This window comes from Psychromonas marina (assembly GCF_030161115.1).
Lineage (GTDB): Bacteria > Pseudomonadota > Gammaproteobacteria > Enterobacterales > Psychromonadaceae > Psychromonas > Psychromonas marina.
In genome coordinates this window covers 154,715-212,385 of the sequence record NZ_BSPQ01000016.1, presented here as the reverse complement: position 1 = coordinate 212,385, position 57,671 = coordinate 154,715, and the positions used below count along the sequence as shown (strand labels likewise).

Here is a 57,671-nt window from a genome sequence, read left to right as displayed (position 1 = left end):
TCAATCGCCGCATTCAGGGCCAGTAAATTGGTTTGTTCAGAAATAGAACTGATGGTGGTGATAACATCATTAATTTTTATGGTGTTATCTTTCAGCGTGATCACTGAATCTGATGTTTGCTCGATATAAGAAGATAACTGTTGAATCTCAGTAATTGCATGCTGCACTCTGCTGTCACTTTGCTTAATATATTCAGAGTTATTTTCGATTTGTTGTGATGCTTGTTTTGAAATATCAGTCACTTCCATCGACGATGCGGTCATCTCTTCCATGGCAGTGGCAACTGAATCCAGCGAGGTATGCTGATGATTAATATGCCCCTCACTCTGACGAGCCTCATCAGCGAATGAAGAGGAAGTGTTTTGCAGTGTTTGCGCATTATCTTTTACGGTAACCACTAACTCCGTTAAGGTATCCATTGCATTGTCGAGCGCACAACCAATTGTCCCAAACTCATCACGCCCAGCATGAAAGCCTAAACGCGAAGTGAGATCCCCTTTGGATATGTTTGTCGTCGTTGTCCAAAGCACCCATAATGCGCCTCCGATAAACGTTGCCGTCCAATACAAGACCAGTGAAAAGGGTAATAACCAAAGAAAAGAGAGCATCAAGGTGTTCAACGCCTGTTGTTTTTGTTCTTTTTCTTGCCCTGAAACAGATTGAGACAATGAAGCATATTGCTGTGAATTTGTTTGTATAACAGCGGTTAGCATATCATTGCGACGAGAAGAGGTGTCAACTGATGTGGATACTTTCACCCCAAGCGAAGCAAGTTTTTCTATTTGCTGCGTAGACTCCATAGCCAAAACCATCCCAGATAATTGGCTTTCAAGCGCAACCATCGACTTTTTTTCTATCTCTTGTAAAGAGTGTTGATATCGACCGATCGAGATGGTTGCTAACACAATTAAAAATAAACCAAGAATAACCCAGAACTTGTCATTAATAGACATCTTAATAAATAATTTATCTATGCTACGAAATTGAACTTCTTTCATAATTTTTCCATGAAGTAATTAATTAACTTGGAAAACACAGGTACCTCACAACCGACAGTTGGCGAGCAGCGCGATATTTATATTTTCCACAATAGTTACACAATGCAGTGGGATATTATCCGCGATGCCAATAATTGTATTTTTAAAATGTTAACATTTAATAAACGGATTGACATTTAATAAACCATTTAACATTCAATAACCTATTAGAATTACTACCGTAATCACGCTAAAAATTATAATTATGCCACATGACGCTTTTTATCCGATCTTCCCGACACCATTTATATTTACGCGAACAAAAAGTTAACTTAACCTTCTTTTATGCACGTTAGCGTTAATTAAGCAAAAATACAGTTATTATCGACCAAGTGATTAATAAACCGAGCAATCACTTAAACATTTAATACCTGGAAAACGAGAAATGGTTAATCCTCATATTCAACATCAGGCACAAGTAACATTAACAAGATGGCACAAAAAATAGACATCAAGATATCTACCGGCCAATGCATGCCTAACCAATATCGACTAAAGGCAACGCCTGTAGCCCAAGTAAGAACGACCGCGCTCAGTAGGTAGCGCTTCTCTCGTAAAAACAAGCCTCCCCAAAAGACCACACAGGTTGCCACAAAAATAGTGTGCCCCGATGGAAATGAATAATTTTTCTCTCCATCCCAATTAGCAATTCGGTAGCGCGGCACCTGTTCACTTGCAGTATTAATCAGCTCATTTTTTTGTTGTTCACTTAGTTGGTAAAACTGTGCAGGTGTATCAATAAGCTGTTGTTCAACAAGCTGATGGGTAAAAGGACGTGGCACTTCAGTAATATATTTAACAGTGCTTTTAAGTACAAAGCTTAAGCCAAGTATCAATGCAAATTGCATATATAAAATGAACAGTCTTTGATTAGGAGCACGGGTCTTAAATGCGATGAGGGCTAACACCACACAACTAATAATGAAGGTTGGGTTACCTGCGCTGAGTGATAAAACGTGTAATAGTGAGCCGATAACACTGGGAATTGGCGATTGTAAATCAAGGTTTGAGAAAATAAAAAGCAATAAAAACATCACTGCAAAAAAAATACTGCTAATAAAAATATTGTGTTTTTTACTTTTCAAAGAAAAGGAATAGGTCATGCTCATTAATTTTATTACCAACTGAAAATTTTAAAAGCACACATTGTAGCGTTAGTTGATGCACGGCACTAACTAAACCGCAGTTACATTAAGAAATTTACCTTTCTTCATTAACTTTTTGTTGCAGATAATTGAGGCAGGTCTTTCATTTTGCATGCTTTAACTTTTTACTCCACGCTACAAATCCGCTGACGACTGAATAATGTGTTTGAAAGTAGTGACCAACCCCTTTGATTGCATAAGCACCTGACAGATAAGCTTTAATGGAAGAACGCAGCGTTGCTTGAAAAACATGCCCAAGCCGATAGTATTTTCTATCAATAGATTGCGTAAAAATACCATTTAATTAACGCCCATTTACTTAAATTTCCGTCAGGTGCTTCTGGATAATGGTTATTCATTAAACAATGCACGCCTATCGTCCAATCGTATTACAAACAGACATTATCTAAGACATTTAAAAACAACTCAAAATCACTCTCATAAGTGTAAATTTTCTGCCTAGCATTACCACGCGATCTAACATGATAAAGCGCACCTGAAAACTCTATTCGTAAAAGATGATTCATTGTTATTCACCACTATATTCATTAAAAAAACCGAGTGGGAAAATAAAGAAGTGCAAAATGAAAGACCCGCCCCCCTTATCACTTTCATTTTTTACCTAATGAATAATGAGCAATATACAAAATAACTCTACTACATAAAGTAAGGAAATAAGGGATAAAACACACAACCGAAAAACAAAATATATATAAGCGATTGAAAAATAAACAGATAACGATCAAACTTTAACCATTAATTTTTTGCCTGATCATGTTCTTACGACTAAAAATAATGCATCGATAAATGATGCTGCCTATTTGTGGCTTAAAGCAAAAGCGTCTCCTTTTCGATCATCCAAAACTACTGATGAACAAGTTAACTTATATTTAGCAAATTAACAGACGTGACGAAATAAATTAAAACGGTCGGAATATGGATATGTCGATTTTCTAGAAATAGAAAACGGTGTAGTTAATAAGCATTTATTAATGAGTCATTACACGCTCATAGTTTCTTGGTTAAACATCAACCTTTAACAACATTACTATATGGAAATATTATGAAAATGAATAACAAATTAGTGGCGTCGTTTACTCTTGTTGCAAGTTTGTCGCTTACAGCAATAGGCGCGCAAGCAGCTGGCGAAGTATTTCAAGATTCTAAAGCAAGCTACCCTAATGAGCCAGGCTACTTTACTAGCCACTATGAGTTAAATAGTGATTGGAATACTTACCTTAAAACCACAAGTTATACTGCAAGTTATATTAACATTTCTAGTAATTCTCAAAATGCAGTATCAGGCCGAGGATGGGAGCATGGGCACCAATGGCGCAAAGTGAATTTTAGTGTTGACAATTACAACCCTGATTGGGATGGTCAAAAAGTAGTTTTTGCCTTATATGGTTGGACTAAAAGCAATGATACTAATTACGATGGCATGGCTGAATATTACATTATAGATAAGTATAACGGCTGGTACCCAGAGCATCAAAATGATGAAGGTAATGATAACGGTGCTAGGTGGTTAGGATCTAAGGATGTAGATGGTGCAAAGTATGACTATTACGTATCTACACGTACTAATAAACCACATGCATACGGTGGTGGCTTAACAACATTTAAACAATTTTGGGCAATACGAGATTACAATAATCAACGCGATAGTGGTGAAATGAATGTTGGTCAGCATTTCCAAATGTGGAAAAGCCCGCAACAGTATAAGCATGAAGCATATCCGTATATTGGCAACTGGGGTTATCAAGTATTTGCAATTGAACTTATTGGTGGTGGCGGTTCTGTTAATTTGAATGCTTGGTCTAATAACTAATTTTTCATATCAATGATTGCGAATAAGTAGATCATTGTTTAAAGACTCTTGTTGCTCGATTTAGTAACAAGAGTCATACATATAAGGGAGCAGATCTTTCATTTTGCATTCTTTAACTTTTTACTTATCGCTACAATTCGGCTTACGACTGAATAATGTATTTGAAAATAATGACCGCTCTCTTTGATTGTATAAGCATCTGACAGATAAGCTTTAATTGACCTATCCCCTTACATAAATTGCCGTCGGGCTCTTCTAGCAACAGGTGATATTGGTGATATTGGTGATATTGGTGATATTGGTGATATTGGTGATTCATTATACAGTGCACGTGTATCGTTCAATGGTATTGCATGCAGACATTATTTAAGACATTTAAAAACAGTGCAAAATGAAAGACCTGACCCATTAATCCCCACTAAGTTGCAAACATCCAAATTAATGGAGTGAAGCAACTTGCTCATTAGAATGGAATACTAGCACTGTTCATGAATTCAACGGCTTTAGATTGCCCAGTCATTGAAAGCTTAACCAATTCATTTTCCTCAGTGTATTCAATCTGCTTTTTATCGTTTAAAACTTGGACGTAGTGATGAGCAAGCTTTTGGTTAGGTAATTTAGAAAGTAAATCATCCAATTTTAATCCATCATTCTTGAAAAGCTCAGTTAAAATGATCTTCTCATACTCCTCTGAAGAGTGTTCCAAATCCTCATCAGAAGGATCACCTTTTGCTGGATCATTATTTGACGTAATAGGTTCCAAAGGCTCCTCGAACAGATTTTTTAGTTTTTGGAATCCACCTAATGAAAAATCACTTTGAGAGTATTCTTTCATTAATGTATTCGTGGAGTTAACAATTTCCACGAAGTCTGACTCCCTTGTTACGATGTAGTCATTACCTGAATCAAAAGCTTCCTCCATCAGAGGTATGTAATTATGGAGTTTGGATATAAGCACTCTATTTTTATTAAAGAATTTGCGAAACTCATCTATCTCTACATCAGAGTTGCGAATGGAGCCACTCAGCTCACCAAGGTTCCTCTGAGATTCATCCAATTCACCGTTTAGCCTTGAGTTATCCGCGGATAGGCTAGAAGCTTCTTCAGATATCTCAGTAATTTTCTTATCTTTTTGAGCAATAATATTGTCTTTAATCTGTAACTCAGATAAAAACTTACCTTCATTTTCGCTAATAGATTTCTTAATTTCATCTATTTCTTTGGAATCAAAAGTTCTTGTTTCTTCAACCCTGTGCTTCAAGTTGTTTAAGTCTTGCTGTCTTCTCAGATTAAATTCAAATACAAATTTTGAAGGGTATGGGAGTACAAATATATATATCGTTGCAGTCAATAGGGGATATAGCGCTCCAACCAATACCTGATTGCTAAGTTCAAATGCAAAGTCACTAGACGAAAAGAACTTATTAACTTCAGAATAATACTGAGTAAACCAATCTAACTTATCCTTCTGTCCCATAGCAGCAAAGAAGGTAATAACAGCCTGATAGTTCCAAAAGGCCCATGACACGATGAAAGCACCAAACATTGGGCTAGTATTTCTATCATATAAATAGGCTTTCAAAGACGTTGTAGCTTCTTTTAACATGATGTCCCCTTTAATAGTAATCAATCGATTATACCCAACTATCTGAAAGTAGTTATATAGCATCTAACTTATTCTGATAACTAAACCAATAAACAACACTTAAACGAGCAACTAATAAATGAATGTAAGGTGTTTCCAATATAAGGAAATATCACATGCAATACCCTACCCAATGGAAAACCATCACCTCACACCCTACATATGCAGTAAGCAACATTGCTGATGTACTAAACGCAGCAAGCAACACAGTCCTTAAGAAAGGAAGTCACCCAAGAGGTTACTTAACTGTTAAGCTTAAATAAATGGGGTCAAGTCTTTCATTTTGCATTCTTGTTTTTACTCATCGCTGCAATTCGGCTTAAGACTGAATAGTGCATTTGGAAAATAATAACCAATCTCTTTCATTATATAACCGCCCGGCTAGTAACACGTTATGATCGCTTCATTACGTGTTTGAAGCTCTGTTGTCAGTCGCGTATTTTGGGTAATGCCCAGCAATCGCTTAAACACTTTGATACCCGCTAAAACGAGAAAACCCCAGTTTACTTGCGTAAACTGGGGTTTAAATGGTTGGAGTCGGCCGATAAGCCGGGTTCTGTCGTGTATCGTCATTCGTCTAGGCCAGCAATCGCTCACTGGCTCAAGCAACCTACCCGCTTCCAGTACGGGTCGTACCTCAGGAAGCCTATTTGGTCTTGCTTCGGGTGGAGTTTACCTTGCACTAATGATTACCCATTAGCCGGTGCGCTCTTACCGCACCCTTTCACCCTTACCTACTAATAAATTAGCAGGCGGTCTCCTCTCTGCTGCACTTGTCGTTAGCTCGCGCTACCCAGGCGTTACCTGGCACCCTACCCTATGAAGCCCGGACTTTCCTCCCCCATATTTAACTATAAATAGCAATACAGCGGCGACGATCTAGCCAACTCCGCGGCGTATTATATAGAAGTTTTCACAGGAAGGAAGTTATAAGTTCTCTAATCCCCATTTATAAAGATCATTTTTTTTCTGAGAATGTATTTGCGCTGTCAGTGCCGCTGCTTTTTTAAGCGGAAGCTGCTCTTTTAATAACGCTAAGGTATTCAATGCTACCTGAGGAATTGCTTCGCTGTCTGCAACAGCCCCAGCAATCATTAATACAAACTCACCACGACAGTGGTTGGTATCCTCTTTTAACCACTCCAGCATCTCCTGTGCAGGTAATGCATAAAATGATTCAAAGGTTTTAGTCAATTCACGTGCGATTACGATTTTTCTGTCTGCACCGAGAATATTAACCACTTGTTGTACGGTATCGGTAATACGACGTGGTGACTCATAAAAGACCATGGTGCGTGTTTCTTCGATTAACGCACTGAGCTTATCTTGCTTGCCTTTCTCTTTTGCTGGTAAAAAACCTTCAAACGAGAACCTGTCTGTTGGAAGACCTGCAGCACTTAATGCAGCAATGGTGGCACACGCACCGGGAATCGGCACAATGTCGACGCCTTTTTCACGACACTCGTTTACTAAATGATAACCGGGATCACTAATTAGCGGTGTGCCTGCATCGGAAATTAACGCCACCGATTGTCCCGCTTTAATTTTTTCGATTAATACTTTACCGCGTTCACGTTCATTATGGTCATGTAGTGGAAACATCGGTTTTTTTATCTGATAATGACTTAAAAGCTTGCCACTATGACGTGTATCTTCGGCAGCAATCACGTCCACTTGTTGTAGCGTTTCGATTGCACGATAGCTAATGTCGCTAATATTGCCAATAGGCGTGGCAACGATATACAGTTTTGCAGGAAGATTTGATAGCGATTCGCTGTGGTCGGACATATTATTAGCCTATAAATAATGAATAAGATTGTTTAACGCAAGCCACAATATTACACTACATACTTATTGATACCTATATAGAAATTTTGCTTTCAGATAAAGGACACTACTTTGAACGTTTTCCTAAAAAAACGCATTAGTCGCTATTTAACAGTGATCGCAACTATCACCTTCATCACTGCGTGTTCAAGCGTTGCTACACCACCTGAAGAGATACCACCTGCGCTATTTAGTGAATTAGAGGCAGATTCTGCTTTTTACCTAAATAAAGATACGCAGCTAGGCAGCGATGACAATTTAGCCTGGCAGTTTTTGGCTGTTCAAGCGCTGATAAAAGAGAAGAAGTTTGTGATGGCTGATGCGGTGATTAATTCACTACAAGCTAAAACACTGAATACAGAACAATCATCTGCATTAAATCTATTAATGGCAGATAAGTTTTATGCACAAAATCAGTTACCAGAAACGCAAACAGCATTAGACAATATTGATACTCAGGTGCTTAACCAAGCAAACCTGGTACATTATTTAAAATTACAATCTGAGCTGTATATTCGTAATGAACAGCCTTATGAAGCAACTGAAAGCATGTTGTTGTTAATACCGCACTTGACGGTTGATACAGAAAAGCAGACATATAATGATCTGTTACTTGCGCAATTAATACAATTACCCGCTAAACGCTTAAATCAATACCAACCAGTGTTAGTGAAAGCGGTTGATGAAACAACAACACAAGAAACAGACCTAGGTGAATTAGTCGTACCAGAGCCGGCTTTACCGGCAGAGACGCCAACTGAAACACCTCAAGATAAACTATTAGCACAATACCAAGACTATAAAGAGGGTTGGTATGCATTGGCTGCGTTGTATCAAAAAAGTAAATTACGCCCAAATCGTTTAACGCGTGAGTTAAACCTTTGGAAAGCGACCTACCCAGATCATTCTGCACAGGCGTTTATGCCATTAGTGTTAGCAGACATTACTGCAATAAGCCCTTATCAGCCTGACGATATTGCGGTATTACTGCCGCTAACCGGTCGATTTGCAAGACAGGGTAAAGCGATTCAATTGGGATTGTTAAATGCGTATTACCAACAACAGCAAGCGCTAAGCAATAAAGAGATGCCGCTACCGAAATTACACTTTTTCGATACGCAATTAACCAACGGCCAACAATTAGCAGACCAATTAACAGAAGCGAATATCGACTTTGTTATCGGTCCACTGATGAAAAAAGAGATTGAAGAGCTATTACCGCTGATTGAAAATATGCCGGTATTGGCATTAAATAGTTTCGTTGAGCAAAAAAAATCAACCGATGAAGATCAACAACCTGAGATCAATGAAGTGCAGTGGCATTATGCATTCCCTCTTTCACCAGAGGATGAAGCAAGACAAGCCGCTTCTTTGATTCATGCAGACCAACATAAAAACCCGTTGATTATTGCACCAAATTCAAGCTACGGTAAACGTGTAGCAAGTGCCTTTAAGCAACAGTGGGCGGCATTAACACCGACCAGCGACGTTAATGTTGAAGCGCACTATTTCCAATCGAAATCGAAATTATCAACATTTATTGCTGATGTATTACAAACAGATAAGAGTAACAGCCGTATCCAGCAGATGCGCTCAATTGCTCAAGTGCCTTTAGAAACAGAGGTACGTAGTCGTCGTGACGTGGATGCTATTTATATAGTCAGCAAACGTGATGAACTTATTCTGTTAAAACCTTTTATCGATGTAACGGTAAGCCCTTTTGCACCACGCCTACCACTTTATGCAAGTTCACGAAGCCATAGCTTTGATCGCACCAACATGCAGAATAAAGAGCTAACTGGGTTAGTGTTTTCTGATAACCCTTTCCTATTAGACCCAGAAGGTAGCCTAATTCAAGAAGTAGAAAAAGCATGGAACAAACAATCATTTTCTACCTTACGTTTGTTCTCTCTTGGTGTTGATAGTTACCAATTGATTGAACAATTAGTGTATTTACAAAATACAGAAGGCGCTGTATATAAAGGGTTAATTGGCGAACTTTCGTTAGGTGCAGATAATAACGTGAAAGCTAAACTAAGCTGGGCAAAATACCAAGATGGGATCCTGTTTGAAGTTGCCACGCCTATTACAGCCGAGTAATTCTAAAGGGGTTGTTGCTGAGAAGAAAGCATTAGCTTATCTTATTGAGCAGGGATTAACGCTACTTCACCAAAACTACTATTGTCGTTTTGGTGAAATCGATTTAATCATGCTTGATCAAGACACGTTAGTCTTTATTGAAGTGCGCTACCGAAAAAACAGTGATTTTGGTGGTGCCCTCGCCTCTATCAGCGCAACCAAGCAACGCAAAATAATTAAAACAGCAACTCATTATTTAACACAATTAGCATCGGAGCCGTATTGCCGCTTTGATGCTGTTGCATTAAACGATTCAGACTCAACACCCCTTTGGGTAAAAGATGCTTTTCAAAGCTAAATACTAAAGCACAGATAAATAAGAGACCGCATGATAAACGAAAAGATACACGCTCATTTTGCAGAGAGCATTCAAACTAAAATTGTTGCCGCCGAAGCCCTGCCTGAATCTATCGAAAAAGCAGCATTTGCATTAACTGAAGCGTTAATTCGTGGCAATAAAATATTAGTCTGTGGGAATGGTGGCGCTGCAGCACTAGCGCAGATATTTTCATCGCACCTGCTTAATAAATATGAAACCGATCGCCCTTCTCTGCCTGCGATTGCGATCACGGCCGACTCAGCGTTGGTATCGGCTATTGCAACGGACAGTCATTTTGACCAAATTTATGCAAAACAGATCTCTGCAATTGCACAGGATGGTGATGTTCTTTTAGTGATAAGCCACGGTGGTAATAGCCGTAATATGATCAAAGCCGTAGAAACAGCACTGAGTAAATCATTACAAATCATCGCGCTGAATGGGGTTGATGGTGGTGAATTGGCGGGTTTATTAGGCTCAGATGATATTGAGATTCGTGCGCCCAGTGATAAAGGGCCACGTATCGAAGAGATACACCTTTTAGTGATCAATTGCTTAAGCGATCTTATTGATCAGCAATTGTTTCCTCAATATTAAAAATATTCACGCAGGGGATTAAGCGAACGCGATGAAATACATAAAACAAAAATTACTACTGTTACCACTTTTGTTAAGCTTTTTTTTACTGCAGGGCTGTGCCGGTGGGTTAATTGTTATTGCTGGCACTGCGGTTGCGGTCACCAGTGATGAACGCTCTATTTCAACACAATTATCCGATGACAGTTTATCGTTAGCGGCACTCGATAAAGTGAATGCCTTAAATATTAATAAACACAATATCCGCATTAATCTAATCACTAATAATGGCTACCTGTTGGTGATTGGCCAAGTCAGTGATGAGACACTAAAACAGCAAATAGAAACGCAGCTAAATACCTTAACAGAGGCAAAAGAGGTGTATAACCAGCTACGCGTTGCAAAGCCGATTACCTTTAGCCAACAGAGCAAAGATAGTTGGATCACGACTAAGGCAAAAAGCCAATTAACCGCGGATGAGAATATTAACTCTTTTCAGATTAAGGTGGTTACCGAAGCGGGCGAGCTATTTTTAATCGGTCGAGTCGATGCCAAAACGGCTGATACCGCGACAGATATTGTACGTAAGATTTCAGGCGTTAAGCATGTTAAGCGTGTCTTTCAAATTATCCCAGAAAAATAACGGCTAAAAATAAAAAAGTGAGTAAAACGGGTGTTTTACTCACTTCAAATCAGGTTACCTATCACACAGTTACAGCGCGATTAATCGATATCTAAATATTTATGTACTTGCACTGATAAACGCCAATTACGTTCGATACAGGTTTTCATACACAGTGTTGTTGCTTTTGCTTTTTGCGAAATGGGTTGTAAACAGATCGTCTTCTCTTTGATCGATTTAACAGGGCGAAGCAGCGCATCTAACTGTTCAATATCTTTCTCAGTTCCGACGGGATGCTTTATCTCATTAGCACGCTCAAGAGCGGTTAGTAGCACCTCTTTTTTTGCACGCATGTTAATTTTAGGCGACACCGTTACCCAACTCAAGCTATCAACGAGCACAGGGTAAGTGCCACTGGTCTCTATCTGCGTATGGAAGCCAAACTCATGCAATAGGTGAGTTAATTCACGCAGGTCATACATGCATGGCTCACCGCCAGTAATGACGACCAAGTTAGCGGTGTAACCTAAACGCTTAATTTCATCAATTATCTGCTGTGCATTCACACCAGACCAGCGTTCTGACTCATTACTACGATCGGTTAATTGATTAAGCTCAGTTTGTTTAACCGGGTCTACTTCCCAAGTATGTTTTGTATCACACCAAGCACAGCCTACATCACATCCTTGCAGTCGGACAAAAATAGCAGGTATACCTGTATAAAATCCTTCGCCTTGAATGGTTTGAAAGAGTTCATTTACTTTGTAGTTTTTATGCATAAACAGTTATACTCAATGGTTGATGTTGGTCACAAAATGACTGAGCTGATTTATAAATTAATAGCATGGGAAATACAAGCAAAATGCAAAAAAAAGTCGTTGTTATCTATTCGGGTGGAATGGACTCTTACACAGTTTTACACAAAGCAATTGAAGAGGGGTTAACTCCTTATGCTTTAACATTTGATTATGGACAGCGTCATATCAAAGAAATTGATGTTGCTCGTTCAGTCTGTGCTGAATTAGATATTCATCATAAAGTAATTGATATCTCTGCTATTAATCAGTTAATCGGTGGTTCATCTCTTACCGATAGCAGCATTGATGTTGCCCTTGGTCATTATAAAAATGAGAATATGAAAAGTACCGTGGTACCAAACCGTAATATGATTTTGCTGTCATTAGCTATCGGTTATGCGGTTTCTATCGGTGCTGAGCAGGTGTATTACGGTGCACATTCTGGCGACCATGAAATTTATCCTGACTGTCGTCCTATCTTTGTAGAAAAGATGAATGAAGTGGCTGCAGTTGCAAACTATGAATCTACTGAGATCTATTCACCCTATTTAAACAGCGATAAAATCGGCATTCTAAAAGATGGTATTCGTATGGGTCTTGATTACGGTAAAACATGGACCTGTTATAACGGACGCGAAAAAGCGTGTGGCGAATGTGGTAGTTGTGTTGAACGTTTAGAAGCGTTCGAAAAGAACGGTATCACTGATCCCGTGCCTTACGAAACATTAAGCTAAAAAATCAACTTGTAGGCATCGGCTATCTGCTTTTCGTAGTTATGGAGGACTTCGTGCTAGGAGTGGCGAGTTTCGAAGTTCGCAGCTCTTCTCTCGTAGCGAATGCTTATACTCGTCGTTCCCATGTTCTCAATGAGAACGACTAGTTATGGTTTTATATTTTGATTTTACTGAAAGCTGACAGCTAAAAACTGACAGCTTTATTTTTCATCTTCTAAGCTTTACAAATCATTCACTCATCGCTAATGTTTCAGCATAACTAAAGGTGATACCTTCACCCTCTTTATCTAATTCAACGATAACACTGCCACCATCTTGCAACTGTCCAAATAAAATTTCATTCGCCAGCGGTTTTTTCAGTTTATCTTGAATCAAACGTCCCATTGGACGTGCGCCCATCGCTTTATCGTAACCATGCTCTGCAAGCCATTTTCTCGCACTTTGGCCAACTTCCAGCGAGATCTGTTTTTTATCTAATTGCGCTTGTAACTGCACAATAAATTTATCAACAACTTGATAGATAACCTCAAGGCTCAAATGATCAAACCAGATGGTATTATCGAGACGGTTTCTAAACTCTGGTGAGAATAGTTTGTTAATCTCCTCCATCACTTTATGTGAGTCTTTTTGATCTTTAAAACCAATACTATTGCGCGTTGTTTCACGTACGCCAGCATTAGTGGTCATGACTAAAATAATGTTTCTAAAGTCTGCTTTACGACCATTATTATCGGTTAACGTACCGTGATCCATTACCTGTAACAGGATGTTATAGATATCACTGTGCGCTTTCTCTATTTCATCAAGCAACAACACAGCATAGGGGTGTTTAACAACCGCATCCGTCAATAGACCCGCTTGCTCATAACCTACATAACCAGGAGGTGCTCCTAATAAGCGTGAAACCGTATGTTTTTCCATATACTCAGACATATCAAAACGTAGCAGTTCAATACCCATTGCTTTAGCAAGTTGCTGCGTAACTTCTGTTTTACCAACGCCCGTCGGACCCGCAAACAAAAATGATCCGATTGGCTTAGTTTCTTCAGACAAACCAGAACGATTAAGGTGAATCGCATCGGTTAATTGGTCAATCGCGTCATTCTGCCCAAATACCGTCATTTTTAATCGCTCAGGTAATTTAGCAAGCTGATCTTTATCATCACTGCTGACTGAGTTTTTAGGAATGCGGGCAATTTTAGCGATGATATTTTCAATCTCTAAAACACCAATGGTTTTTTTACGTTTACTCGCAGGAAGCAGACGCATCTGTGAACCCGCTTCATCAATCACATCGATCGCTTTATCTGGTAGATGGCGATCATTGATATATTTCGCACTCAACTCAGCAGCAGCCATCAGCGCTTTATTGGTGTAACGAATATCATGATGCGCTTCATAGCGAGAACGAAGGCCTAATAAAATTTGCCCCGTCTCTTTGACCGAAGGTTCGAGTACATCAATTTTTTGGAATCGACGCGCTAGTGCATGCTCTTTTTCAAAAACCTGCCCGAACTCTTTATAGGTTGTTGAGCCCATACAACGTAATTTACCGCCACTTAGTAGTGGTTTTAATAGGTTTGCAGCATCTAACTGCCCGCCCGTTGCAGCACCCGCACCAATAATGGTATGAATTTCATCGATAAACAAAATAGCGTTATCTTGCTCGCCAAGCTGTGTTAATACGGCTTTGAAACGTTGCTCAAACTCGCCACGGTATTTGGTACCAGCAAGTAATGCGCCCATATCTAATGAGTAAATAATGTTGTCGTTAATCACATCGGGAACATCATTATGCACGATGCGATATGCTAACCCTTCAGCGATAGCGGTTTTACCGACACCAGCTTCACCTACTAATAATGGGTTATTTTTACGGCGGCGACATAAAATTTGTACGCAGCGTTCGACCTCTTTATCTCGACCAATCAATGGATCAATTTCACCTGCTTGAACTAATTCATTCAAGTTGATGGTAAATTGCATCTCCTCTTTAGCTTCAGCCGGAGCCTCGACCTCTTCTGGTTGGTGATAAATACTCGGAGCAGGATCCGATGATTTTCGAATACCATGGGAGATATAATTAACCACATCTAAACGGGAAAGGTTGGCTTTTTTAAGAAGGTAAACAGCCTGTGATTCTTGTTCACTAAAGATGGCGACTAATACGCTACCACCAGAAACTTCGGTACTGCCCGACGACTGGACATGAAAAATAGCGCGTTGTAATACGCGTTCAAAAGCGATAGTTGGCTGAATTTCTATCTCTTGGGTATGCACCTCTGGTACAACAGGGGTGTTTTCTAAATAGGTTAATATTTCGATATGTAATGAAACAATATCAACCGAACAGGCGCTGAGTAGTATTTTAACTTCTTCGTTTTCGAGCAGAGCAAGCAGTAAATGCTCAACAGTCATAAATTCATGCGACTTGTCAAACGCAAAACGAAAGGCTAAATCTAAACTATTTTCTAAGGCTTTATCTAACATAGAGACCCCTCAATGGGTTGATTACAATTTACGACTCTTTTTCCATTGAACAACGTAACGGATGTTCATTTTGCTTCGCATAATTCATCACTTGCATCACTTTTGTTTCTGCAATTTCTGCACTAAATGTGCCACATATACCGACCTCTTTGTAATGAACATTAAGCATCACTTCAGTTGCTTTTTCATTATCTAAACGGAAAAAGCGTTGCAATACATCAATCACAAAATCCATCGGTGTGTAATCATCATTATGTAATAACACATTGTACATTGGTGGTGGCACTAACTTTGTATCTGTCCGCTCAATGGTTGCTGATTCATTGTCTGTTTGCGGGGAATTTTTTTCACTCATCTTTCAGTCTAGTCTTATTATTAAAGTTATGGGGAATTATCTTTTTGCGACCCATTAAGATGTTTTTTCAGTCCTTTCTTCTGCGAGCAAGGCTTGATATAGCATCATAATGGGCATGCGTTTAAGCAGAGTAAAGATAACCAGAGCAATGTGCAAATAACAGGCTTAATTAAATCTAATAAGGTGACATTATTTCTCTATTTTATGTCTAGCTTTTGCTTCAGTTTGTCCTGTACCACTTCAACTAATCGATCTGGCTGAAATTTTGAAAGCAGTTTATTACAGCCTACTTTTTCAACCATCGCCTGATTGAAGCTACCACTTAGTGAGGTATTTAATACGATATGTAGATCAGCCATCGCGGGATCAGCGCGTACTTCAGAGGTGAGTTTATAACCATCCATCACGGGCATTTCTGCATCGGTGATTAACATTAAAATTTCATCTTCAACACATTTACCCTGCGCGATCCAACTTTTTAAAATCTCTAATGCTTGTAGTCCATTTTCCGCAGAAATTATCTCAATACCAAGCGGTGCAAGTGTCGCTTCAACTTGTGTACGGGCAGTTGATGAGTCATCAGCATGCAGTATTTTTACTCCCACTAATTTATCCACGATCGCTTCATCTAAAATACCGGCAGAAATAGAGGCGTCATACTCAATAATTTCAGCGAGGACTTTTTCTACATCGATGATTTCAACGAGCTCTTCTCTGCCTTCTTTTTTTAGCTTAGTGATCGCGGTGAGATAATGATTTCGACCCACGCTACTGGGTGGATGCATGATCTCCCCCCAGGTCATATTAACAATACGGTCTACTTTACCTACTAAAAATCCCTGTATGGTGCGGTTATATTCAGTGATGATTAAATTACACTCTTCATCCGTCGCAATAGGTCTAAGCCCTATCGCATCACGCAGATTAATCACCGGAATCGATTGACCGCGAATATTAGCAACACCAGATACTTTAGGATGGGAGTTTGGCATTTTATTTAAGTGAGGTAACTTAACGACCTCTTTAACTTTAAATACATTAAGTGCAAATAACTGTCTGTTTTGTAACTGAAACAACAGCAGTTCTAATCTATTTTCACCGACTAAATTAGTGCGTTGATCTACGGTATCAAGCAGGCTTACCATCTCTTTTCCTTAAGGGTTGAAATAAAGACGTGGTTGTCTTTAACGAATAAATTGACACAGCGTAAAGATAAAATATCGGCAGCATAAATATTGCATGCTATTTTTCTTGAAAAAGTGTTATTAATTCAATAACAAAGGCCGAAAAACCTATCCATTATTAATCGTTGATAGTAATTCGACAGACAAGGAATGGGAATAGATTAATAGCGAATAAGTTTTATAATTTTAGTTTAATGTGAGGGCTTGCAGGTTTAGCGCTACATAATAGGATTTCGCGACCACCTAATTCAACAGAGGTTTCTTGGTCATACATTATTTCTCCATCCAAAAGCTGTACTGCACAGGCACCACAATGACCACTGCGACAGCTACTAATCGCCGCTATCCCATTTTCCTCTGCAAAATCTAATAAAAAACCATCAGATTCAGACCATGATAAGGTTTTCTGTGAATCAGTAAATTCAATTAAGGCTTGTTTAACGGTATTTGACTTAGTGGGTGAAGAACACATATTCAGCGACTCCTAGTTCTAATAACAAATTGACATTTAATTAATCGTAATAGAATAAACAAGCGATGCTCTGTAGGCAAATACTCCGTTATAAATTTGATAACAAAGTTAACGTTCTATTTAAAACGATGTATGACTTGATTGTTACTTCCGCGCCATTTTAAATTTGGCTCAGCCAATGCTTGCTCAAACTTCCCATCAATAAACACATCAACCAAGTTGATGATAGCCTGTTGCGCAGGTGTGAGTTCAGCTAATAAGTAACCACTCCAAAGCCAGATATCTTTGCCAATACACTCCGCTTTAACACGTTTAACCAGCTTTAAAACGTCAGATACGTTACTCGGGTGCAGAGGATCGCCACCGGACAAACTTAATCCCTGCTTTTTAATGCGCGTATCGTTAAGGTCTTTAATGATTTGATCGGCAAGTGCATCAGTGAATAATTCCCCTGCATCTGGCGACCATGTTGACTGATTGTAACAACCACGACAATTATGGATACACCCAGAAACAAAGAGTGCACAACGTGTCCCCTCTCCGTTTAATACATCAATGGGGTAATATTTACTGTAATTCATACACAAGCCTAAGGTTGAAATTCAATCGTCAATCTTAACATATTTCATTACGTTATTTCCCTTGTAAACGCTTAAGAGGGAGTCAAATAAAGACCATACTTAATACTTATAAACATAATTATCTTTAAAAATTAATGACTAGCTCTCGTTAATTAATCGTTTTTATAAATAAATTTAATTTTAAATTTTGTTAATCATTTTCAATGGCTATTATAAATAGTGTTTATATTTAAAATACATCAATGGTTTAGAAAACTGTCCACTTTAATGGTCAATTACATTTAGGAAAAATTATGCATAACCAATGGATTAAACGATGCTTATTACTGATGGGTTTACTCGCCTTTTTTAGTGCTTTTAGCTTGCCCGTCACGGCAACACCCGAGTCATCAGAAGAGAATCAGAGCAGCGAAATGCAAATTGAACAACTCTTACAGGACTATAAACTCCAACAAGAGCATATAGAGAACATTAAAAATTATAAAATCAATCTATCAGGTCTGGAAAAAGAAGCATTAAACTACCGACTTTTCTCTCGTCACCTCACTGCCTTTGAAACGCTGCAACAATTATCCCAGTTACTTATCGAGCAAGAGAAAATTGACAACGCTAACCCCACGGTTATGGCAGAATTAGAGACCATCATTAACCAAAATAATCAAGCACTTAAAGACGGAATCGGTAATTTACAGAAAAAATTTAATAGCGAATATGAACAACAAGAAAAATACAGTACCGAATCATTACACCTTTATATTGCACACTTAACCTTGCTAGACACGGTATATAGTGCAATGACTCAACAAGTTCTTGACCAACAGGCATTAGGGTTTGATGCAGCTGGACCAAAGAAATATTTGACCGCACAGCTATATAACCGAGCAGAAGCATTTTCTGGCATGGTTCAATTAGTGGTGAAAAAACGCGAAGAACTAAACGTATTGATTAGTATAAAAAAGGATAATCAAGTATTAAAAGATACCCTTGCCGTCGTTAATGAACAATTGGTTTTAGCACGAGTCAGTTTTAGTCTTACCGTAGACCTACTCACAGAGCTTGGGTTTGATACCAGTTTTTATCAACAAACCTTGCTAAACCTAGGTGGGCAGATTACTACCGATGTGCTTAATGTCAGCATTTTAAGCGGCATGTTAAATAAATTCATTGAACAAATCACACAATATCTTGTTGAATACGGTGGTGAGTGGATCTTCAAAATATTACTGCTACTTGCTATCTATTATGTGTTTAGGTCACTTGCTAAAGTGGCACGCAACGTCATGAAGAAAAGCCTCAGCTCGACCAACCTTAACCTTTCCTCATTAATGAAGGAGATGATTATTTCATCGGTGAGTCGTTTAATCATGATTATTGGTATATTTATCGCACTCGCGCAATTAGGTATCTCATTAGCGCCTATTTTAGCGGGTTTAGGAGTCGCCGGTTTTATTATCGGTTTTGCACTACAAGATACATTAAGTAACTTTGCCTCGGGCATGATGATATTAATCTACCGTCCTTATGATGTGGGTGATCTTGTTGAAGTTGGCGGCGGTGTATTTGGTACGGTTAAAAGTATGAACCTCGTTTCCACCACCATTCTGACTATCGATAATCAAACACTGGTTATCCCGAACAGTAAAATATGGGGTGATGTGATTAAAAATGTTACTTCGCAAAAATTACGTCGTGTCGATTTGGTGTTTGGTATTGGTTATTCCGATGATATTGAGAAAACAGAAGCACTATTATCTGAATTAGTTTCAGCACATCCGATGGTATTGCAGGATCCTAAGCCAGTTATAAAACTGCACGTATTAAACGAATCCTCGGTAGACTTTATCGTACGACCTTGGGTAAAAACAGAAGACTATTGGGATGTGTACTGGGATATAACTCGTGAAGTTAAAATGCGCTTTGACCAAGATGGCATCTCTATTCCATTCCCACAACGCGATGTTCATTTTTACCCTGCAACAACGACGGCAGAGTAAATCTTTAAACTGGTTAACGTTACATTTGAAAAATAAAGCAACAACGTTGGCGATTCATTGAGACGGTTACTCATCAATGAATCGCCAGACTTTATTTCATTAGATAGTTGACCCTTCAACTTGCTTTTGTGGCTCAGTTAGCGCGCCCTGCTTTCTCTTTAATAAACGACTCGTGATCGTACCCGCTGTCATCGCCCCACTCACATTTAATGCAGTTCTCGCCATATCGATTAACGGTTCAATTGAAATTAATAATGCAACTATTTCAATCGGCAGTCCCATCACTGGCAATACAATCAACGCAGCAAACGTTGCACCACCACCAACTCCCGCAATACCAAACGAGCTGATAATTACAATCGATACCAACGACACAATAAAGCTGATACTCATCGGATCAATACCAACACTTGGCGCAACCATTACCGCAAGCATCGCTGGGTAAATACCCGCACAACCATTTTGACCAATCGTTGCGCCAAAGGAAGCGGATAAGTTAGCAATTGCAGGTGGCACATTTAGTTTAGTAATTTGCGCTTCTACATTTAATGGAATTGTCGCTGCACTGCTGCGTGATGTAAATGCAAAGGTCAATACAGGCCAAATTTTCTGAAAATAGGTTTTTGGTGATACACCAACCAGCGACACTAAAAAACCATGTACAACAAACATTAAGAAAATAGCGACATAGGAAGCAACAATAAAGCTTAACAATTTCATGATATCCGCAGCATCAGAGGTTGAAACCACTTTTGTCATCAACGCTAAAATACCGTAAGGCGTTAACGCCATCACCATTTTAACTAAACGCATAATCAACGCCTGCGCCGTATCGACTGCAGTATGAATCGGTTTTGCTAGCTTTTCATTTTCAGCACACACTTTAAGTGCCGCGATACCAATTAAAATACCGAAAATAACCACCGCGATCATCGACGTTGAACGTGCACCCGTTAAATCTGCAAAGGGATTAGCAGGAATAAAACTAACCAGTAACTGTGGAATTGAAATATCACTCACTTGCCCAGCACGAGACTCAATCAATGCAAGACGCGCCGTTTCTCTTGAACCCTGTACAAGCCCTTCGATTGAAAGGTCAAACCCGTAAGCCACAAAAATACCGATAAGCGCAGAGATAAGCGTTGTAAATAACAACACACCAATGGTTAAGCCACTAATTTTGCCTAGAGAAGCCGACTTTTCAAGTTTAACTACCGCTGAAATCATAGAGATAAGGATCAATGGCATGATGATCATTTTCAGCAAACTAACGTAGCCATTACCCACCACATTAACCCAGTCGATAGTTGCTTTAATCAACTCAGGACTGCTTGATGTCAGCTGTAATAACAAACCAAATAAGCTACCGCCCACTACCCCAACTAACACTAAACGCGATAAGGTTTTCCCTTTTCGTTGTAGATAGTTAAGCCCATAAAGTAAAACCGCAAACCCCAACAGGTTGGCAATAAGTGCAAATGACATGTAATTTCCTTTTACCTAGATGTAATAATACCAATTACAGTAAATAGCTGATCTATTTTACTGGTTAAAACAACTGACTTCTGCGTTGTAAGTTTCGTAAAGGGAACAACCATTTACGTCAACTTCCGCCTTGAATTAAGCTGTTTTTCCTGCGCAAAATTAAGATCACATACTTAATGTAATTGGTATAAATAGTTTTATTTCAATTAATTAACGTATTAATTGTTGAATTAATCACATCTTATCATTAGTTTTTATAGGGTTTTAAATAACAGAAAAGAATGCCATATGATTTTTTTGTATAGGTAAAATTGTCAGTGACTTATCGAGGATATTTACGTATATAAATAACACAAAGAAGAGTGAGTGGTTTATTAATTGATAAATATTACGTTTTTATTCATCGTTAATAAAATTGGGCATCAATGGGTGAAAATAGCCCTTAAAATTTTATTTTAAATACAAAAAAGGCCCATATAATTATGAGCCTTTCTCTTAGATATTTATCACTAAAGCAGATTAAAGATGCTTAACGCGACGCTTCACTTCTTCTTGCTTACCTTCATTAAACGGTCTTGCATCTGGGCTACCTAAATAACCACATACTCGACGAGTCACCGCTACTTTCTCTGAATCTGAGTTGCCACAACTTGGGCACACAAAACCTTTACTGGTACAGTCAAACTCACCGTGGAAACCACATTCGTAACATTCATCGATTGGCGTGTTCGTACCGTAATAAGGAACGCGTGTGTAACTGTAATCCCATACGTCTTCCAACGCTTTTAAGTTTTGCTGCATATTCGGGAATTCACCGTAACAGATGAAACCACCGCTTGCGATCTCTGGGTATGGCTGTTCAAAATCAATTTTATCGTATGGGTTAACTGTTTTTTCTACATCTAAATGGAAACTATTAGTGTAATAACCACGATCCGTTACGCCTGCTAATACACCAAACTGTTTTGCATCTAAACGACAGAAACGGTCACATAGATTCTCTGATGGTGTTGAGTAAAGGCTGAAACCGTAACCTGATTCTTTAGTCCACATTTCAGTCGCTGTTTTCAGATAACGAATAATCTCAACCGCTTTCTTCTGCTTGTTTTCATCATCAAACAGATGACCTTCATCATCATAAAGCGCATTAATCACTTCGTGTAGGCCGATATAACCTAATGAGATAGAAGCACGACCATTTTTGAAGATATCAGCAACACAGTCATCCGCTTTAAGACGTACGCCACATGCACCTTCCATATATAAAATAGGGGCAACACTCGCTTTTACATCAGATAAACGCTCGATACGTGTATCCAATGCTTTCTTCGCTATCGCTAAACGCTGATCTAACAATGCGTAGAATGCTTTTTCATCACCTTCTGCTTCTAGTGCAATGCGCGGTAAGTTAAGACTAACAACACCTAAGTTATTACGTCCATCATGGACCGTTTCACCGTTTTCTTGGTAGTTATCTAAGAAGCTACGACAACCCATTGGGGTTTTAAATGACCCTGTCACTTCAACTACTTTGTCGAAGTTTAAAATATCTGGGTACATACGTTTAGAAGCACACTCTAATGCAAGCTGCTTAATATCGTAGTTTTGATCTTCTGCTTTATGATTTACGCCATCTTTAATAGCAAACACAAGTTTAGGGAATACCGCTGTTTTACGATTTTTACCCAATCCAGCTAAACGGATCTTAAAGATCGATTGCTGAATTAGGCGTGCTTCCCAAGAGGTACCTAAACCAAAACCAAAAGTAACAAACGGTGTTTGCCCGTTAGCTGTGTGTAATGTGTTTACTTCGTACTCAAGCGATTGGAATGCGTTATAACACTCTTTTTCTGTTTGCTCATCTGCATAGGCTTGTGGGTTATCAATGCCCCAATTTTCAGCTGTTGCAAGGTGTTTTTTGTAGCTCATTGCCACATAAGGTTCAAGCGTTGTATCGATACCGTTAATCGTGGTACCACCATAAATATGGCTCGCAACTTGTGCGATGATTTGTGCACAAACAGCGGTTGCAGTAGAGATTGATTTTGGCTCTTCAATCTCTGCGTTACCCATTTTAAAGCCTTGGGTAAACATGCCTTTAATATCGATCAGCATACAGTTAAACATTGGGAAGAACGGTGCGTAATCAAGATCATGATAATGAATTTCACCTTTATCATGTGCGCGAACAACATCACGCGGTAATATGTGCGATTTAGCATAATGCTTAGCAACGATACCAGCCAGTAAGTCACGCTGAGTTGGGATTACTTTACCATCTTTATTGGCATTTTCATTTAATAGCGATGCATTGCTTTGTTCAATCAATCCGTAGATTTCGCTGTTTAAGTGACTCTTACGTTCACGTGCAAGATCACGGTCGTGACGATATTCAATATACACACGTGCAAGCTCAAGATGACCTTTCGTCATCAGGTGCTGTTCAACCTTATCTTGGATGTGGTGAATATCAACTTCAACCTGTCCCTTTAAGTCGTTTTCGACCTCTGTTGCAATCGCAAATGCATCAACACCTTTGCAACGTGCTGCACCTGAGGCTTTTAAAATCGCTTCAGCAATACGTTGAGCATTAAAGGGTGCTTGGCTACCATCGCGCTTAATAACAACAGTTTTCATAATTGGGCTCCGAAAAAGAAAATGACACTACATCTAGTGGAGCGAGACTATACATAACACAATATGTGCGCTTATTGATATAGATCAACTTTGAATCGAGGTGCTTATTTAGTGTTTAAAAAGTTGAGAACAGCAATAAAATAAACATAAAAAAAATGCATTTAACGGTCATTTTCAAGAATTGTAACTTGCACTTTATGCAGTGCCTATTAACGCAACTATAGGAAGATAGTAACAACTTACTGCCGGTGTAGAAGAGAATAAATCTGTTATAAAAAAACATCCTTTAGGTTGTTATTTTTACAGTGGTTGTTTGCTATAATAACGCATATTAGCAACCATCCGAATCCCCCTATTCTGCTAGTGGAATTAGAATTTTTATGAGTAATTATTTTTTACTGTTTTTTGGCACTGTACTTGTCAATAACTTTGTGCTGGTCAAATTTTTAGGTTTATGCCCGTTTATGGGTGTATCCAATAAAATAGAAACCGCTGTTGGCATGTCATTTGCGACTACCTTTGTATTGACATTAACGGCAGCACTTTCCTATATCGTTAATAGTTATATCTTAATACCGTTAGATTTACTCTATCTGCAAACACTCGCCTTTATTTTGGTGATCGCAGTAGTAGTACAATTTACCGAAATGGTGATGCATAAAACTAGCCCAACACTATATCGTTTGCTCGGCATATTTTTACCTCTAATCACCACCAACTGTGCAATATTGGGGTTAGCGCTACTTAATATTAATGAGAACCATGATTTCGTGGAATCGATCATCTACGGATTTGCAGCGGGTGTTGGTTTCTCGTTAGTACTGGTGCTGTTCTCTTCGATGCGTGAACGATTAGCCGCTTCCGATGTGCCTTTGCCTTTTAAAGGTTCGGCAATTGCAATGATTACTGCCGGTTTAATGTCACTTGCCTTTATGGGTTTCACGGGGTTAATTAAATGATCTCAAGTATCGCGCTAGCTGTTTTTGCCCTTGCTTGTTTAGCGGCTGTTTTTGGTGCCCTACTAGGGTACTCCTCGATTCGTTTTAAAGTGAAAGCTGAGCCTATTGTTGAAGAGTTAGATGCTATGTTGCCACAAACACAATGTGGTCAGTGTGGTTACCCAGGTTGTAAACCCTATGCACAGGCGATCGCTAATGGTGAGGATATTAATAAATGTCCACCTGGCGGTGATGCGGTGATGCGTCAACTTGCTGAACGAATGGGTGTTGAACCACAGCAATTAGATGGTGAAGAAAAACCGAAATTAATCGCGTTTATTCGTGAAGATGAATGTATCGGTTGCACCAAATGTATTCAAGCTTGTCCTGTTGATGCCATCATGGGCGCAACAAGGCAGATGCACACAGTGATCACCGATGAATGTACAGGCTGCGAATTATGCGTAGCGCCCTGCCCAACCGACTGTATCGATATGTTACCGATTGAGATAACGACACAAAACTGGCAGTGGAACCTACAACGTATCCCGACCAAAATTAACACTGAGCTTTAGTATGACAGATAAATTTAACCTGCTTAGCGATGAGCAATTAGCCAATATTTCATCGGGTAAGTTATGGAATTTTCATGGGGGCGTCCACCCACAAGAAAATAAATTACAAAGTAACCAATCTGCGATTCGTGATGCTGGTATACCTGCAACACTGGTTATTCCTATTCAACATAAAACCCATGTTCCTGAACTGTTAGTCAAAGTTGGTGATACTGTGTTGAAAGGTCAGCCACTGACCAAAGTTTACGGTGCATTAGTTGTTCAACACGCAAGCAGCTCAGGTGTTGTCGTTGCGATTGAAAATCGTCCCTCTCTGCACCCTTCTGGTTTAGATATGTTATCCGTTGTCATTCAAACTGATGGCTTAGACAGATCCGTAGAAGCGCGAAGAATACCAGCTTATCAAGATGTAGAACCCGCACTACTAATAGATAAAATACAACAATTAGGTGTTATTGGTTTAGGCGGGGCTGGTTTTCCGACCCATCTAAAATTGATGCCACACGCCGAAATTAAGTTATTACTGATTAATGCGGCTGAATGTGAACCTTATATCACTGCAGATGATCGCTTGATACAAGAGCAAGCGATTGAAATGATTGATGGAATCAATGTGCTTGAGCATATTTTACAACCTCAATTAACCGTTATTGCGATTGAAGATAATAAAAAAGATGCCATTAGTGCATTACAAAAAGCACTACAAAACCATCCTAAAAATAAAAACATTAAAATCACCATCATTCCTACAATATATCCGTCAGGAAGTGCCAAGCAGCTGATTGAGATTATTACCGGAGAGCAAACCCCTATTGGTCATCATGCCAGCGAGTTAGGTATTGTGATGCTCAACGTAGGCACCGCTGTTGCGGTTAAAGAAGCAGTTATTGATGGTAAAGCACTTACCTCGCGTATTGTAACCCTAACCGGCGACTCATTGCAGAAAAAAGGCAATGTTAGTGTGCGTATCGGTACCCCTATTCAATACCTATTAGATAGATTCTGGGTTAATACCAACGCACTTAACCAAATTATCATTGGTGGACCAATGATGGGCTTTACCGTTGAGAACCCTGCAGCCCCTGTTACCAAAATATGTAACTGTATTCTTGCCCCAACAGCAAAAGAGATGCCGCCAGCAAAACCAGAAATGCCCTGTATTCGTTGTTCAGAGTGTGCTGAGGCTTGTCCTGCAAACTTACTGCCACAGCAATTGTTATGGTATTCGAAAAGCCAAGATCACGACAAACTCAATGACTACAATCTAAGTGCTTGTATTGAATGTGGTGCATGTGCCTATGTTTGTCCAAGTCATATTCCATTGGTTGAATATTACCGTATTGCAAAAGCGGAGATTAGAACGGCTCAGGAAGAGGCTAAAAAAGCTGAAATAGCACGTATTCGTCATGAAAAACGTGAAGCACGGTTAGCGCAGGCTAAAATAGACAGACAAGCAAAACATAAACAAGCGGCAGAGAAGCGTAAAGCACAATTAAAAGAGAAAAATGGCGGAGAAGATCTGATTGCAGCGGCACTTGCTCGTGCTAAAGCGAAAAAGGCAAACGCTTCAGAGACGCAATCAGAAACTGAACAACCCGTTAAGAAAAATGATGCTGTTGCTGCAGCAATTGCGCGTGCTAAAGCCAAGAAAGCAGCACAAGCAGGCAATATAGGTGAAACACAGCAGTCTACTGAAACTGCACCAGCAACACCTAAAAACCCGGCTGTTGCAGCGGCCATTGCCCGTGCTAAAGCTAAAAAAGCAGCGCAAGCAGGCAATATAGACGACGCACAGCAGTCTACTGAAACTACACCTGCAACACCTAAAAACCCAGCTGTTGCAGCGGCTATAGCCCGTGCTAAAGCTAAAAAAGCAGCACAAGCAGAAAAAGCAACGGCGTCTGATCCGGCTGAAGAAACATCAACCGTCAACGTCGATCCTAAAAAAGCAGCTATCGCCGCGGCAGTTGCCCGTGCTAAAGCTAAAAAAGCAGCACAAGCAGAAAAAGCAACGGCGTCTGATCCGGCTGAAGAAACATCAACCGTCAACGTCGATCCTAAAAAAGCAGCTATCGCCGCGGCAGTTGCCCGTGCTAAAGCCAAAAAAGCAGCACAAGCAGAAAAAGCAACGGCGTCTGATCCGACAGAAGAAACATCAACCGTAAGTACCGATCCTAAAAAAGCAGCTATCGCCGCGGCTATTGCCCGTGCTAAAGCTAAAAAAGCGGAAAGGTCAGAACAAGTAGAAAAAGTAACGCAACAGGCAGAACCCGATAACAGTGCAGTGATTGCTGAACGCAAGAAACGTAAACAGCAGGCACAGTTGCAAAAACAACAAGCGGTAGCAGAACAAGTAACTGAAGCGGAATTATCTCCAGCTGAAATTAAAAAAGCAAAAATTGCAGCTGCTGTCGCACGCGCTAAAGCTAAAAAAGTGCAAAATAGCGTTAGCCAAGCAGAAAACGAGGAACAAAAATAATGGCATTTATCAATGCAAGCTCGCCCCATCAGCGTACTTATCGTAGTACCACACAAATAATGTTATGGGTGATGGCGTGTTTAATACCTGGCATTGCGATACAAAGCTACTTTTTTGGATTTGCTAATCTAATCCAAATTTCAATTGCAGTCATTGTCGCTTTACTCGCGGAAGCAATTATCTTAAAAATTCGTAAGCGCCCAATTATTAATACCTTGAAAGATGGCAGTGCATTAGTCACCGGTATTTTAATTGCTATCGCCATTCCGCCACTGGCGCCTTGGTGGGTAGCTGTGATCGGTACCCTGTTTGCGATTATATTTGTAAAACAACTATACGGCGGTCTTGGACAGAATATATTTAACCCTGCAATGGCGGCTTATGTACTGCTACTGATCTCTTTCCCGGTACAGATGACCACTTGGTTACCGATGGAAAGTTTACACCCTTTCAGCATCTCTTTTATGGATCAACTTAATGCGGTATTTACAGGTCATACCTTAGACGGTTATACCGTTTCACAACTCACTGTGAGTATTGATGGCTTAACCATGGCAACGCCACTTGATACCGTCAAAAATAGTTTAAAGGCAGGTTTAACCACCACAGAGATCTTTGATAGTGCGATTTTTAATGCATCATCATCACAGGCTATTTTATGGGTTAACATAGGTTTTTTAATCGGCGGTGCTGTATTACTCGCAAAACGTATTATCCTGTGGATGATACCTATTAGCTTCCTTGCAGGTGTCACCATTTTCTCTTTTATCGCTTATGCCTACCAACCAGATTTAAACGGTTCTCCGATGTTCCACTTATTCTCTGGTGCCACTATGCTGGGTGCTTTTTTTATTCTAACCGACCCAGTCAGTGCAGCAACAACGGTTAAAGGGCGTATTATTTTTGGATTATTAATCGCCTTTCTTATGGTACTTATTCGTAATGTCGGCGGTTACCCAGACGCAATCGCCTTTGCGGTTTTATTAGGTAATATGTGTGTGCCATTAATCGATTATTATACCCAACCTAAAGTTTATGGAGGAAGAGCATAATGCGTACTGCAATTTCACGAAATGCTTTCCTATTAGCAGCATTCGCCATTATTTGTACTGCAGCAGTGGCGACAGTCAATGTATTAACTAAACCAGTGATCGCAAAGCAAGAACAGTTAGCACTACTAAAAACGATTAATCAGTTAATTCCTGAAGAGGTTTACGACAATGATATTTTTGCCAGCTGCTTTGTGATTAATGATGATGAATTGCTAGGTAAGGGGCAAACACAACAAGTGTTTGTGGCTAAACAAGCCAACAAACCCGTTGCAGTGATGCTTGAAACCAGTACCTTTAGAGGTTATGCCGGTGAGATAAAGCTTGCGATTGGTATTTTTGCTGATGGTAAAGTTGCCGGTGTGCGTGTTATTCGCCATACCGAAACGCCGGGGCTAGGTGATAAGATTCAAACCAACAAATCTGAGTGGATCTATGGTTTCAATGGTAAACAGTACCAAAAATCACAAGATGCACGCTGGGAAGTGAAAAAGAACGGCGGTGACATTGATGCCTTTACTGGTGCAACGATTACGCCACGTGCAGTCACCTTAGCAGTCAAAGATGCACTCATCTATTTTCAGAAAAATAGCGATAAACTTTTTAACCATATTCCTAACTGTGGAGCATTATAATGACCTCTGAAACAGCACAAGCGCCACAGGATAGTGATCAAAATAACGAACAAAATAACGCACCTATCGAAGATAAAAAAGCGATCTATCGTGAGCTAACTTGGCAAGGCTTATGGAAAAACAACCCGGGTATCGTTCAGCTGCTCGGCCTTTGCCCACTGCTTGCTGTCACCAATACAGTGACTAATGCACTCGGCTTAGCGATTGCGACACTGTTTGTATTAGTCGGCTCGAACACCTTAGTTTCACTGATCCGTCACCATGTACCCAAAGCGATTCGTATCCCTATTTTTGTAATGATCATTGCCTCACTGGTAACCTGTGTGCAACTTTTAATGAATGCGTTCACCTACGAGCTATATCTCTCACTGGGTATCTTTATTCCATTGATCGTAACCAACTGCATTATTATTGGTCGTGCTGAAGCATTTGCATCAAAAAATAACGTAAAGCATGCTGCTTTTGATGGTTTGATGATGGGAGTTGGTTTTAGTGGCGTACTACTCGCACTGGGCGCAATACGTGAAATATTAGCACAAGGAACACTATTTGATGGTGTTGAAACACTATTGGGTGATTGGGCTTCAGGGTTAACGATAACGCTTTATCATACCGATACTAGCTTTTTACTCGCAGCATTGCCTCCGGGTGCTTTTATTGTGATGGGGCTTATTATTGCCTTTAAAAATGCTATCGACCATCGACTAGACAATAAGAAATAGGGTTAAACGTGAATAAAGATAAACGCCGAATCATATTAACACGACTACGTGATAACAATCCAAAACCAGAAACAGAGCTGAATTTCAGCTCACCCTTTGAGCTCTTAGTGGCCGTTACATTATCCGCACAAGCAACCGATGTCAGTGTTAATAAAGCGACCGACAAACTGTTTCCTGTTGCCAATACACCAGAGGCTATCTACGCGTTGGGTGAAGAGGGGCTAAAAACCTATATTAAAACCATTGGTTTATATAATAGTAAAGCAACCAATGTCATCAAAGCCTGTAAAATGTTGGTTGATCTGCATGGTAGTAAAGTCCCGGAAAATCGTGAAGCACTGGAAGCATTACCCGGAGTAGGCAGAAAAACTGCCAACGTAGTATTAAATACCGCGTTTGGTTGGCCTACAATTGCCGTTGATACACATATATTTCGTGTTTCTAATCGAACTAAGCTAGCAATGGGTAAAAATGTTGATCAAGTCGAAGCGAAGCTCTTAAAGGTGATTCCAAGCGAATTTAAGGTCGATGTACACCATTGGTTAATTCTGCATGGTCGTTACACCTGTGTGGCGCGTAAGCCACGTTGTGGCTCATGTATCATTGAGGATCTTTGCGAGTACTCTCCACTAAAAAAAACGTAAAGAATACTTAGGGGTAAATAAACCAAGAACACATAAGACTCTTAATTGAGTCTTTTTTTTGCCTTTACAAAATCGAGATTTCCACTATAGTGTGTTTATGTGTAATTGATCGGTTGCTTTGTAATGAATGATTTGAGTAATAATATACAAGTTAAAATATATAAGGATGTGAATGGCTATTCTTTTCCACTAGTTGTTAGTGATGGTTGCCTTCCTTGCTGCTTGTACCTCAATGCTTACCTTAATGGCAATCATAATTCACCGCTCTCTAAAGCGAAATCAAAGCAATCGCTATCTTTCTATACTCGAAAGAAATATGCCTATGAGTGCAAATTCTTATATTGTTTTTTCATGGTACAGGGTATTGACCTTGTTGAACGAGTGGCGAGTGGTATATTTTTATCTATTGAGGAAATTGACAGTTATATTCGCACTTGCAAATTCTATGCTGACACAGAAAATGACAACGAAAACAGTGCAGTCGTCAATCTTACTGATAAGCGAATTAGGGATGCCATACATGCAACATCAAACAGTCAGCCAGAAGTGTCGGCGCACACTTTTCGTCAGCGGCTAATTCGACTTAAAGCCTACATAGAGTTCTTATATGTAGGCCGTCATTACGATAAAGCTGAAACTAAGCTGCAAATCAGCACTGATAATAAATTTAATAAATTTAATCTCTATATAAGCGCAGCAATATCAAGCTCTCGAAACGACAACACCATCACTAAAGATGCTTTTGAATCAACGATACCATCGGATAAATTCTTTAAATTACTGGATGTTATTCAAGAGTCTTCGCCTGACAACCCCTTTAAGTCCAGCAAACTGAGAAATCAAATTATCACCCAAATATTGATTGATACAGGGGTTCGTGTCGGGGCTGTTTTGAAATTGAAAGTGAGTGATTTAGTCGATGATTGGGACAACCCTCGATTCTTACTAACCCGCACACCTAATGACCCAACGGACACTAGGCGCTTACCTGCTGCAAATAAAACAAAAGCGCTATCGGTCTCTGTTTCTAGTAATTTAATGAAGCTAATCAAACTTTATATCGAAACAATACGCCAAAGCACGCCAAACACCCATGAACATGATTTTATCTTTATTTCAGAGAAAGGGAAAACTATCGGTCAGCCAATGTCTTACAACGCAATTCATAAGGTCGTTAAAATATTTGGAGATTCTGTCGGGATAAATCTACATCCACATTTGCTTCGACATAAATGGAACGAACTCTTTGAAGATAACGCAAGAGAGAAAGGGTTCTCACCTGATAAAATTGAAGACCTTCGCAAATACGCTATGGGTTGGGTGGAAGATTCAAAAATGGCATCAGTCTACAACGAATTCCAATTAGCGGTGACGGTTGCTGAAATATCATCGAAGAACCAAAGCCAATCCGTACCTGCATTGAGAGGTCGCCAATGAACAAAACTGAACTTAAAAAATTAAAAAGCAGCTACACAGGAAAAAGAACCTTTCAATCGAAGGAAGAGGGTTACGAGTTTGATGTTTTTTCTGATGAATGGTCGATGGGTTATAAGAAAACACTTTATCTAGAGTGGATGAGTAAATTGGAAAAGGATGTGTTTCTTGACCTACGACTAACTATCGCTCACACAGCTAAATACTATGCTTATAACTCTATAAATGGCTTTATCAGCACATTAAAAACCATTTGCGATTACTTAGATCCAGCAACTTTCGAGGCGTGGTGGTTAACACTCACAGTCTATAAAAAGGGGGTAAGAAACGCACTATTCGCACTCTGCAAACGAAGTAATGGGTACAATAGCCACCTATTAACACCGTTATATAACATCGTTAAAGATGATAATTTAGGCAGAAAAGGTGCCTTGAAGGGTATCCTTGATGAGACGACTGGTGCTTACAGTGAAATTGAGCGTGACAACCTCCTTGAAGCACTAAGAATTGAAACACTCAATGCACTTGATAAGGAGCTTGTTACGACAAAACCTTTTACTCGCTTTAGAAATGTGTTGGGTTCTCAGTTGATGGTCGCAATTACAAGAAGACCTACGCAACTGGTTAAAATAAAATGGTGTGACCTATTGCGTGTCGGTCAAGCGTTTAAGTCGCACAAAGAAAGCAACCGAGATTGGCAACCTCTAACACAGCATCACTTTTCTGATGTGGAGCAATTACATTTACGAACCTTTAAAGGCAAAGAAGGCACGTTTAGAACTAATGCTGAATCGCGTTCGCATCGCTTAGAGCCCGACCTGTCTGAGCTATTACTTCAATATTACCAAGTTTATGAAAGCTATCTTTGTGGTTCATTAAGTCAGTACGACATTACATTGTCTGAGAGCGAGATAAAAGAGTTGATGCAACGACTCCCTTTGTTTCCAGACCAGAGCTTATTCTCGGCAAAATTTGATACAAAAGAGAATTTTTTTCAGTCCGTAAGCGATACATCAGAGTCTTTTCATCTATCTGCTGTCAGCTTTGCACAGAATATCACTTACTTGTTCAATAAAAAATTAAATGTAAAAAGTGACCGTATTACACATAAGCCCCTTACTTTTAAAAATAACCGCTGGCGACACACCCAGCTGACCCTTGCGGCTTGGATGGGGTTAAGCCCTGCGAAAATTGCTGCGATTACTGGCGTTACGGTAGAAGCAATACTACCGTACCTTGATTTAAAAACCCCTGAGCGAGTTAAAATTGACGAAGCCTTTGCCGGTAACAGTGTGATACAGCGATTTGATAGCACATCCTCAGAAAAATTACAGCAACACCCCAATTTCAAAATCAAAAGCCCTTTTGATGAAGAGATGGGGCACAAGCTCAACCCAGCCAACTGTTCAAGTTGCCAGTCAAAAGGGGCTGCGCCAATGGGGTGCTACCCTTGTGATAATTTTCGCCCTCTAGAAACCGCAAATCATCAGCAATATTTAGATAAAGCAGAGCGTAAACTGGCTATAAATAGTCAATCAGGCCATCCAGCCACCGTTAAGCGACTGCGTACTATCATTCTCTATATCAGAGTGACGATAGCTGTGTGTGAAGAGCGAAAAACAATCAAAGTTGGAGGATAAACATGAGTATAATTAACCGTTATGTTGATAACCAACGTGCTTACGTTGCCAAAAAGCAAGCGCAGCCACTCATTGGGTTTACCAACGCTCAAGGAGAGCATGCATCATGGAATGATATTGCTGTAACTTTCACCGACAGTGACAATAAGCACATCAATACTTTGTTTTGCAATCTAAACAGAAATAAGCCCAGTATAGGTACACACTTCACGGACGATGACCGATTAAAGCCAGAGACACACGATCTATTATTCGCCTATATGCTTGATCTGTTAAATGAAGGAGTCTCGAAAGCGAACAAACAAAGTAAAATAACGACGGCAAGATATTTCCTTTGTCACCTCGATAAAAATGTCGCCACGGCTACCCTTGATGAAATTCAACACGCCATTGATTCGATGAAAAATTCCGCTAGTCTACAAAGTTTCATCGACTGGCTACATGAACACAAAATGCTGGCAAAAAGCTGTCAGCCCTATATTAGCACCCCAGCCGATTCAACGCGAAGTAAGAGTGGCGATGATGCGCTGGATGCGGAACAAAAAAAACTGCCTTCCGAAACGGCGTTACTAGCGCTCGGAGCTATCTTCTATGATGTAATTCCACCCTATCAGGATGATAACAAAGAAAATATTGATGCTTGGCAACCGCTTTTATCCTCTACACAAAACCAACGAGACAGCTTTATTTGCACCATGACAGCGCTTGGAATGGCCTCGCCTAATCGAATCGGTGCAGAGCAAGTGCTTCTCACACCACAGCGCATACAGCGCCATACACAAGTTGTTGAGGGGCAAGAAAAAACCGTTCACTACCTAAACTGGCGAGGCTCAAAGGGCTATAAGGATAATCAAAATCACATTAATGCAGAAATGGTTGACAGCCTAGATAGAGCAATGCACTACACCATCCTTGCGACTGAGCCAACAAGAGCATTAGCACGATTTTATCGAAAGCCAGCACGCACCTTAAAGGAAGTGCTGGGTGAATTTAAACCTAGCGACGAAAATCTCGCACTCATTAGACCTTCGATGAATAAATCAACAAACCTTTTGCATCTTGGTTTACTGCTAGGTCTTTTTGACGATAGCGACAAATATGCTCGAGTTACACCGACTACAAAAGGGGCTAAGCGTAAAAAAGGTAAGGGCCCCGCCAAATTCATCAAACCCATCGCACAGCTTGAAGCGTTCGATACACTGAGCTTTAAGAGTCATTGCCCTTATACTTATATGCTTACAGGTTGTAGTCTCGCTATCCCAGCACAGTACAGTAATTATACAGGAGGCAAGCAAGAACTCACTGTGGCTGAGTTTCAGAATTTCATCATCGAAAAGAATCAATACCAACTAAAGGGTTACAATAAGAGCCAAAGTAAATATGCGGACTTTGATAACGCATTATTTGCTTACACCGAAAAGCAGCTTAGTGGCAGAGTCAAAAACCCTTTCCTTTTAGCCCCCATTAGCTCGCTAAGTTTTTTATTCTCTGACGATTTAATAAAAGTAGCTAAAACTAGACCCTCCATCTTTGAGCGACACGGTTTTTCATCAAGCTTTTTGCTCAAGCCACACCAATTACGTCATTGGCAAAATGATTACCTTGCGAAAAAAGGACTTCCTCACCATCTCATTTCCATGCTCTCAGGTCGAAAGAGCGCAGAGCAAACGCTGACATACATCCATACAACGGATGCACAGAACGCTTCTGTGATTTGTGATATTTCGTTCTCTAATGAGCTAGCAAGCAATGTCGAAGAAAAGGTAAGTCGTCGTCTTGCGACCATGAATCAATATAACGAGGCTATCGACAATGAAACACCGACCTTTGTTCACGAATCAGGATTTTGCACTCAGAATTTAGCCCTCTCACCCTGCACTTATATGACGGAGTTTGAAACGCAATGTACGCTATGCCCATCATCTTGCCATGTAGCACATGATAGTGATGCCATAGACTTGTTGCAGAAGGATTTAAAGGTGCAAACTCATAACCTTGGAAATGTGCAAGAGGCTATTAACTTCGAGACAAGTAAAGGGATGCAGGAGTGGTACAGAACCCATTATCGCAATACATGTATGCTAAAAAAACTGATTGAAGTGCTGTCCGATGACACTATAGAAGAAGGCAGTATGGTGCGATTTCTAACTCGCTCAAACAGCATGAGGATCACCAATTTAGACACAAAAACCGTAGAAGAACGAAAGTTGGCACTCCCTAATGCTGAGCAGGCCCTTCAAGCTGCGATAGAGGCAAATAAGGATAAAAGCAAAGATGAAGCTACGAATAACTTCTTGGGCTTCTTAGGCTCACTTTAGGGGAATAACATGGCAATTAAATCATTAGAAACAGACCAGCAAATTTCCATCCAAGCCCTTATTAGAAGCTGGGAAGGTAAGTTAACTTGGGATTTGCTCATTACAAAAGTGGAATCCAGTTTAGGCATTACGACAACTCGACAGACGCTCGATAAATACGCGAATATCAAGCATGAGTTTAAGGAAAAAAAGCAAGTATTAAGAGGAAAACCTGTTGCACCTGACAACAAAGAGCTTATTGCTTACTTACAAAAAGATGTGGATTTAGCTGAGAAGGTAATCCAACTGGAAGCGCAGCTTGCAGTGGCACAATCAGAAATTGGAAAGCTTCAAGCTTTCATTCAAAAACTATCCAGCATTGGCAAAGCTAACCCAAGTGTCATGGATGTGTTTCAAAAGACATTACAAGACGTTAAGCGCAGCAATAAGTAAAATCCAACAACTTATAACGTACTAAACCGCAAATCAGGAAATAGCAAGAGGTCTAATAATGGCAAGTGGTCAACAAAAAGCGCAGCAAAATCTTGAGGCATTTGAGGTATGGAAAGCGACACAGACGGATGATGACTTTAAACAAATCGTGTTCAGAGGTCAGCTTAACCGCATCGAAGTGGCAAAAAGCATCGGCTGTGGAAAATCAGCCCTAAATCAAAACCCAGCCCTCAAAAAAACACTCAAGGCATTAGAAGATGAACTACGAGACAAAGGTATACTTCCTCCTTTAACTGATACTGCCAAGAAGAATGCAAATAAACCTAAAGCCTACGACAGCACGACAAATCGTAAGTTATTAGATTCAAAGCGGGTGTCGTCATTAGAGGTAGAGAACATTGAATTGAGAGCCAAGGTAAAAGAGCTTGAAAAGCGACTTGAACGCTTTGGTGAACTATCTGAAACTCTATCTGAAATGGGGTTGATGCCACGATGAATCCCGTTTTGAATGAAGACAAAATGCGCGTTACGAGTATCCCTTATCGCTCAAATAAATTGGTAATATTCAGCGGTGTGCCACTGGCACTAGACTCCTACAAAACCAATAATGGCAAATATTATGTCACCATCAAAGCTAACCCTGATAGCATCCTCATTCAACCCACGATAGGTCAGCATTGGTCAGTCAAAGGCACTCGCCAAATTAAAGATGTCGAAACTGGCGATTATGTAATGCAGCAACACACCTATGAATCACCAGAGCATATTGAATGTGCCTTACCCGAAACAGGTGAGCAACTGATACGCTTTATCGCAAGGGAAAGTGAGTTCAAAGGGATTGGTGAAAGCAAAGCCAGAGCGCTCTGGCAGTTCCTAGGTAAAGACTTTCATGCCACCTTGAGAAAAGATACGCCTGAATCCAGAGAATGCCTGACATCGATTCTAAATGAAGGCTCAATAGAAGCGATCTTTAAAGGCTACGCCAAGTATAAGAATCTGGCGTACTGCAACTGGATGAGTGAGCACAAAATCCCAGCCAGTGTACAGCAACGGCTACTTAAACATCATGGCGAAGCCTCCATAGACGTTATCAAGGGTAATCCCTACGCACTGATTGGCTTTGGCCTGTCATTCAGCGCCATTGACGATATCATTAAGACAACGGATTTTAAGAGCGATGTTACACAGGATGATCCAAGAAGACTCAGTGCAGCACTAGAAATGGCAATCCGAAAAGAGATTGAAAAAGGCCATACTTACACCACTCAGAACGCCATTAAACCAACCGTTAAGAAGCTTCTTGGTAATGCCGAACTGACAAACCAAGCATTTGTGGCTGGACATCAAAAGGCACAATTCATTGTAAATGGCGAGACAGGCACATACCACCCAACAGCTCAGCTACTGATGGAATCTGTGGTAGCAAAACGGCTATTAGCACTTGCTGAGCAAAAAAACTTATATGATGAGCATGCAAATTCGGCCTATTTGTCTGCGGCTGATGAATTGCCCTATGAGTTAACTGAGCGCCAAAGCGAAGCTGTAATGACTGCTTTAGACAATGCGGTAGCTTGTATTACAGGCGGTGCAGGAACGGGCAAAACAACTGTATTAAGAACCGCACTTCGGGCTTACCATCAATTAGGCTATGAGATCCACGCGGTAGCACTATCAGGCCGAGCGGCTATGCGTTTACACGAATCGACTGGATTCAAAACAATGACGATTGCGGCCTTACTACGTAAGGAAGTCATTGAACCAAGCAATGAACAACCTAAAAACCTGTTAGTCATCGATGAAGCTTCAATGATTGATCTGCCGACCATGTACCGATTGGTGATCCATTTGCATCCCTCTACACACATTATATTCACTGGTGATCCAGACCAATTACCACCTATCGGCTGTGGCAAAGTGTTATCAGATATCGTTGAGTCAAAGGTCATCGCAAATACCATGTTAGACATTGTTAAACGACAAGACGGATCAACAGGAATACCTGAATATTCAAAGTTAATTAACGCAGGGATTGTTCCTGAAAATATTAGTACTGGATCGATTACTTTTCATGAAACACAGAAAAATGAAATTGCTCAAACTTGTACAACGCTATTCCAAGCCTCCCCTGATGATAGCCGTATAATGGGAGCTACAAAGGTAATGGTTGCAGACATTAACAAGTTGACTCAAAACGCAACAAACCTCAATGGGCAAAGACTTGAGTTTGAGTTGCATGGTGAAAAGTTTTTCCGTGACCTACGTAAGGGTGACGTTATTCTATTCACACAAAACAATTATGATAAAGGCATTCAAAACGGCTCATTGGGTGTGTTGTCATCAGTTGAATCCGTTGGCGAAAGCTATGGCTCTGTTGTTCTGGATACCGGTGATGATGTTGAAGTTACGCAGGCTGTATTGGACTGTATGGAATTGGGTTACTGCATTACGCTCCACAAAGCGCAAGGATCACAGTTTCCACGCATTATTATAGCGTTACAAAAAGGTATGATAGTTGATAGAGCGTGGCTTTATACCGCTATTACTAGGGCTGAGAGCGAAATTCATATCGTGGGTTCACAACAAGACTTCAATGAGATCACAAAACAGCCAAGTAACTCTCACAAACGTAATAGCTATTTGGTTGATCTTTTAAAAAACAAAAAATAATTTATAACTTTAGGGAGTGACTACGGGTGCAAGCGGAAATAAGTTGTGTGTCAACGCGAAGCGCTGTCCACATCTTATTCTGCGTTCTTGCGTAGCAAGATGTGCCTGTAGTTGAGCGACCTTTGTGTATATTTATCTAAACCATGTTCTCGAATGTGGAAATAGGTTTGTGAGGCTATCTCGCTTTCGCCCCCATAGCGACTTAGGTAAATACTCCATGTGACTTTAAATTAGTGGCCTGAATTACTTAGTCACAACAATGTCATTTTAGCTCTAAAACCTCTTTTGTTGCTTCATCTCGAATACCCAAACCATATGTTTTAGTCAGTTTTTTGTCTTCGTATGTTATACCACCCACTAAGCAAGCTTCTGCAACTCTAGCATACTCTTTTCTGATACTTTCGTAGTTATGGATCGTCCAATGAATAATCACTTTTCTTAACGAATAATATTCTTTCCCGTAGTCCGCTTTAGAGGGAGTTTTTACACCGAATATATTTAAGCAAAAGCCTAGAATTTTAGCTGACTTGAAATTGGGTAACTTTTCCATCCGCTTGACTTCATCGTACATCAATCGATAATATTTTTTGAGAATATAGTAATTGACTTTACTGTGCCTATGATTAACAAATTCCCCCCAACAGGAGTTATGATGAATTGACCAACATGTGTCCTTATCTACATTAATAGTTGCTGCTGCAAATGTGAGTTCAAACATCAACTCTGCTACTAAGTCATACAAATCAATTGATTGGTATCTTTCCGCTTTGCTTTTTCGTAGTTTGTGTGGAGTGAAATCCGCGACAGAAGGATGTTTCTCTAATAATTCAATTACCGATACGACAAACTTTACAGCTACTCGAAAATTCTGATAACACTCAAGGTTATAGTAATTAGTGGGGTTATGGTTGATTTCATGTAGGTATATACTGTTGTCTTTTATTTTATGGAAAGCATTGTTTATTGCATAAGAGTGTCGCCACCATTCATTTGCGTTTAAATATGACTCAATAGCCGTTAGAGTTGAATTACAGTACACTTGAAATTGTTTATTTTTAAGGGTGAATAGTAGCAAATCAGCATCTAAAGGGGAGGCAAATTGTTGATTTAAGCAATCGAGCTTCTTAATGTCTCCAAACATAGCCATGCTTAAAGGTTTTATATACCCAATAAGCCCTGAGCAGAAACCGTCTCCTTCATGATGTAAGAGCGAATTCGAGTTAAGTATTGCTGCCGTTGCAGTGTTTATCGTAAATTGACGAAATGGTAATTTCTCGATATTTTCTACTGTTAGGCTTTCATATACTTCAATTATTAAATTCGGATGATATTCCGCAACAATCTCGCAAAACCGTTTGTTTCCTATAAGTAGTATTATGTCATGAGCATAATCCTTACATTCCCCCATATCACCTGATGCGTGAGCAATTATATTTTTAATCGATGGAGTTATTTCAGAGGCTACTTCCCTAAGAACATCTTCATTTCCTTGTAGTATTCTCACATATAATTGCTGCATGAACGGTTTGTAGTTGTTTTTCCCAAATTTAGGGGGGGATATAAAACCAAAATAAGCCCATAAAGTAATAATCATAAGAAAAATCAAAGAAAAGATGGCTTGCCACATACTTTGGCTCAAGTTGAAACTAGGGGTTAACAAGCCTAGATTGACCCATAGTTCAGAGATTAGAACTCCGATACCAATAAAGGGGATCAAGTAAAACGATGTTTTGTAGAGTGGTAATGGTGCTATTGCGATTCTAAATTTATAACGTTCCCCTGTAATCGTGTAAACAACAAACAGTAGTGCTAGAGCGGATATAAAGGATGAAAATCCGAATATAGAATTTGAAGAGCTTCCTGCTGGGACAAAGCACATGCCTAATAGTTCTTGAGTACACATTCAAATTACCTTAAAGACTTAATTTATAAGTATATTACTCTGTATGTAATGGCTAAGCGATTCTAGCAGCTCGTTTAGAGTAAAAAGTTCAATATTTTCTAAGTCGCTTCGTGCCCCTTTGCGCCCTAGAAAGCTAAATCGAAAACGCCCCAAAGCAATTTAGAAACCTACAAACGAATGGCCAATATTACTTAGCTACAACACCGTTAAACGCACATCTAAAAGGCTACCAAATCGGTGGTCTTTTTGCTTTTTATAGCGCCCGAGATTTCTTGCTTTAATTTTTATCGACCATTTCATCGTAGATTTTAAATTAAGGAATCATCACAAAATTACAGTGTAACTATTTTTTTATAGCTTCTCATTTAAAACTAAACATACCCCTTTCGACCCGTTGGTTACAATTTTTAGACCTATTACGTCTAAAATTATACTTTTAGGTTGATTTATATAAATTCCGTGTTAAATTAATATCAAGTTGATTATTTTTAGTCGGCAGAAGTCTAAAAAGGGGTGAGTTATGAGAGATCAGTCTTTAGCGAACTTCCTAGTGAATAGCAGGAAGAGAGCAGAATTAAGTCAGGAAGAGGCAGCGGAAAGATGTTCATTAGTTAGCAATCAAAAGATGATTTCTCGGATAGAGTCTTCACCTTTGGATTTTGTGGTTGAGATATTGCTGGACTACATCTCTGCTGTGGGTGCTAACCGTGAAACATTTTGGCAGTTACTTGATAAACCTAAAAAACTATTAAATGAAAGTGAGATAAAGATGAATACTAAATTACAGAATGAAATCGACCAGTTAGTTAAAAATATCGACAAAACCGTTTTGGGTTTGAATGATCTACCGGAGCACCTTCATCCTAAAAAACTAATTGAGAAAATGAAAGCAGCAAAAAATGATGTAGGCTCTATTGCTGATACAGCTATTATTGGAGTTATGGGACCAAGTGATTCAGGTAAATCTCATATACTGAATCTATTAATGGGGGTGGAGATTGCACCAGAAGGTTTTCAGCCAATGACTGCCGCTTCAACGCTGTTTGTGCATATGAGCAAAAAACCGAAGAACCTTGAAGAAGCGCAAAATGTAGTAGTGTTTAAATACGAGCATGAAGGTCGTACCTTTAATCTTGGTATGCTAAATGGTGAACATGAACAGTTTGTTTTAGCAAAAGGTGATTACAAGAGTTTAGAAAAATACGGAGCGCGAGATGATGATGACAATATTCTTTACCCGGAAGCATATTTAGCTATTGTTTATGTTGATGCTCATGTATTGAAAAAAGTCTCATTACTTGATACTCCTGGACAATTGATTGACCCTGATTACGCGAACAAAGAAGAAGGCGTGAAGTTAGATAGTATCGATGTACGTAAAGCTTATGAAGCGATGGGCCTAGCTGACTCTATATTATTTACGAGTTCAGTAAATAAATTCTTACGTGACAATGAACCTGAGTTCTATTCAAATATTCTTCGTGCACCGGGTAACCTCCCACTCGACGCTAAAAACCCTCTAAAAAATATTACTATCCTTGCAACGCAAGCGGCAGGCATTAAGAGCATTGCAAACTTCAACGAAAAGACATCTAAACGTGCAGCTATTAGCTTCCATAAAGCGATGGGTTTTTTACTGTATGAAGACTGGCAATCACAAATTGATGGCTTAAAAATACCTACAGCAAAAGATTGGGAAAGTCGTATGCTGCCATTTTGGGATGACAACAAAGAGTTTATGAGCGCCTTCACTGAGCGTTTTAATCAGCTGGCAGATGAAACGGTAGCAACGCTTTCAGAAAAGCGATTATCTAAGGTGGTCGCTATCCGCAAAAACATTATTTCTCAAGTAGAAATTGAGATGTCGTCATTGACAGACAAGCTTCGTAGCAATGAAGAACGTCTTGAAGAGGTAAAAATGCAGGATGCGCGGTTTCGAAAAGAAGTTGTTAGCATTTTAGAAAAATTTAAAGCTCAGGAAAATACCATTAATGAACTCAAATTAGAAACAATTGATCAGGTTAAGTCTATTGTTGGCAACCTAAAATCAGAAGAGTTTATGGCTGAGTTTATAGGGGATCGCTTTGAAGATAAAAAATCGGCCAAACAAGGCCTTTCTGATGCGATTGGTCAATACCTTGAAACGAAATGTAAGAAAATTATCGATTCAACAAGTAAACGCTTTGTCTCTGAAGTTGAGTACTTGGTAAATGAGTTCTCCGCATTGGTGCCAACAGCAGGACAGAAAGATATAAACAGTGTAAGTCGCATAAGCAAAGCCGGCTACAATACCAAAAGAATGCCATTAAGCACTTTCGATGGACAGTCAGCGTTTATTGGTGGAATGTCAGGTGTTGCTACCTTTGGGGCTATGGGCGCGTATGTTGCAACAATTTCATCGAATCTTGGTGCTTACATCCTTGTTGGCCAAGCTGCCGGAGTATTAACATCGTTAGGCATTACAGGATCTGTTACGACACTGCCATGGTTAGTTGGTGCAACTGGCGGACCGGTCGTCTGGGGCGCGATGCTTGCTGCTGCAGTTGGTTACCTAGTCTTTCGTATATTTTCCGATTGGAAAAAATCGATGGCTAAATCTGTTGTTAAAGGCATTGATAGTAATGAAATTATCGACTCGATTGAGGGTGAAATTTCTACTTACTGGTCTGATACAGCCAAAGCCTTTGAATTTGCTTTAAAAGGCTTGCGCGATGAGGCTGACAAGCACATCAAACAACTTTATAAAGATGCAGAGGAAACCTATGACGTGAAAGAGATTAATAACGCCGTGACCACGCTTGAAGATGTTATTTCAACACTGAAAACAGGTGACGTGAAGAACTTAACCGCAGCTTAAACAATAGTGCTGTTAATTGGTGAACTCCTATTTAACAGCACCTTTATCTAAATGGGGGGTGACTATGGGATGGCTTGGCGATTTCTTTGATGATATTACAGGCGAAAGCGATAGACGTAGAGCGCGACATAAGCTACAAACAAGAGTAGATGCAGCAGAGACAAGAAAAAGAGCGGTAAGAGAGGCCCATGCTATTTGGTTGCAACGAAATCGGGCTAAAAGAGCGGAATTACATACTGAGACAAAGAGTTACATTAAACTTGCCATAGCACTTGAGCAGCTAAAAAGTGGTCTAACAAACGAGCCATCAACTGTATTGGATAAGACAGACTTTCAGTTGATTAGGAACCACCACTTTAAAACTACTTTTTCTGAGGCTCGAATTACTAAACATGCAAAAAAAGAATTTCATTATGACAACGGTGTCTTTTATGAAGGGGAGGAAGATGCTTTTATTAAAGAATTGGACAGCTTCATGCGTTCTGAACTCCGACATACGAGAAAGTTAGTTCTGCGCTGGAATAAAGTCTACAAAAGTGTAAAAGAAGTCTACATCTAAAAAGCTTGTTGGATTGTTTAAAGATAAGTATTAAGACATAACAATTACTGCACATGAACATCAAAAAAATAGGGAAGATATATGGCATATGTTGAATGTAAATCCTGTGGATTAAAAGAAGAAGCTAACAAAACGTTCTTTCTTAAAGTTCTAGGGGGAGGAGCTGTTGGCGGAGGTTTTTGGGCCTGGGTAACGTATTTTTTTGCAGGTACTGGTTTCGCTTTTGTAATTTGCGTCGCCATTGTCACAGGCGGGGTCGCTCTTCTTGCTTTTTCCGATGAGATCACAAAGTGGCTGGCGGAAAGGTATGATTGTCCATCTTGCAAAAAAAGAAACTGGAGATTAGTTAAGGATTGATTGGTAATCTGCATATTCTCCACCATAATACGAGGCTACCTAAATGGTGGCCTTTTTATGTGTAAGATAAATTTCCTATCTCGGTTTGTGCCCCAAACTGAGATAGAAAGCTAACTCACTAATGCCCAAAACCTATCAGAATAATTGTGTAGTAAATATTACTTAGCTACAACACTTCAACCATTGAAGCACCTATCTAAGGTAGGTTTGTACAATGTAATCATGATAGTTACAATGTAATCATGACAGTTACAATGTAATCATGATAGTTACAATGTAATCATGATAGTTACAATGTAATCATAGCAGTTACAATGTAAACTTTATTGATTGCTAACTGCAAAAAAATCTCCTTCAGCCACGTTTAATGCTTTAGCAAAATACCTTATTTCATAGTCTGTAACTTGTCGATTTTGAGATTCAACTTTTGCTAACGTACCCCTACTAAGATCGAACCCCAATAAACAGCATGCAGTAGCTAATTGCTCTTGGGTTAACCCCTTTGCCATACGAATTTCTCGAATTTTTTTACCAATAATATTCATTTTTTGCTCCGCTAATGGAGCTTAATCTTCCCATTTTGTTAGATAAACATTGCTCCGCATAAAGAGCAAAAAGAAAAAAATTCATTACTTATTCTTAATACAGAATAACTTACGGAAACATCGTGACTTTATTTAAGCTCGGTAAATAAACAACCTATTAATAATTCTAATTATCTAAACATGTAACATAAAAAGTAACCTGTAATTTTAACTGTTGATATTCCATGGTAAGTAATGAATAATTGCTCCGCTAACGGAGCTATTGCTCGTATATTTAAGATAAAGGTCCAGTAATGAGTCAACAGGTAAACATGAATGTATTTCTATATTCTCTTCTAGTAACTAATAATATGAATGAATTCACCGTCGCAGAAGCTAAGGATGCATTATTAGCAAACCACCCTGAATTTGATGATGAAGTAGAGTGTAGGAAGTTCATTTACCGACAGTTAACACGAAGCATTGAAAAAGGCATTATTAAGCGTACAGACTGTTTTAATAGTGGCTCTAAGCAAGTAATATACTCAAAGACAGATAAGCTGCTAGCATCAAGCATTGTCCCAATTAAGCGTGGAACTATGGCTTCAAAAGTTCCGCCAAAAAATGAAACAGTGAAAGTAGTAGAAAATGATACATATAAGACAGAGCTTCAAAAAGAGCTGATGGCTTATGAAATCGATTTAAATACAACCTTGGAAGAAGCTAAAGAATATAAGCGCCTATTAGCTCGATTCCCCGATTTAAAAAATAAACTACAACAACACCAATCTCAGGCGAAAGATAAGTCGATAAAGCTTTTAGGAAAAGTCCACGCTTTGCAAAACTTGCTTGGTTACACTGTAACAGAGCATTCAACATGTTAAGAGTTTGGCAAAAAGAGTGTTTGTCTACAGTTAAAGAACATTACTCACAATCGCATAAACACTTTTTATGCTTAGCGACACCAGGGGCAGGTAAAACTGTTTTAGCGGCTGAAGTTGCAGCCTATTTATTTGAAAAAAATAAAATAGACTTTGTTTTGTGTTTTTCTCCTTCTACGGAGGTAGCGTCCGGAATTAAAAGATCTTTTTCTAAACGTTTAAATTGTAATTTCGATGGTGTAATTGGCTCAATCGGTTGCTCTTATACCTATCAAAATATGCGTTTTTTTAATGATGATTACTGGAGACTACTCAGAAATAATCGAGTGTTAGTAGTCTTTGATGAAATCCATCATTGCGCAGGCTCATCTGTTGAGAATGCTAATGTTTGGGGAGAGGATATTGTTAGGAATATCCAAGATCAAGCTACATATACATTAGCATTAACAGGTACGCCATGGCGTTCAGATTTACTCCCTATTTCATTGGCAACATATAGCGCCCCTGATAATCAAATCCAATGCAATTATACTTACTCCCTTCAGCAGGCTGTTAGTGATGGTGTTTGTCGAAATCCAAAGATAGTGTTAGTTGATAATGAAGAGATTTCAGTTACAACCAATAAGCAAGAGAACAAAACCTACAACTCTTTGCAAGACTTGTTAAAAGATCCATCTATTGCATATCAAGATCTGATTAAACATAAGGATGTAATTAACTACATTATTTCTCAAGGGGTAAGAAAGTTAATTGAGATAAGGCTTGAAAACCCTGAAGCTGCGGGATTAATCGTTGCCTCCTCAGTTAAACATGCAGAGCAGATATTAGCAGTGCTTACTGAGGACTTTCATCAATCAGCAACAATCGTTACCTACAAAGAACAATTTGCTTCAGATAAAATTAGTTATTTTCGTTTTAATGATACTCAGTGGATTGTCAGTGTGGGTATGGTATCAGAGGGTACTGATATCCCACGATTACAAGTTTGTTGTCACCTTAGTAGGGTAAAAACAGAACTTTATTTTAGACAGGTTTTAGGTCGTATTCTCAGGGTTAGTAGCTCACCTAATAAAGAAGCTTGGCTGTTTACTTTAGCCGAAGAGAAACTAAGTTCTTTTGCGAATAGGATTGATCAGGAGTTGCCGGATATGGTTGTGTTAGTAAAAAGTAGTAAGACTGCTGATCATTTTTCTATAGAGGGCGGTAACAAAAAAGCATCAGTTTCAACAAACCCAATACTTGTAGAAGCGACGAACTTTCCCGGTAACGTTTCTTTATCAGAACAATTCAATTTCTCAAATTTTCAGGATAAAAGATCTATTTCCTCAGCCTCCCTTGAGAGTTTTGGTGGATTTAGAGAAAAGTTAATTGAGGCTTTTGAGCTATAAAAGTCTGAACCAATCAAAAACATAATCTCTAATAATGTTTTTAGAGCTTATGAGTAAATATATATGAAAATAAAATGTAGCGACTCATTACATTGTAACTATTGTGGTTTGTTATTTTGCCACTAACCTAGTCTAGGGCGATTACAAAGAAACCTAAGTAAATTGGTTACTGCAATATTCGCTTCCGGGGAAAAACATCAGAATAAAGTGTCAATTTGTGAAAAGTGTCAGAATAAAGTGTCAATTTGCGAAAAGTATCAGATTAGCGTGTTCATAATTAGATAGCACTAAGTCGCCCCCCTTTTTGTAACTTGTAACTAAGATAAATAAAGTTAAATCGATTTAACTTTATTTTTGGCGAATTATAACTACCAGAACACGATAATTCATATCTCGCAATGTCCCCCAATCCGACTTATGGCTACAACACATCCTCTTGTAAAGTGATTTGTTTATAAAGGATAATTTCATAGTCTAATCATTTATTTGATATTACCCCGTTTTCTTCTGTTCCATTCTGCAAACAAAAAAAGAAAGACCGTAGCCGCCAAGTCTGTATATGCGAGTAAAGGATCATAATTTTTAAAAAAATAAGCACATATCAAAAAAAACAAGGCGAAGAAATAATATAGGCAGATACTAAATTTGCTTACCCACATAAAAATATCCTCCTTACTTAATTATACAGAACTAAAACTATAGTCCCCCTAACAACAAACACAATAATGAGGATTCTTAATTACTTGCCGTTTTTATATGCTGAATAATACTTCTTTACTAGGGAAATATTAATGGCCTAGAAAGCAAGTAGTTGAAATTGTTGCTAGCGATCATTACACCGACTTTCAACAATCTCATTTTTATTTTTTTGAATACTAGCTATTTTTTTAGCCCTTGTGCACTCCCATTCTGATACAGGGTACATTTTGTCCCAAGCGTTCATTAACTGCTTCTGAGAGTTACTCATATTATATCTCGCATATGTATCATCCATATAAAGATACGTTCTAGCAATGCGTCCACGAGCCTCCACAGGAGGCTCAGCCTTCTTATTATCAATCTTCATGGCACAACTACCAAAACCACTTTCAACCTGTGGTAGCATCTGAAAATTATAATTACTTCTCATTGCATTAACTGCTCCAATAGCAGGAAATAAGTTGTGCATATCAGCTTGCATATACTTGTATTCATCATTTGTTTTATTTGCACATTTTCGGCCTTTATATGCCTTCCCTGTGCTCGTAACACACTGCTTATCTCCCTCTCGCCACTCAATAAAAGTTCGACCAAAGTTTTCCGCTGGTACAACATGTTCCCATTCAACACGCTTTGAACGTTTAACATGTTTGTCTGTATGGAACCCTTCGGGAGGGTGAATATTTTTCTTAGAATCAAATGAAGCGCCACAGTAAAGTGTAATTCGGTTGTTCTGATACACCTCTGTTTCCAATAGTTTTTTAGCTTTACTAAAGGATTGAATCGTTTCATTTGTAGCCAATGCACTCAGAGAAAAAAGAGATAATGACATTAATATACTGATGATTTTCATTTAAATACCTTTCATTAATTGCTCTAGCTAATAACTAAACTTATCACAAGCCTAAATTATAGGAGAACATTATGAAAGCTTGGAATAAAGGAAAACGGGTTGGTCAAAAAAAAGCATTTAAATTAGAAGATATTTGGCGAATTAGAATTCGCCTTGAACTAGAAAAACAACTGGAGCAGTTAGTCATATTTAACTTAGCAATTGATAGCAAGTTGCGCTCTAGTGACTTAATCCGGCTCAAAGTACGTGATATATCTTCAGGCTCATTAATTCAATCTCGTGCCATTATTGAACAAAAGAAAACACATCGTGAAGTTCAATTTGAAATCACATCGAAAACACAACAATGTTTAAACCTTTGGATAAATAACCAAAAATTAACTCCATCTGATTATTTATTTCCCAGCCCACGTAAACAAGGCCACCATATGAGTTATCACTATTACTCAGGGATAGTTAAACAATGGGCAAACAAGCTGGGGCTAGATATAACTCAATATAATACTCATTCACTCAGGAGAACGAAGGCATCTTTGATTTATGCTAAAACGAAAAATCTGAGAGCAATACAATTATTATTAGGTCACTCTAAACTGGAAAGTACCATTGAGTATTTAGGTGTTGAAATAGAAGATGCTTTAACTATCTCAGAAGCGACTGAAACATAGTTAAGGACAATTTTTTAATGGGGCGCTAACGCCCCCAAAGCGAGTTAGCATGAATATTAATTTGAAAAGACAAAAGGCAAGACACGACCCCATTGGCATTTTTAGTGCTTCGGTCATACTGTTAAACGGTAAACTAACAGCTAGAGTTGAAGCCCACCAAAAGCAAGCAACACCTTGTAGGGCGAGCCTGACAAAGATTGTTCAATGTCTTGTGATAGCTATGCACCATTTGTAGTAGTTTAGTAAAGTTGGTTATGTTTTAGAGGAGATAAAAACTATAAGTCGATTTGTAACTTTTTCGGACTTAAAGTCTAATTAGCTCCCCCCCTATCAACACACTCTCATGCAGAAGAAAAAACTATAATAATTATGCTAACTTAAGCTCTGTTTTTTTATTTAAGTAGCCAGATAAATATTTTTCAGGAATAACTGGCCATGATTTAAATTGATATAAACTTGTATAATCATTATCAATAGACTGCTTTATTAATCTTTTTATATCTATCTCATTATCTAATAAGCAATGAGCAGCTAAGGTTAAATGTTTAGTTAATCCTCTTGAAATAATATTACGAGCTGTCACCTTATCATTAAGTTTATCGTGTAGCTTTTTATAAGCTAACTCTTTATTTATTGTAAGAATATCTTGATCTTGTTGATCTTCAATTTTATCTATATTCGAATCAACCATACTTATTACCTTAGTATATCGCTGTGCCATTAAATTTAAAAAGGTCCCTTTTGTTAAATAATTAGTATGAGATAATCCATATTGATATGATTTATCTAAAGATTCCTCCGCTTTATCAAATAAAGATTCTGCAAGAAGTATGTTTGATTTTAATGAATAATAGACTCGCTTTTTAATTTCGTCTTTTATCTTATTTAAAAATGTATATGCCTCATCATAATTATTAGAAAGATTTAAAAAAGAGTTTATTATTGTACTAGCATAATCTGAGGCGTCAGAATGCATCATGGCTAATTTTAAGAATTTTAAAGACTTCTCTTCATCTTTTTCAATCATAAGATAATATTGAGCTTTATTGATTAATAATGAAGCTAGCTCTTCATTTTTAGGTATTTTTTTAATTAAGTCACTATCAATAAAATTACTCCAATCGGAATAAAATGATTCATTATTCTTATGATCGACAAGTGATGGATATTCTTCACATATTAGAGAAAGTAATTTCCTTTTTTTTCCTTTAGATGACGTTATATAAATGTTCAAGAGAATATCAAAAATATTTTTTATATTCTTATAATCATTGTTAATAACTGATGAATGCAATGACATTTTAAGATATCTCATATGCTGATCATTGATGGATTTAGCTTTTTCTAAATGATTTTCAATTTCTTTTTCTTTTTCTTTTTTAACTTTTTTGTCTAACCTATCGTTAAATTTTAAGTTCAACAAATCGAGTTTAAATAGCCAAGATATATTATTTAGACTTGGCTCTAATTGAAGACTCCTATCTGCCGTTTGCAATAAAAAATCAAGACTAAAAACGCTATCAGTTTTTGTATAATGGAATTCATCAATTGCATTTGTTAAAAGATAATTATGAAATTGATAGTTACTGTTAAATTTTGTTTGGAAACCCTCAATAAATTTACATCTTTCTGTCATGTTTTTAAAAATTTCAGATTTGAATATTAAACTTCTAACCTCAAATGGATCTAATTCAATTAGTTCATCACATAAACTTAATGCTTCCTGAATTTTGTCTTGAGCTTTGTAAATTAGAATTAATTTTTTAAGATATACACCTTTTGATTTTATATTTTCAGGTTTGTCCACTCTACTTTTAATTATGTTAGTAGCTTCTATATAATTTTTTTCTTGGACTAATCTATCTAGGCTTAAAAATGTTTTAAAGTCTTCTTCAGAACCATTGAATTCTTTCTCATTAAGCTCCCTAATCAAATGAGATATATCCATACTATTTTTATGTTTAGTCAATTGCTTTATGTCAGAAGAAATATATTCTGATTTTTCAGAAAGTCTATATTCATCCTCAGTAAATGAAGAAATAATTGCTTCTTTCTTGGAATTGGTAAAATTATCATCTAATGATAATTCTCTTTTTAGTTTGTAGTGCATTTCAGCCATAACTTCGTCAAAACCACTTATTTTGATGAAGTAAACTTTATCTTTCCAAAGAAGTTTAGTAAGTTCGGGATTAATATAATCACCTTCTCTTAAACACCAATAAACACCATTATTTAAATACTCTTCTGATTTTAAAAGAAAATTAATAACATCCATTACAGAACGATCATTTCCAGCATAACCAATAATGATTAATCCATATTCTTTCGAGAATTGAGTGAATTTATTCTTGATATTATTTTCTAAAGATTCAGTTTCTCTAAGGGTACTTTTTATATCATCAAATAAATAATCACCATGTAACTTGATAATTTTAGGCCGTGATGAGTTAACAGATATACTTTGTAGCGATGAATCATGAGCACACACTAATGGGCGTACTTGAGAAAATTGGTAAAAAGCCTCGTTTAAAAGATCATCAAAATTTGTTGTGTAGATCGTATCAAAAAATCTGTTAGTTGTTAAAGAGACTAAATATGAATAACCTATTGATGGCAAATGACCATCAACTTCTTGCTCCACAAATCTTCTTCGTTGGCTCGGAAGATCAAACTTATATTCAAACAGTGATGAGTACTCATTTGATAAGTTATACCAATTACTGTAGTTTTTTATTAAAAAGTCTTTGGCTTTAAACTCTTCATACCCTTCATATTCTTCTTCTGGACAAAGATGTTTATAAACTTCTTCTCTCCATCCAGAAACTAAGTTAATTCCAGTTTTTATTCCTGAAGTGAATGAAGCACCAGCTCCTAATAACAAACTATAATTTGGGACATGCTCATTTGTCTTAGTACCAATGTAAGAAATAAGATCATCAACAGTTCTTTCTTTATGTCCTAACTCTTTTTTTAATCTTGCATAATCCATTATTTTTCCCGTAATTCAAAAATATTTAAAAAGAAACATATTGATATTTTACTCAGAAATTTATTTTTAAAAGTGACTTTATCTCTAATTCTAGTAAATAACCCATTAGTAGTGTTTAACTGATGATAATAATGGAATCTTGTGAGCTATTTATTACATGAAAATTAGGTTGGCAGTTATCAATAAGTGGGTTATTTCATTCCAAAGGGAATAATAGGGCCAGGTCTTTAATTTTGAACTTCATTGATTGTAAGTTTATTTTCTAAGGCGCTTTGTGCCCCTTTGCGCTTTAGAAACCTATAAAAATGTGACCAATATTACTTAGCCACAACAATGACTAGGTGCCTAAAGCTAGTGCACCTAACACAGCAAATACGACTATGAGTATCCAAAAATTAGATGCTCTAGTTTTCTTGGGCTTAGGTAGAGCAGTATTTACTGTTGGGTTTAAGTTGACTTCGACAATTACGTCTGAACTTCCATCACGCTTAAATTCTTTCTGTAATTCAGCTTCTCTCTGTAATTCAGCTTTATAGCGCTTAATGATTGTATCTAACGATATATCTAACAAATGACAATGACTTTTAGCTGTATGAGTATCTTTAATTAAATTATAAACATTATCTGGCTCTGTAGTAAGTTGATCAATTAGCATAAACTGGGGGCGACCTATTCGGTGATCCATCTTGCAACCACCTATTATCCAATTACGGCCATAGCCAGTGACCATAAACCCTGCAATTAACTCAGCTAACGGTGTCTTATCTTGGCTTTTCTCGCGCTGTACTTGCCTTAAAATATTCTCATAGGCCGAATAAACTTTATCCCAATCTTGTTTTTCGATGGCAGCATCTAAATCAGTGTGCGACTCTCTCCATCTTGCATCCGCAATTGACACATTTACTTCATCCATGTTCCATTCGTTTGCTAAATATTTACGTGCGCTCAGTACACCTTTATTACTCTCATACCAGTCGTTCCACCAACCATCTGCTAACGCTTTTAGTTCTTCTAACAGAAATAAATCACCCTCACGGTATAGGCGTTGGTCGCCAGATAATGGTTCTTTTCTAGGATATATGAACTTCTTACAAGATTTACACTTCGCTTTACGTTTAGGTATTTTCTCCAGTCCAAAGTCGCAATAAGGGCATTTAGAGGTAGTACCGCTAAAAGCTGCAAGTTCTTTTAATTGTTCTTTCCTTTTCATACAAATATCGTACCTAATGATTGCTTTAAAACCCGAATTACGTCAGTGTCTTACATTAGAAAAAGTTGGTCAATCAGAACGTGCTGGTTTAGTGAAGGTTATCTACACTAAGTGATTTAGGAACAGAATCTCGTTAGAAGAAGTTGTGAAGTTGAATATCTAAGTAGCTTAACTGTATTAGTTTAAATAAAGTTACGCTCATAATTCCCTGAAATCGAGCCAAGTAAATTGAATTAATACTGTAGAGCAGGCTAAATAACCTACCTCTCAATGTGCCCCTTTCCGACTTAGAAAACTACAAACTTATAGCCAAAATTACTTAGCCACAACACAGCAACCAAAGTTCAAAATATGCAAATTCCTAATTGTGTAAACACATCTGCACAAATGACCGATACCCACCAATTGTTCCAAAATGGAACATTTGGTCAACAGCCTGTTGACCAAATGCACGTCACCAGTATCCCCTACACCTAATCAAAGATGGTGATATTCAGCGGTACTCCGTTAAAGAAAAATTTTTACAGAGCCAACAGCGGTAAATATTGCGTCACTATAAAGGTAGAGCCTGACACATTGCCAGCAAAACCAACTATCGGTCAGCATTGGTTAGTCAAAGGAAGTCGAAAGCATGGACATAGGCGATTACGTTATGTAGAAGCATACCTACCCAGTTAAACTATTAAGGGCCGGGTTTGTAATCTTGAATTTTCATCAATTGAAAGTTGATTTTCTAACTCGCAATGTGCCCCTTTATAATATTAGTTGTTTACAAATGAGCTTAAAAGGCTAAAATTTTACTCTCAATCGGCAATAGATACTGGCGAGAGACCCAATGAGTACCTTAGAATCCAGAATGGCAAGGTGGCTATTTTTGTAAAGGATTTTAGGTTAAAAAGACCTTAAATATTTACTTAAACTCCTTACGCTTACAAAATGGTATTTTTTTGTAATGGATTATTGGCAATTCAAACAATCGAAAGGCCCATTATGCCTTAGATCTTACTCACTCACTCACTAGTTTTATTTGTTTTTGGTGGATATAATCTGAATTCAAAGATAAGACTGAAGATTAAAAGAAACAAAATTTAAAGCCAAAAAAAACGAGCAATTGCTCGTTTTTTTATACCCATAAGTTAAATAAACTTATGCATCTTTACCACTTGTACCACGAAAACGTTCTGTAATACCGTTTAAGAAGTTACGTAATAATTGGTCACCACACTCTTTATAGTTACGGTGATCGCGCTTACGGAACAAGGCAGATAATTCAGATTTAGAAACAGGGAACTCAGCTGAAGCAAGTGCATTCAACATATCATCTTCTTTAAAGTTCAATGCTATGCGTAATTTACGCAGAATGTCATTATTACTTAAGATCGCTTTTGCAGGTAAAATAACAGGGCTTGAACCCTCTTTTTTACCACGTTTCTCATTGATTAAGCCATCTAAGAACAAAGATAAAAGACTATCGCGACAGAAAACGAAGTTCTCTTCACCCTCTTTCTCCATGATGCTGTGTAGGTAATTTTCATCAATTGCATTATCAACCGATGCAAAAATTTCTAACATTTTTTTATCGTTTAGTTGTAGTGCGTAACGTACACGTCGTAAAACATCATTGGTGATCATATTGTCTCTTATCTATTTAAATTCAAAAGGAGCTATCATACAGGGTATTCATGGACTCTGCTAATGAATTGCTTGTAAAACCAGTAGCAATTCATTAGCAAACCAATCAAGCTGCTAAGCTAAGCGTTGCCTTTAACTTTAAGTTGTTGTTCTGCTGCAAAATCAAGCATGCGGTCTAATGATACTAGTGCACCTTTAGCTACATTTTCATCTACATCGACTTCATGGCCTGTAGCATCTGTTAACGCGTTATAAATCGCTTTTAAGCCATTCATAGCCATCCAAGGACAATGTGCACAGCTACGACACGTTGCGCCCTCTCCGGCTGTTGGTGCCGCAAATATCTCTTTATCCGGACAGACTTGTTGCATCTTGTAAAAGATACCCGTATCTGTTGCAACAATAAGTTGTTTATTCGGTAATGTTTTTGCTGCATTGATTAATTGACTGGTTGAACCAACAACATCAGCTAACTCAACCACACTTTGTGGTGACTCAGGATGAACTAAAATAGCAGCATCAGGGTAAAGTGCTTTCATATCACGCAGTGCAACGGCTTTAAACTCATCATGCACAATACAATCACCTTGCCACATGATCATGTCGGCTTTAGTTTGCTTTTCAATATAGCTACCTAAATGGCGATCCGGTCCCCAAATGATTTTTTTGTCTTCACTGTCTAGATGCTCAACGATCTCCAGCGCAATACTAGACGTTACAACCCAGTCGGCACGTGCTTTAACCGCTGCAGAAGTATTTGCATAAACTACCACTGTGCGGTCTGGATGTTGGTCACAAAAGTCACTGAATGACTCGATAGGACAACCTACATCTAGCGAGCAGGTCGCTTCAAGTTCAGGCATTAGCACAGTTTTATTAGGTGTTAGAATTTTAGCAGTTTCGCCCATGAAGCGAACGCCGGCAATAATTAAGGTTTTGGCTTTATGATCACGCCCAAAACGTGCCATTTCTAAAGAATCGGCAACATAACCACCTGTTTCTTCTGCTAAAGCCTGAATTTCAGGATCGGTATAGTAGTGAGCAACTAATACGGCATCTTTTTCAATTAACAGCTGTTTTATTTTTGCTTTATAGTCTGTTTTTTCTTGTGTTGATAATACAATCGGTTTTGGGGGAAATGGATAATCTGATCCAACAAGGGGAGATAATTTGCTCATCATCGACTCTTCGATATTAAAATAGAACAAGATTATAACAATTCAGTAAACGAATGTGTATAGAATAAAATTTATTAAGGGGAATTGAATAAGATGTAAATCTGATAAGTGGTGGGCCGTGAAGGATTTGAACCTTCGACAAATGGATTAAAAGTCCACTGCTCTACCAACTGAGCTAACGGCCCATATATAAATATGGTCTATCTATTTTTTGACTTTACTAATAACTGACAGCTAACAGCTAACAACTAAAAGAAGTGGTGGGCCGTGAAGGATTTGAACCTTCGACAAATGGATTAAAAGTCCACTGCTCTACCAACTGAGCTAACGGCCCATAAATAAATATGGTTTTGATTTTAGTTCTTGATACGCCTTTAAATTAAAAGTGCAACAATGGCTCTACCAAATGAACCTCCCAAAATTATGGGTCTTTCTATTTATACATATTCACTTTAAGAAAAGTGGTGGGCCGTGAAGGATTTGAACCTTCGACAAATGGATTAAAAGTCCACTGCTCTACCAACTGAGCTAACGGCCCATATATAAATATGGCTTGGTTTTTTACTCTAC

47 protein-coding genes, 3 tRNA genes and 1 other RNA gene (1 of these 51 cut by a window edge) are annotated in these 57,671 nt (G+C 38.5%); 28 read left to right on the top strand and 23 right to left on the bottom strand.

Annotation, left to right across the window (positions count from 1 at the left end):
* Positions 1 to 998, bottom strand: the 5' portion of a protein-coding gene (locus QQK09_RS15705; protein WP_284205102.1) for a methyl-accepting chemotaxis protein. Its footprint begins 445 nt before the window's first position; 998 of the gene's 1,443 nt are visible here — the first part of the coding sequence; it begins with the start codon at positions 996 to 998; its stop codon lies beyond the left edge, outside the window.
* Positions 999 to 1,426: 428 nt separating this feature from the next.
* The gene (locus tag QQK09_RS15700) at positions 1,427 to 2,146 is read right to left on the bottom strand and encodes a phosphatase PAP2 family protein (protein WP_284205101.1); all 720 of its coding nucleotides are present in this window, start codon (positions 2,144 to 2,146) and stop codon (positions 1,427 to 1,429) included.
* A 1,099-nt stretch (positions 2,147 to 3,245) separates the two neighbouring features.
* On the opposite strand from QQK09_RS15700, the gene QQK09_RS15695 reads away from it, so the two are divergent.
* Positions 3,246 to 4,013 carry a glycoside hydrolase family 11 protein gene (locus QQK09_RS15695; protein WP_284205100.1) on the top strand — a complete coding sequence of 256 codons (768 nt, stop codon included), beginning with the start codon at positions 3,246 to 3,248 and terminating at the stop codon, positions 4,011 to 4,013.
* Positions 4,014 to 4,476: 463 nt separating this feature from the next.
* Here the strand turns inward: QQK09_RS15695 and QQK09_RS15690 are convergent, their stop codons facing one another.
* Positions 4,477 to 5,619: a hypothetical protein gene (locus tag QQK09_RS15690; RefSeq protein WP_284205099.1), complete on the bottom strand. Its 1,143-nt coding sequence runs from the start codon at positions 5,617 to 5,619 to the stop codon at positions 4,477 to 4,479.
* A 155-nt stretch (positions 5,620 to 5,774) separates the two neighbouring features.
* Between QQK09_RS15690 and QQK09_RS15685 the strand changes: the two genes are divergently transcribed.
* Positions 5,775 to 5,921: a hypothetical protein gene (locus tag QQK09_RS15685; RefSeq protein WP_284205098.1), complete on the top strand. Its 147-nt coding sequence runs from the start codon at positions 5,775 to 5,777 to the stop codon at positions 5,919 to 5,921.
* Between the two features lie 266 nt (positions 5,922 to 6,187).
* Here the strand turns inward: QQK09_RS15685 and rnpB are convergent.
* An RNA gene (gene rnpB, locus QQK09_RS15680) (RNase P RNA component class A) lies at positions 6,188 to 6,549 on the bottom strand.
* Between the two features lie 36 nt (positions 6,550 to 6,585).
* Positions 6,586 to 7,446 carry a 16S rRNA (cytidine(1402)-2'-O)-methyltransferase gene (gene rsmI, locus QQK09_RS15675; protein ID WP_284205097.1) on the bottom strand — a complete coding sequence of 287 codons (861 nt, stop codon included), beginning with the start codon at positions 7,444 to 7,446 and terminating at the stop codon, positions 6,586 to 6,588.
* Between the two features lie 111 nt (positions 7,447 to 7,557).
* On the opposite strand from rsmI, the gene QQK09_RS15670 reads away from it, so the two are divergent.
* Genes QQK09_RS15670 through QQK09_RS15655 form a run of 4 tightly spaced genes read left to right on the top strand, consistent with a single transcriptional unit; the run spans position 7,558 to position 11,162 of the window.
* Entirely contained in the window at positions 7,558 to 9,585 is a 2,028-nt protein-coding gene (locus tag QQK09_RS15670) for a penicillin-binding protein activator (RefSeq protein WP_284205096.1), read from the top strand.
* A complete protein-coding gene (locus QQK09_RS15665) occupies positions 9,554 to 9,922 on the top strand; it encodes a YraN family protein (RefSeq protein WP_284205095.1) in 369 nt (122 codons plus the stop codon). The genes QQK09_RS15670 and QQK09_RS15665 overlap by 32 nt, the downstream gene beginning before the upstream one ends.
* A gap of 33 nt (positions 9,923 to 9,955) precedes the next feature.
* Positions 9,956 to 10,540: a D-sedoheptulose-7-phosphate isomerase gene (locus tag QQK09_RS15660; protein WP_284205131.1), complete on the top strand. Its 585-nt coding sequence runs from the start codon at positions 9,956 to 9,958 to the stop codon at positions 10,538 to 10,540.
* A gap of 31 nt (positions 10,541 to 10,571) precedes the next feature.
* Positions 10,572 to 11,162, top strand: coding sequence for a BON domain-containing protein (locus QQK09_RS15655; protein ID WP_284205094.1), 591 nt, complete (start codon positions 10,572 to 10,574; stop codon positions 11,160 to 11,162).
* 80 nt (positions 11,163 to 11,242) lie between these two features.
* Here QQK09_RS15655 and queE read toward each other — a convergent pair whose 3' ends face one another.
* Entirely contained in the window at positions 11,243 to 11,920 is a 678-nt protein-coding gene (gene queE / locus QQK09_RS15650; RefSeq protein WP_284205093.1) for a 7-carboxy-7-deazaguanine synthase QueE, read from the bottom strand.
* Positions 11,921 to 12,003: 83 nt separating this feature from the next.
* On the opposite strand from queE, the gene queC reads away from it, so the two are divergent.
* Entirely contained in the window at positions 12,004 to 12,672 is a 669-nt protein-coding gene (gene queC / locus QQK09_RS15645; RefSeq protein ID WP_284205092.1) for a 7-cyano-7-deazaguanine synthase QueC, read from the top strand.
* A gap of 228 nt (positions 12,673 to 12,900) precedes the next feature.
* Here the strand turns inward: queC and clpA are convergent, their stop codons facing one another.
* From clpA to nrdG, 5 genes are all read right to left on the bottom strand, one after another.
* Entirely contained in the window at positions 12,901 to 15,162 is a 2,262-nt protein-coding gene (clpA, locus tag QQK09_RS15640; protein WP_284205091.1) for an ATP-dependent Clp protease ATP-binding subunit ClpA, read from the bottom strand.
* A gap of 28 nt (positions 15,163 to 15,190) precedes the next feature.
* Positions 15,191 to 15,517 carry an ATP-dependent Clp protease adapter ClpS gene (gene clpS / locus QQK09_RS15635; RefSeq protein ID WP_284205090.1) on the bottom strand — a complete coding sequence of 109 codons (327 nt, stop codon included), beginning with the start codon at positions 15,515 to 15,517 and terminating at the stop codon, positions 15,191 to 15,193.
* Positions 15,518 to 15,714: 197 nt separating this feature from the next.
* The gene (locus QQK09_RS15630; protein ID WP_284205089.1) at positions 15,715 to 16,662 is read right to left on the bottom strand and encodes a chemotaxis protein CheV; all 948 of its coding nucleotides are present in this window, start codon (positions 16,660 to 16,662) and stop codon (positions 15,715 to 15,717) included.
* A 217-nt stretch (positions 16,663 to 16,879) separates the two neighbouring features.
* A complete protein-coding gene (locus QQK09_RS15625) occupies positions 16,880 to 17,173 on the bottom strand; it encodes a 2Fe-2S iron-sulfur cluster-binding protein (RefSeq protein WP_284205088.1) in 294 nt (97 codons plus the stop codon).
* Between the two features lie 116 nt (positions 17,174 to 17,289).
* A complete protein-coding gene (gene nrdG / locus QQK09_RS15620) occupies positions 17,290 to 17,754 on the bottom strand; it encodes an anaerobic ribonucleoside-triphosphate reductase-activating protein (RefSeq protein WP_284205087.1) in 465 nt (154 codons plus the stop codon).
* A gap of 293 nt (positions 17,755 to 18,047) precedes the next feature.
* Between nrdG and QQK09_RS15615 the strand changes: the two genes are divergently transcribed.
* Positions 18,048 to 19,748, top strand: a complete 1,701-nt coding sequence (locus QQK09_RS15615) for a mechanosensitive ion channel family protein (protein WP_284205086.1) — start codon at positions 18,048 to 18,050, stop codon at positions 19,746 to 19,748.
* A 99-nt stretch (positions 19,749 to 19,847) separates the two neighbouring features.
* On the opposite strand, the gene QQK09_RS15610 is transcribed toward QQK09_RS15615, so the two are convergent.
* Both QQK09_RS15610 and nrdD read right to left on the bottom strand, forming a co-directional pair.
* Positions 19,848 to 21,233 carry an L-cystine transporter gene (locus tag QQK09_RS15610; protein WP_284205085.1) on the bottom strand — a complete coding sequence of 462 codons (1,386 nt, stop codon included), beginning with the start codon at positions 21,231 to 21,233 and terminating at the stop codon, positions 19,848 to 19,850.
* Positions 21,234 to 21,752: 519 nt separating this feature from the next.
* Positions 21,753 to 23,870 carry an anaerobic ribonucleoside-triphosphate reductase gene (gene nrdD, locus QQK09_RS15605; RefSeq protein ID WP_284205084.1) on the bottom strand — a complete coding sequence of 706 codons (2,118 nt, stop codon included), beginning with the start codon at positions 23,868 to 23,870 and terminating at the stop codon, positions 21,753 to 21,755.
* 380 nt (positions 23,871 to 24,250) lie between these two features.
* Between nrdD and rsxA the strand changes: the two genes are divergently transcribed.
* From rsxA to QQK09_RS15540, 13 genes are all read left to right on the top strand, one after another.
* Positions 24,251 to 24,829: an electron transport complex subunit RsxA gene (gene rsxA / locus QQK09_RS15600; RefSeq protein WP_284205083.1), complete on the top strand. Its 579-nt coding sequence runs from the start codon at positions 24,251 to 24,253 to the stop codon at positions 24,827 to 24,829.
* On the top strand, positions 24,826 to 25,383 hold the full coding sequence (gene rsxB / locus QQK09_RS15595) for an electron transport complex subunit RsxB (RefSeq protein WP_284205082.1): 558 nt from the start codon (positions 24,826 to 24,828) through the stop codon (positions 25,381 to 25,383). The genes rsxA and rsxB overlap by 4 nt, the downstream gene beginning before the upstream one ends.
* A 1-nt stretch (position 25,384) precedes the next feature.
* Complete coding sequence (gene rsxC / locus QQK09_RS15590) at positions 25,385 to 27,862, top strand: electron transport complex subunit RsxC (RefSeq protein WP_284205081.1); 2,478 nt, start codon at positions 25,385 to 25,387, stop codon at positions 27,860 to 27,862.
* The gene (rsxD, locus tag QQK09_RS15585) at positions 27,862 to 28,914 is read left to right on the top strand and encodes an electron transport complex subunit RsxD (RefSeq protein ID WP_284205080.1); all 1,053 of its coding nucleotides are present in this window, start codon (positions 27,862 to 27,864) and stop codon (positions 28,912 to 28,914) included. The genes rsxC and rsxD overlap by 1 nt, the downstream gene beginning before the upstream one ends.
* Positions 28,914 to 29,546, top strand: a complete 633-nt coding sequence (gene rsxG, locus QQK09_RS15580) for an electron transport complex subunit RsxG (protein WP_284205079.1) — start codon at positions 28,914 to 28,916, stop codon at positions 29,544 to 29,546. The genes rsxD and rsxG overlap by 1 nt, the downstream gene beginning before the upstream one ends.
* Positions 29,546 to 30,268, top strand: coding sequence for an electron transport complex subunit E (locus tag QQK09_RS15575; RefSeq protein ID WP_284205078.1), 723 nt, complete (start codon positions 29,546 to 29,548; stop codon positions 30,266 to 30,268). The genes rsxG and QQK09_RS15575 overlap by 1 nt, the downstream gene beginning before the upstream one ends.
* Positions 30,269 to 30,276: 8 nt before the next feature.
* Positions 30,277 to 30,912 (top strand): endonuclease III, encoded by a 636-nt coding sequence (gene nth, locus QQK09_RS15570; protein ID WP_284205077.1) that lies wholly within the window; start codon positions 30,277 to 30,279, stop codon positions 30,910 to 30,912.
* Positions 30,913 to 31,035: 123 nt separating this feature from the next.
* Positions 31,036 to 32,349, top strand: a complete 1,314-nt coding sequence (locus QQK09_RS15565) for a site-specific integrase (RefSeq protein ID WP_284205076.1) — start codon at positions 31,036 to 31,038, stop codon at positions 32,347 to 32,349.
* On the top strand, positions 32,346 to 33,986 hold the full coding sequence (locus QQK09_RS15560; RefSeq protein ID WP_284205075.1) for a hypothetical protein: 1,641 nt from the start codon (positions 32,346 to 32,348) through the stop codon (positions 33,984 to 33,986). The genes QQK09_RS15565 and QQK09_RS15560 overlap by 4 nt, the downstream gene beginning before the upstream one ends.
* A 2-nt stretch (positions 33,987 to 33,988) precedes the next feature.
* Positions 33,989 to 36,304, top strand: coding sequence for a hypothetical protein (locus QQK09_RS15555; protein ID WP_284205074.1), 2,316 nt, complete (start codon positions 33,989 to 33,991; stop codon positions 36,302 to 36,304).
* 9 nt (positions 36,305 to 36,313) lie between these two features.
* Positions 36,314 to 36,736, top strand: a complete 423-nt coding sequence (locus tag QQK09_RS15550; protein WP_284205073.1) for a hypothetical protein — start codon at positions 36,314 to 36,316, stop codon at positions 36,734 to 36,736.
* 58 nt (positions 36,737 to 36,794) lie between these two features.
* Positions 36,795 to 37,232 carry a VPA1267 family protein gene (locus QQK09_RS15545; protein WP_284205072.1) on the top strand — a complete coding sequence of 146 codons (438 nt, stop codon included), beginning with the start codon at positions 36,795 to 36,797 and terminating at the stop codon, positions 37,230 to 37,232.
* Between the two features lie 23 nt (positions 37,233 to 37,255).
* Positions 37,256 to 39,403, top strand: a complete 2,148-nt coding sequence (locus QQK09_RS15540) for an AAA family ATPase (protein WP_284205071.1) — start codon at positions 37,256 to 37,258, stop codon at positions 39,401 to 39,403.
* 262 nt (positions 39,404 to 39,665) lie between these two features.
* On the opposite strand, the gene QQK09_RS15535 is transcribed toward QQK09_RS15540, so the two are convergent.
* A complete protein-coding gene (locus QQK09_RS15535; protein ID WP_284205070.1) occupies positions 39,666 to 41,306 on the bottom strand; it encodes a hypothetical protein in 1,641 nt (546 codons plus the stop codon).
* A 520-nt stretch (positions 41,307 to 41,826) separates the two neighbouring features.
* On the opposite strand from QQK09_RS15535, the gene QQK09_RS15530 reads away from it, so the two are divergent.
* From QQK09_RS15530 to QQK09_RS15520, 3 genes are all read left to right on the top strand, one after another.
* Complete coding sequence (locus QQK09_RS15530) at positions 41,827 to 44,163, top strand: dynamin family protein (RefSeq protein WP_284205069.1); 2,337 nt, start codon at positions 41,827 to 41,829, stop codon at positions 44,161 to 44,163.
* A gap of 64 nt (positions 44,164 to 44,227) precedes the next feature.
* Positions 44,228 to 44,722: a hypothetical protein gene (locus QQK09_RS15525; RefSeq protein ID WP_284205068.1), complete on the top strand. Its 495-nt coding sequence runs from the start codon at positions 44,228 to 44,230 to the stop codon at positions 44,720 to 44,722.
* An 81-nt stretch (positions 44,723 to 44,803) separates the two neighbouring features.
* Positions 44,804 to 45,079, top strand: coding sequence for a hypothetical protein (locus QQK09_RS15520; RefSeq protein WP_284205067.1), 276 nt, complete (start codon positions 44,804 to 44,806; stop codon positions 45,077 to 45,079).
* Between the two features lie 323 nt (positions 45,080 to 45,402).
* Here the strand turns inward: QQK09_RS15520 and QQK09_RS15515 are convergent, their stop codons facing one another.
* On the bottom strand, positions 45,403 to 45,624 hold the full coding sequence (locus tag QQK09_RS15515) for a helix-turn-helix domain-containing protein (protein WP_284205066.1): 222 nt from the start codon (positions 45,622 to 45,624) through the stop codon (positions 45,403 to 45,405).
* Between the two features lie 293 nt (positions 45,625 to 45,917).
* Between QQK09_RS15515 and QQK09_RS15510 the strand changes: the two genes are divergently transcribed.
* Both QQK09_RS15510 and QQK09_RS15505 read left to right on the top strand, forming a co-directional pair.
* Positions 45,918 to 46,487: a hypothetical protein gene (locus tag QQK09_RS15510; protein WP_284205065.1), complete on the top strand. Its 570-nt coding sequence runs from the start codon at positions 45,918 to 45,920 to the stop codon at positions 46,485 to 46,487.
* Complete coding sequence (locus QQK09_RS15505; protein WP_284205064.1) at positions 46,481 to 47,872, top strand: DEAD/DEAH box helicase; 1,392 nt, start codon at positions 46,481 to 46,483, stop codon at positions 47,870 to 47,872. Before QQK09_RS15510 ends, QQK09_RS15505 begins: the two co-directional genes overlap by 7 nt.
* A gap of 823 nt (positions 47,873 to 48,695) precedes the next feature.
* Here the strand turns inward: QQK09_RS15505 and QQK09_RS15500 are convergent.
* Positions 48,696 to 49,424 carry an endonuclease gene (locus QQK09_RS15500; protein WP_284205063.1) on the bottom strand — a complete coding sequence of 243 codons (729 nt, stop codon included), beginning with the start codon at positions 49,422 to 49,424 and terminating at the stop codon, positions 48,696 to 48,698.
* Positions 49,425 to 49,495: 71 nt separating this feature from the next.
* On the opposite strand from QQK09_RS15500, the gene QQK09_RS15495 reads away from it, so the two are divergent.
* Positions 49,496 to 50,092 carry a tyrosine-type recombinase/integrase gene (locus tag QQK09_RS15495; protein WP_284205062.1) on the top strand — a complete coding sequence of 199 codons (597 nt, stop codon included), beginning with the start codon at positions 49,496 to 49,498 and terminating at the stop codon, positions 50,090 to 50,092.
* A gap of 367 nt (positions 50,093 to 50,459) precedes the next feature.
* Here the strand turns inward: QQK09_RS15495 and QQK09_RS15490 are convergent, their stop codons facing one another.
* A complete protein-coding gene (locus QQK09_RS15490) occupies positions 50,460 to 53,081 on the bottom strand; it encodes an SIR2 family protein (RefSeq protein WP_284205061.1) in 2,622 nt (873 codons plus the stop codon).
* A gap of 337 nt (positions 53,082 to 53,418) precedes the next feature.
* Positions 53,419 to 54,291, bottom strand: a complete 873-nt coding sequence (locus tag QQK09_RS15485; RefSeq protein ID WP_284205060.1) for a hypothetical protein — start codon at positions 54,289 to 54,291, stop codon at positions 53,419 to 53,421.
* A 351-nt stretch (positions 54,292 to 54,642) separates the two neighbouring features.
* On the opposite strand from QQK09_RS15485, the gene QQK09_RS15480 reads away from it, so the two are divergent.
* Positions 54,643 to 54,768: a hypothetical protein gene (locus tag QQK09_RS15480; protein WP_284205059.1), complete on the top strand. Its 126-nt coding sequence runs from the start codon at positions 54,643 to 54,645 to the stop codon at positions 54,766 to 54,768.
* A 669-nt stretch (positions 54,769 to 55,437) separates the two neighbouring features.
* Here QQK09_RS15480 and QQK09_RS15475 read toward each other — a convergent pair.
* From QQK09_RS15475 to QQK09_RS15455, 5 genes are all read right to left on the bottom strand, one after another.
* Positions 55,438 to 55,923 (bottom strand): YehS family protein, encoded by a 486-nt coding sequence (locus tag QQK09_RS15475; protein ID WP_284205058.1) that lies wholly within the window; start codon positions 55,921 to 55,923, stop codon positions 55,438 to 55,440.
* A 119-nt stretch (positions 55,924 to 56,042) separates the two neighbouring features.
* The gene (nadA, locus tag QQK09_RS15470; protein ID WP_284205057.1) at positions 56,043 to 57,101 is read right to left on the bottom strand and encodes a quinolinate synthase NadA; all 1,059 of its coding nucleotides are present in this window, start codon (positions 57,099 to 57,101) and stop codon (positions 56,043 to 56,045) included.
* Between the two features lie 109 nt (positions 57,102 to 57,210).
* Positions 57,211 to 57,286 (bottom strand) — tRNA-Lys (locus tag QQK09_RS15465).
* A gap of 73 nt (positions 57,287 to 57,359) precedes the next feature.
* Positions 57,360 to 57,435 (bottom strand) — tRNA-Lys (locus QQK09_RS15460).
* 128 nt (positions 57,436 to 57,563) lie between these two features.
* Positions 57,564 to 57,639 (bottom strand) — tRNA-Lys (locus QQK09_RS15455).
* Between the last annotated feature and the right edge of the window lie 32 nt (positions 57,640 to 57,671).

Bases quoted from the DNA above. Each gene is read 5' to 3' on its own strand.
- QQK09_RS15700 (WP_284205101.1), bottom strand. From the start codon at position 2,146: ATGAGCATGACCTATTCCTTTTCTTTGAAAAGTAAAAAACACAATATT.
- QQK09_RS15695 (WP_284205100.1), top strand. From the start codon at position 3,246: ATGAAAATGAATAACAAATTAGTGGCGTCGTTTACTCTTGTTGCAAGT.
- QQK09_RS15690 (WP_284205099.1), bottom strand. From the start codon at position 5,619: ATGTTAAAAGAAGCTACAACGTCTTTGAAAGCCTATTTATATGATAGA.
- QQK09_RS15685 (WP_284205098.1), top strand. From the start codon at position 5,775: ATGCAATACCCTACCCAATGGAAAACCATCACCTCACACCCTACATAT.
- rsmI (WP_284205097.1), bottom strand. From the start codon at position 7,446: ATGTCCGACCACAGCGAATCGCTATCAAATCTTCCTGCAAAACTGTAT.
- QQK09_RS15655 (WP_284205094.1), top strand. From the start codon at position 10,572: ATGAAATACATAAAACAAAAATTACTACTGTTACCACTTTTGTTAAGC.
- queE (WP_284205093.1), bottom strand. From the start codon at position 11,920: ATGCATAAAAACTACAAAGTAAATGAACTCTTTCAAACCATTCAAGGC.
- queC (WP_284205092.1), top strand. From the start codon at position 12,004: ATGCAAAAAAAAGTCGTTGTTATCTATTCGGGTGGAATGGACTCTTAC.
- clpA (WP_284205091.1), bottom strand. From the start codon at position 15,162: ATGTTAGATAAAGCCTTAGAAAATAGTTTAGATTTAGCCTTTCGTTTT.
- clpS (WP_284205090.1), bottom strand. From the start codon at position 15,517: ATGAGTGAAAAAAATTCCCCGCAAACAGACAATGAATCAGCAACCATT.
- QQK09_RS15630 (WP_284205089.1), bottom strand. From the start codon at position 16,662: ATGGTAAGCCTGCTTGATACCGTAGATCAACGCACTAATTTAGTCGGT.
- QQK09_RS15625 (WP_284205088.1), bottom strand. From the start codon at position 17,173: ATGTGTTCTTCACCCACTAAGTCAAATACCGTTAAACAAGCCTTAATT.
- nrdG (WP_284205087.1), bottom strand. From the start codon at position 17,754: ATGAATTACAGTAAATATTACCCCATTGATGTATTAAACGGAGAGGGG.
- QQK09_RS15615 (WP_284205086.1), top strand. From the start codon at position 18,048: ATGCATAACCAATGGATTAAACGATGCTTATTACTGATGGGTTTACTC.
- QQK09_RS15610 (WP_284205085.1), bottom strand. From the start codon at position 21,233: ATGTCATTTGCACTTATTGCCAACCTGTTGGGGTTTGCGGTTTTACTT.
- nrdD (WP_284205084.1), bottom strand. From the start codon at position 23,870: ATGAAAACTGTTGTTATTAAGCGCGATGGTAGCCAAGCACCCTTTAAT.
- rsxA (WP_284205083.1), top strand. From the start codon at position 24,251: ATGAGTAATTATTTTTTACTGTTTTTTGGCACTGTACTTGTCAATAAC.
- rsxB (WP_284205082.1), top strand. From the start codon at position 24,826: ATGATCTCAAGTATCGCGCTAGCTGTTTTTGCCCTTGCTTGTTTAGCG.
- rsxC (WP_284205081.1), top strand. From the start codon at position 25,385: ATGACAGATAAATTTAACCTGCTTAGCGATGAGCAATTAGCCAATATT.
- rsxD (WP_284205080.1), top strand. From the start codon at position 27,862: ATGGCATTTATCAATGCAAGCTCGCCCCATCAGCGTACTTATCGTAGT.
- rsxG (WP_284205079.1), top strand. From the start codon at position 28,914: ATGCGTACTGCAATTTCACGAAATGCTTTCCTATTAGCAGCATTCGCC.
- QQK09_RS15575 (WP_284205078.1), top strand. From the start codon at position 29,546: ATGACCTCTGAAACAGCACAAGCGCCACAGGATAGTGATCAAAATAAC.
- QQK09_RS15565 (WP_284205076.1), top strand. From the start codon at position 31,036: ATGAATGATTTGAGTAATAATATACAAGTTAAAATATATAAGGATGTG.
- QQK09_RS15560 (WP_284205075.1), top strand. From the start codon at position 32,346: ATGAACAAAACTGAACTTAAAAAATTAAAAAGCAGCTACACAGGAAAA.
- QQK09_RS15555 (WP_284205074.1), top strand. From the start codon at position 33,989: ATGAGTATAATTAACCGTTATGTTGATAACCAACGTGCTTACGTTGCC.
- QQK09_RS15550 (WP_284205073.1), top strand. From the start codon at position 36,314: ATGGCAATTAAATCATTAGAAACAGACCAGCAAATTTCCATCCAAGCC.
- QQK09_RS15545 (WP_284205072.1), top strand. From the start codon at position 36,795: ATGGCAAGTGGTCAACAAAAAGCGCAGCAAAATCTTGAGGCATTTGAG.
- QQK09_RS15540 (WP_284205071.1), top strand. From the start codon at position 37,256: ATGCGCGTTACGAGTATCCCTTATCGCTCAAATAAATTGGTAATATTC.
- QQK09_RS15535 (WP_284205070.1), bottom strand. From the start codon at position 41,306: ATGTGTACTCAAGAACTATTAGGCATGTGCTTTGTCCCAGCAGGAAGC.
- QQK09_RS15530 (WP_284205069.1), top strand. From the start codon at position 41,827: ATGAGAGATCAGTCTTTAGCGAACTTCCTAGTGAATAGCAGGAAGAGA.
- QQK09_RS15525 (WP_284205068.1), top strand. From the start codon at position 44,228: ATGGGATGGCTTGGCGATTTCTTTGATGATATTACAGGCGAAAGCGAT.
- QQK09_RS15520 (WP_284205067.1), top strand. From the start codon at position 44,804: ATGGCATATGTTGAATGTAAATCCTGTGGATTAAAAGAAGAAGCTAAC.
- QQK09_RS15515 (WP_284205066.1), bottom strand. From the start codon at position 45,624: ATGAATATTATTGGTAAAAAAATTCGAGAAATTCGTATGGCAAAGGGG.
- QQK09_RS15510 (WP_284205065.1), top strand. From the start codon at position 45,918: ATGAGTCAACAGGTAAACATGAATGTATTTCTATATTCTCTTCTAGTA.
- QQK09_RS15505 (WP_284205064.1), top strand. From the start codon at position 46,481: ATGTTAAGAGTTTGGCAAAAAGAGTGTTTGTCTACAGTTAAAGAACAT.
- QQK09_RS15500 (WP_284205063.1), bottom strand. From the start codon at position 49,424: ATGAAAATCATCAGTATATTAATGTCATTATCTCTTTTTTCTCTGAGT.
- QQK09_RS15495 (WP_284205062.1), top strand. From the start codon at position 49,496: ATGAAAGCTTGGAATAAAGGAAAACGGGTTGGTCAAAAAAAAGCATTT.
- QQK09_RS15490 (WP_284205061.1), bottom strand. From the start codon at position 53,081: ATGGATTATGCAAGATTAAAAAAAGAGTTAGGACATAAAGAAAGAACT.
- QQK09_RS15485 (WP_284205060.1), bottom strand. From the start codon at position 54,291: ATGAAAAGGAAAGAACAATTAAAAGAACTTGCAGCTTTTAGCGGTACT.
- QQK09_RS15480 (WP_284205059.1), top strand. From the start codon at position 54,643: ATGCAAATTCCTAATTGTGTAAACACATCTGCACAAATGACCGATACC.
- QQK09_RS15475 (WP_284205058.1), bottom strand. From the start codon at position 55,923: ATGATCACCAATGATGTTTTACGACGTGTACGTTACGCACTACAACTA.
- nadA (WP_284205057.1), bottom strand. From the start codon at position 57,101: ATGAGCAAATTATCTCCCCTTGTTGGATCAGATTATCCATTTCCCCCA.